Genomic DNA, 57,671 nt, shown 5'->3' with positions numbered 1-57,671 from the left:
CACCATGGTCACCGTGCTGGGCGCACAGAAACTTATCACCACGTACCACGATTTAAACCAACCCCAGACTCCGCTGGAAAGCGTGTTAGTTCCGCTTCCCAGTGATTCTGCCCCGGGCGTGCCTTCGCTTCGCCAAGAGCGAGCGCCCGTTGCAGAAGCGATTGACCGTGCCTCGCGCGCGCTCGACGCTACCCGGGAACATATCCCCTTAAGTGAATTAGCAGCCACCGAGATCGTTGATCTCGACGTGATTACCAGCGCAGAAGCCTCTATGGCGAGTGAAGCTGAGCCACGCGATGCCCAATCTCAGGTAGCGCTGCACGAGGGGGCACTGGATGACGGTGCCCTTCATATGGCCATCGTGTTAGGCACGATTACAAGCGGCATGCTCAATGTCGACAACTCCGTCGAAATCGCTGATGCCACTTCTTACGAGGATTATGGGGTCGAACTCTACGAGGACGATGTCTCGTTCCTGGAACTGGAGCTGGCAGCCGAAGAGCCGTTCGTTCCTGAGTGGGAAACTCATATCGTCGAGCCTGGCGAGACGTTTGCCGTGTTAGCGCAAAACGAGCTGGGCTTGAGGTACAGCGAAGTGCTCGCCCTGCTGGACGACCTACCCGATCCTCGTATGTTGACGCATTGGCGTGCAGGTCACAGCTTCGACTACCAGCTGGACGAAACGGGCCGGTTGTTGGCACTGCGCATGATGAAGAACACGCGCGAAGGCGTTCTACTAGAGCGGGATAGTGACCAATACGCCATTACGGCTATCGAACGTCAGGGTGAGCCCGTACAGCGCCTTTATGCCGGTAGCGTAACGGGCAGCTTTGCTCGCTCAGCCCAAGCCACCGGCTTGAGCAGCAGCTCCGTCACGGAGCTTACGCGCATCTTGCAAAAAAAGCTGGACTTCCGTCGTGACAGCCGCCGGGGGGATCAGTTTCAGGTCTTGGTCGAATCTGACATGATCGATGGCGAGACACTTGATTCGCGTGTACTGGCCGTTAAGTATGACGGCGAACGTATGGACCTGACCGTCGTGCGCAATACCACCGACGATAATTTTTACACGCCCGAAGGCAGCAGCCTCGATCCAGCCTTTGCGCGTCATCCTTTCGAAGGTAATTATCGTCTTAGCTCCAATTTCAACCCACGCCGCCTACACCCGGTCACCGGTCGAGTGAGCCCGCACAACGGCACCGACTTTGCGATGCCCATTGGCACCCCTATCACCGCGCCTGCGAATGGTCGCGTCGAGCGTGTCGGCAACCACCATGCTGCCGGTCGTTACATCGTCGTGCGCCATGACAACGGCTACCGCACCCGCTATTTGCATTTGTCGCAACCATTGGTCAGCCAGGGCGAGCGCGTCACGATGGGCGATCGTATTGCGCTGTCCGGTAATACCGGCCGCAGCACAGGCCCCCACCTGCATTATGAAGTCATCGTCAATAACACGCCGGTGAACGCGATGACGGTCGAACTGCCCGAGAACACTAGCCTAAGCGGCGACACGCTGATCGCGTTCCAACGCCAAGCCGAGCCGATGTTGGCCGCGCTGGAGAGTGGCGAAACCGGCACCATTAGCGTGGCTAACTACGAGCGCGATAACGACAGCGACGAAAGCCTCCAATAAGTACTCTCCACGGCGATACGAAAAAGCCGCTCCACACGACGTGGGGCGGCTTTTTTGATACTACCCGTAGTGATGAACAGTAGTGATGAATGACGAGCGACTTACACTGCTTTGAGCGCTGCGAGCAGCGCCGCATCGCGGTGATAAATATCCTCTCTAAACACTACATCGCCTTGCCCGTTGGGCCAAGCAGTCAGATAGTGCAGCGCTACCGGAATACGGTTAGGCAAGTTCACGTTTTGATCGCTGCGGCCATTCGCGATCAGCGTATTGAGTTGATAACGGCTGCCGCTGTCATGCAGTAGGAGCTGGGCAAATTCCGTTACCCCCTCAACCCGCACACAGCCAGAGCTCAGCGCCCTGTGCTCACGCTGAAAGAGCCCTCTTGCCGGGGTATCGTGCAAGTAAATCATGTCGTTATTGGGAAAACGCACCACGACACGTCCCAGAGGATTGCTGCTCCCTGCCACTTGGCGAAGCATCACGCCTCCAGGACGCTGCCAATCGATCGTGCTCGCATCCAGCGTTTCTCCAGATAGGCTCACTACCTGAATGTTCTGCCGCGCCAGATACTGCTCGTCCTGGCGGATCCGTGGTAGCACATCTTCACGCATAATCGTAGGCGGAATCGTCCAGCTCGGATTAACCGTTAAATGGCTGATGGAGGAGTGAATAATCGGCGTTTCACGGCTGGGCGAGCCCACCACCACTCGGGTATCCCAATGCTGGCCATTGGGGCGCGTATAATGCAAGCGATAGCCTGCAATATCGACCCATACGTTGGGCGCCCGCTCCAGCGAAGGGCGAATCCAGCGGGCGCGCTCCAGGTTGATGCGCAATTGGTTCACTCGTGCGGAGACGGGCATGTTCAGTGCCAGTCGTGTGCGCTCTCCCACTACGCCATCTTCTTGCAACTGGTGGCGTCGCTGAAAACGCATGACCGCTTGCGCTAACTCTCGGTCGAAGCTGCGAGGGTCAGCTCCTGACGCCTGCACGTCGACCATGGGGTAAGCGCTACTATCTGCTGCCAGCAGGTGGGGCTCGCCCCAGAGTGTCAGGCGCTGGCGTAGCGTTTGAACGTCGTCACCAATATCGCCGGGACGCAGCGACTCCTCACGCCCCGGCAAGTAAGGCACGCTGCCCTGCTCTGCCAAACGGCGGTAATGCGTCAACGCTTCGCGCAGCTGAGCATACTCAGGAGATGCGGGGCGAGCGAAAGCCAGCGCCTGATGCACATCACCCTCTTCAACCGCCTGCACTACCCGAGGAAGTGCATAACTCCGCTCAGGGCGTGGTAAGTCCCAGTTGGGCTCGACGTCTTTAGGGTTCACTTTACCTAGCGATAAATGATCCAGTGCTAACAGCAGCGAACGGGTAGCGCGCACATCGAAGCTTGCTTTCGCTTGGGCGTCTAGCTGCTGGCTAAGCTGAAAATCATCCAACAGCGAAGCGGCTTGATAATCACTCGGAGTTAAACCGTCATCCACGAGGCTATTCAATGCGCTGACCAGCGCTTCAACACGGTTGATAGTCTGCCAAGCAGGCTGCCCATCCCTCAGTTGGTAAAACGACTCTACCGGCAGCGTTTCTCCGCTTTGCTGAATGCGCTGTGTCAGCGCTTGCTGTAACGCTTCGCTAGCGGGTTCGCTTGAGGTGGCCATCAGTGGGTAGGTTAGCGTCAGACAGAGCGCGGCCCCTATCGCCCATCGTCTTAGTGGCTGATTGTCGTTCATCGCCCCTCCTTGCGTTACTATGCAGCATTGTGGTGTGGCTTCACTCTTTTTGCTTAACGTCATATCAGCTGTTCCCGTACCGATACGCGTTTTTTATCATAGCCGTTTACGTTTACTCGTGATGACTCTACGTGTGTACCCTTTTTTCGCCACTTTAGTCAGGATTGCACCCATGCTTTTTCGCTCACGCATAACCACTGTACTGTTTTCTTTACCTATCGTGTTACTTTCTTACCCGCTTCAAGCGGCGAGTTTTTTCTCCCAGGTGGCAACAGCACCGCCCGCGGGTGTTTCTCCTCTTCACCACCAGTTACTCCAGTTAGCACCAGGGGCCACGCCCGAGGCACTGCGCCTTGCTGCCCAGGCACTAAGCTGTGCAGACCCATCAGCAGAGCGCCTAGCCGTAATTGATTACTCGCTCCCCTCTTCAGAGCCACGCATGTGGGTATTTGACCTTCACCAGCATACCCTGTTGTTTGAAGAGCTGGTATCACATGGTCAGGGCTCTGGCGATGCGGTGGCTAGTGCTTTCTCGAACACACCTGACAGCCATCAGTCCAGCATTGGCCTGTTCCGCACTATGAATAGTTACTACGGCCGTAATGGCTATTCGCTGCGCCTGGACGGCCTGGAGCCAGAAGTGAACGATCTAGCTTTTGAGCGAGCAATTGTTATTCACGGCGCCGACTATGTTAGCGATGACTTTATTGCGCAAACCGGCCGCCTTGGCCGTAGCCACGGCTGCCCCGCCGTGCGTGAAGACATCACATATCCGCTGATTGATAGTTTGAAAGAGAACCAGTATGTCTTTGCTTACTACCCTGATGAGGAGTGGTTAGCTACTTCTCAGGTGATTAACTGCCCTACCGCACTGTCGTTAGCTCGCCGCTAAAGGGTAGGTAACAATTAAGAAAAGCAGTCGTGAAGCATGAAAATACTCCCTCTTTTTATATGCAAGAGGTTGATTTTGATCGTGAATCGATACTCTTTCCAGGCAGACATAGAAACCCTCTGCAACACTCTGTGACAAAAGATCACACAACGCTCCGCTACTGCAGGTATTGGTCATGTTTGCCTTTATGCACCCCTTTCAAACGATCCGCCGTTTAGAGCATGAAGTTACCGAGCTGCGTACTCAGCTTGCGACTGAAAAAAGTGTTCATGGTTGCCGTGCTATTAGCCTGATGACACCAGTTGAATCGATCAGCATGCTCCAGTCCAAAGGAGCAGATATGCTGACTTCATTAAGCACGGGGGCCGAACACCATGCCGAGCAGTTAGCGAGTGAACGGGCCACTTTGTCAGACTTATTTGCGCGGCTTCATCATGCTGAACAAACGGCTCAGACGATCAAACACCGGTGTCAACGCTTCCAACAGGCAGATGTTCACTATGCAGCCCCGCTCGCTAGCGAACAGGCGCTGCACGAGCTACGCAAAATCGGTGTAGAGCTATCCCGTAACGCCGGGCATACCCGTGCACTTGCCATGACCACGGCGCTAGAGGAGGCTCATATACACCAGGAGCCCTCTGGCTTACCTGCTATCGTCAGCGATATCCAGCACCTTGCCGACCATACGCAGCATCTAGGCCACCAATTGGATCACTGGATTGAGCAGGTTGCCATATTGCTAAAAGAAGATGCTCGCGTGCAGGCCCATCAGCGGGAAACATCTACGGCGCTGGCCAATGCAGCCCAAGCGGCAGAGCAGGTGATAGAGCAACTCATGGGTCAAGCACGTCATATGTATAAAGTGATTCACCACAGCACCACGACGGCCTGTTTGCACGCTGCCAAGCTAGAGCACGCCGTTTGGAAAAATCGGATCTACCACCAGCTACTTTCCGCCTATTTCGAGGACCACATGGTGGATCATCAGCACTGTACGCTAGGCCGCTGGTACTTTACGGGCGAGGGGCGGCGCTACAAACATACCGAGGCGTATCGCTCGCTGGCGGCTCCTCACCGCCGCTTCCATGAAAGCGGCTTGGACGCTTTGCGCTATGCAAGACAAGGGGATCATACGGGTCAACTGGCCTCCCTAGCACTAATGGAGGAAGCAAGCGTAGCACTTGCTAAGCGACTTGATCAGCTTATGGAGCAGGCTGTTTATGAGATACCGATGTCAGCAAGTCATCCTTCACCGCTTGCTGATGCGCCTTAAATTGCTCCCCATATAACACTCCTCCCGTAATGCGTTATTTATGCCATGCTGAGCATGGAACTCATAACGCAGACGGTAAGGATGACGATGGCAGCTGCAAAGAAGCTAGATCTCGCGCTACAAGGCGGTGGAGCCCATGGTGCTTATACCTGGGGAGTTATTGATCGACTTCTGGAAGATGACCGTATTGAGATTGAGGGCATTAGTGGCACCAGCGCAGGCGCTATGAATGGCGTAGTCATGGCAGATGCCCTTACCCGTGGTGGTAAACAGGCCGCCCGGCAATCTCTCAGGGATTTTTGGAAGGCGGTAAGCCGCGCGGGCATGGCAAGTCCTATCCGCCGCTCGCCGATGGATGTACTAACCGGCAATTGGAGTTTGGAGCACTCCCCCGGCTATATCGCCATGGACTTGATGACTCGCCTGGTGTCGCCCTACCAACTCAACCCGCTCAATTTGAATCCATTGCGCGATATTGTGGCGGCCCACATCGACTTTGAGCGGGTACGCCAGTGCGACCAGCTAAAGCTCTTTGTGGCAGCTACTAACGTGCGCACCGGCAAACAGCGTGTGTTTCGTCGAGAAGAGATGAGCGTCGATGCGGTCATGGCATCGGCTTGTCTGCCCTTTATGTTCCAGGCTGTGGAAATCGACGGCGAAGCATATTGGGACGGCGGCTACATGGGCAACCCAGCCCTCTTCCCCTTAATGGAAGAGTGCAGCGCAAGGGATATTCTGTTGGTACAGATCAACCCGATTCGCCGTGATGAACTACCCACCTCCGCTTCGGCCATTATGAACCGCCTTAACGAAATCACCTTTAATGCCGCGCTGATTAAAGAAGTGCGCATGATCGCGCTGTTGAAACGTACCCTTGAAGAGCAGGGTATTGAAAACTGCTACCAGCAGTCGCTTTTTCACCGCATTAGTGGCGATCAGGCACTCGATAGCTTATCGGTTTCAAGCAAACTCAACTCTGAATGGCCATTTTTATGCCACCTGTTTGACCAAGGGAGAGAAGCCGCCGACAACTGGATCACGGCTAACTTTGATGCCATCGGCCAACGCTCAACCCTGGATATTGATGCAGTATATCTGCACGAATAACTCCCTTCAGCCATCCAGCACTGCCCCAACTTGGCGCACTCTGCTCATGAGGAGTGCGCTCACTTGATTAATCTAGTGATTTTATTTCCCTTAGCACTGCTTTGAAAAAACAGTAAGCAACTGATTTAAATATTTAAAAAGACAGATGGCGGAGTATTTGCTTATTGCTATGCAGTAGTAGTAGGCGTGGACCAGGCCCGCAAGGGTACGAGTGCGTCGAACCTGACCTTCAATGGCGAAGGCATGTTCTCGTAACCACGCAACGCCTGATGCGTTGTGTCTCGGCAAACTCGTTCTATGCTCTGTGAGGCCATCCATGGACATTCGCAATAAAGCCAACCGCATTCGACTGTTGAACTTCTCAACACCGCAAATGCGCGCGTTTCACCTCTCCTGGTTCGCATTTCATATCTGCTTTTTCGGCTGGTTCGGCATTGCGCCGCTAATGGCGGTGGTTCGCGAGGATCTATCACTCACCCAAACCCAAATCGGCAATACCATTATTGCCTCGGTGGCGATCACCGTGGTGGTGCGCCTGTTGATTGGCGTGCTGTGTGATCGTATTGGGCCACGTAAAACCTACACAGGCCTACTGATGCTCGGGTCCATTCCGGTTATGGGCATTGGTCTGGCTAACAGTTTTGAAACGTTTTTGCTGGCCCGCCTAGCGATTGGCGCTATCGGCGCTTCGTTTGTGATTACCCAGTACCACACCACCATGATGTTTGCGCCCAATGTGGTTGGCACAGCTAATGCCACGAGCGCAGGTTGGGGCAACCTAGGCGGCGGCACCACACAAATTGTTATGCCGTTGATTTTTGCGGGCATGCTGATGCTAGGCGTTAATGAGGCGCTCGGCTGGCGTCTGGCCATGGTCGTGCCTGGCGTAGTGCTATTTTTTACCGGTATCGCTTACTGGCTGTTCACTCAAGATGCCCCAGATGGCAACTTCAGCGAGCTGCGCGCCCGCGGTGAGCTACCTCCAGCCACCGGAGAGCATGGCGCAGCCCAGAGCTTTTTAGCGGCGGCAAAGGATATCCGCGTTTGGGCGCTGTTTGTAGTGTACGGGCTCTGTTTTGGGGTCGAGCTGACCATCAACAATATCGCGGCAATCTACTTCTTCGATAAATTCGATCTTACCCTGGCAACCGCCGGCTTAATCGCAGGCCTGTTCGGCTTAATGAACATTTTTGCTCGTACCCTTGGCGGCGTTTTTTCCGACCTATTCGCTAAACAGGGTGGGCTAAAAGGACGCGTCCGCTGGCTCTTTATCGCACTAGTATGCGAAGGAATCGCTCTCGTCGCCTTCTCGCAAATGCATGTACTCAGCTTGGCGATTGGCATCATGCTGGTATTTAGCCTGTTCGTGCAGATGGCGGAAGGCGCCACCTTTGGTGTGGTGCCCTTTATCAATAAAAAAGCCTTAGGCGCAGTGGCCGGTATTGTCGGTGCAGGCGGTAACGTGGGCGCTGTATCGGCAGCGTTTCTATTCCGTAGCGAAAGCCTCAGCTACCAGCAAGGCCTCTTTTACCTCGGCTTAACCGTATTGGTACTTGCCTCCTGCGTACTGGTCGTTCGCTTTAGTGATGCCACCGAAGCAGAAGAAGCCAGCGCCTATCGTGATGCGGTAGGCAAAGACACAGGGGCAGGCGCGCTGTCACTGCGTTAATATTAATTAACACCGCCCCTGCATGCGCATCGCTGTGGGGGCTTTTTACCTTTAGGCGGCGAGTAATAAGGAAATCAACATGTCTTCTGCCCAACAGCTACTCTTAACCGCCCTGCGCTGCGACATTGATAACCTTAACCACCTAGCAACCACAGCAGATATCGTCAGCGATGTCAGCCAGTTTATTCATGTGCTTCAACGCGAGCGAGGAGCCTCGACGATTTACTTAGCCTCAAAAGGCAAGCGTTTTAAAACTCGACGAGCCACTTACCTGCAGCATAGTCAAGCGGCGGAAGCCTCGATGCGTCAGCGTCTCGAAGCGCTTAGCCAGGAGTCACGGCCACAGGCGACAGCGCGCTTATTACGCCGCATTGCTGCCGTCTGGCTGTCACTGGATGAACTAGATGTATTACGGCATGCAATTGAGACCTTCAACATATCGCCAGATGCAGCAACTCAAGCGTTTAACCATCTCATTAGCAATCTCTTAGCGATTGTTTTTGAAGCGGCCGACACAGCGGTCGACCCAGACATTACCCGTGCCCTGGTCGCTATTTTTCATCTTATGCAGGGTAAAGAGCTGGCGGGGCAAGAGCGCGCCTGCGGCGCCTTTGGTTTTACTCTCGGTCATTTCGACAATGCCCACCGTACGCTGCTGAACCAGTTGGTTGACGCCCAACAGCGCTGCTTTGACACCTTTGTAGAATTTGCCACCCCAGAGGCTCTGGGGACTTGGCAACAATCCCTCTCTCCTAGAACACTGGCGGACATTTGTCAGTTGCGAGATATTGCTTGCCAGCGCTCTCACCACCAAACGGCATCAGGCAATACATTAGGTGAAACCTGGTACGAGCTCACCACCCTGCGTATTGATACGATTAAAACGGTTGAAGACACCCTGAATACCCAATTAACGGCCCTTTGCCATCATAAAATTGTCCAGGCTCAAACAGAGCTAGAGCAGACGAAGGCGAAGCCTGACAGACCGCTGCCTGCGCCCTGTGAACAGTTACTAGCCCTTCACTCTACTCAGCCGCTTGGAGACCTAACCGCCAACGCCCTCAACTCTCCGCTTAGCCGCTCACTACTGGAGCTCACTCATGCTCAATCCAGCCGCTTACAGGGGCTAAGCGACGAGCTGGAGAATACCCGCAAGGCTCTCCGTGAACGCAAGCTAATCGAGCGGGCAAAAGGATTAATCATGGCGCACCAGTCCATGAGTGAAGAGGAGGCCTACCGCTTTCTGCGAAAAACCTCAATGGACCAAAGCAAAAGCATGGCGGATATGGCACAGTCGATTCTTGACCTCTCTGCCATGCTGCAACGTAAAGAGTAAAAACAGCAGCGCTGAGCCCGATTTGCAACCTGATTAGGTTTTAGCCATGCTGAAAGCTCACCCAGTTTAATGAGCAAGGAGAGCAAGCGATGCATGACCGCGTACTGTTAATTACCGGCGCTTCCAGCGGCATTGGTGCGGCCACCGCTCGTGCAGCGGCTCGTGAAGGCTACCAGTTGGTACTTGCCGCTCGTTCAGCCGATAAGCTGACATCGCTTGCTCAAGAGCTTGGTCCAGAGAACGTACTCACCTGCGAAGTTGATGTCACCGACTTAAGCCAGCAGCAAGCTATGGTGGAACAGGCGATTGAAACCTTTGGCCACATTGATGCAGTATTCGCCAATGCAGGTCGCGGTGGCTCACCGGGTGGGTTTAGCAGCGCCGATCATGTTGCTTGGCGGGAGATGATTCTCACCAATATCTACGGCGTTGGCCTTACGCTGCAAGCCTGCTTGCCAGAGCTAAAACGCCGCCAGGGTCATATTCTTTTAACCGGCTCTGCCGCAGGCCGCACCACCATCCCAGGTTCCATGTATAGCGCCACAAAGTGGGCAGTAACGGGTATTGGTTATAATCTGCGCGAGGAGTTACGCGGCACCGGCATGCGGGTGACGCTGATTGAGCCCGGCATGGTCGATACTCCCTTCTTTGATGAACCACCCGAGTACGCGCTAGCAGACCGCGATATCGCCAATGCGGTGATCTATGCTCTGTCGCAACCACCCCATGTTGACGTTAATGAAATCCTAGTGCGACCCACACCGCCCCGAGAGTAACTCTGCTCGCTTGACGCCTTGTTTTTGCTCGTTGCTGCCCGCATAAACATAGCATTATGAAGCGTGCTAACAACTTGGCCCGCCGACCATGCATGTTTATTAGGTGACTTATGAGCCAACTTGCCTCAACCGTACTCTCTGTTCTTGACCTAGCGCCCATCCGCCAAGGCGGCAGCGCTGCTGAAACGTTTCGTGATAGCGTCTCTTTAGCCCAACACACAGAGTCTTTGGGCTACCAGCGCTACTGGTTAGCCGAACACCACAACATTGCTGGCATTGCCAGTGCGGCCACCGCCGTACTGATTGGCCATGTGGCGGGGCAAACATCTACTATTCGCGTGGGTAGCGGGGGTATTATGCTGCCTAACCACCCACCGTTAGTGATTGCCGAGCAGTTTGGCACGCTGGAAACCCTCTACCCAGGGCGAATTGACCTTGGCCTGGGCCGCGCACCTGGCTCAGATGGTGCCACCATGCGGGCTATGCGCCGCCACGCCCATGCAGGAGTTGATGATTTTCCAGAGCGACTTGAAGAGCTGCGCCGTTATTTAGACGATGCGGACCCTCGCCAAACCGTTAAAGCCGTTCCAGGCCAAGGCACCCATGTCCCCATCTGGCTACTGGGCTCCAGCGGTTACAGCGCACAGCTCGCGGCAAAGCTCGGCCTACCCTTCGCCTTTGCTGCGCAGTTTGCGCCGGGCTATCTCTTTGAAGCACTGCGCCTATACCGGGATAATTTCCGGCCATCTGAGCATTTAGAGGCACCTTATGCGATGGTGGGCCTGCCTGTCATGGCGGCGGAAAGCGACGAGATGGCGCACTACTTGGCCACCACCGCTCAGCAAAAATTCTTAAACTTGATTCGTGGTAAACCGACCCAGTCACTGCCCCCCGTCGATACGTTAGACTGGTCCCCCATGGAGCGCGCTCAAGTAGAGCAGTTTTTGGGGGCGGCTATTATTGGCGGCCCGGAAACAGTAAAAGCGCAATTAGAAGAGTTTCAAGCACGTACCGGCGCTAACGAACTTATGATTAATAGCGACTTTTATAGCCACGCTGATCGGCTGCGTAGCTATGAGATTGTTGCCCAAGCCGCACGTTAAGCCGCTCTACTCACCCTTTCGCAACGAGAAAAGCACCTGCCGCTACCATCAGCGAGCCTGCGGTACGGTTGGTGCCTTTCTGAGCGCGCGCCGATTGAAAAAAGCGCCGCGCAGAGGAAGCAAACGATGCTACCAGCATTAAGCCCATCATCAACCCAACCAGCGTTAAGCCCACCACCAGAAACATATCGCTCCGGTTTAGCACGGTGAGATCGATAGATCACATCGCTCACCGTCATACCCAGCGCCAGCGGGATACACGGACGCGTACCTGCCGACATCCCCTTAGCTAGTAACGCAAAAATTCCTGGGCCAGGCGTCACGGCAAACACAAAGATAGCTAAAAAGTAGGTCAGTGCGCTCTCTATGGTCATTGCCAAGCCCTCTCGTTGTAATTTATGGCCCACTCGGTGGGGAACGATGCAACTGCGCTGAGCCGCATCAGAATATGCTAACGTAGCTTATGCCTTAATGAACGAGAAAAGACTCATGCAAACCCTTCAATTTTCACCAATGACTGCGGATGAGTTCGCCCTATTTTGGCCCACGTTCCAGGCCATTGTAGCTGCCGAAGAAACCTACGCGATAGATCCTAACATCACTTATGACGACGCTTTTTCACTGTGGTGCAAAACACCACTGCTCAGTATTGCAGTGAAAGACGAACAGGGGCAGCTGCTAGGTAGTTACTACTTAAAAGCGAATGCCGCTGGCCCTGGTAGCCACGTGTGTAACTGCGGCTATATGGTAACGCCGCACGCGCGAGGTAAAGGGGTTGCGCGAGCCATGTGCGAACACTCACAGCAAGCTGCGCGCCAACATGGTTTTATAGCCATGCAGTTCAACGCCGTAGTGGCCAGCAACCAAGTCGCCGTGGCCTTATGGCAACGTCTGGGGTTTAGCATTGTTGGCACGGTGCCCAACGCTTATTGCCACTCATCGCTTGGTTATGTGGATACTTACGTTATGCATAAGTCGTTATAAGGCTATTAAGAGGGTTTTCTTCTTACTGCCAGCAGGTTGCTAGTCTGCTGGTCTTCCAACACTGCATTAAAAATGGTCTGCAAACATAAAAATTAATTTAGGCACCCTATGCAAATTAAGGCAGGTTGTAGCATCGCTGCAGCTGCGCCTCAGCGGTTTTGCTGCCTAACGCTGTTAAGTAAGCGATATTTCGTTCAGGGATAGCGGCCGTGTCGCCGTAAAAGGCGATGGCCTTCTCAACGCTGGCTTCGCGCAGCAAATGCACCATGGCATAGGGCGAGCGGTTTGAGTAATTCGCTGCGTCGTCTGGCTCTGCATCGGCAAAACAGTAATCAGGGTGAAACGTCGCTAGCTGGTAAATACCTTCGTAGCCCAACTCAACGAGCAGCTGCTCGGCAAGCTCTACATAATCCAAGTAGTGGTCGAAGCTTTTAAAAAGTGTCGGAAACACCAGCAGGGTAGTTTCTGCTTCAGGGTGCTCGTTGAGCCACTCCATCTCCTCCACTAGCTCCTCAAGGGCCACATCCACTTTTTTCGAGCGCACGACTTCAACACGAATCGTATTGCTATCCAGCTCACGTTTAGCAAAGGGGCAAATGTTGTGTCCAACAATAAAATGGCTCACCCATGCCAGCGTTTGGTCCACTACCTGCTGATCTGCTGCTTGCGTCATACCCGTTCCACCTGCACCTTATGGATCTTTAAAAGGCGTGGCATCGCCACGTATTGGACGCCAGTGTACAGATAAGCCCTCGCAAATACGCTAGGCATGCTGTTGATAACGCGCCAAGGCAACCTCATAAGATTTGTGAATATGGTCGTCCATTAGTGCTCTTGCGGCTGTCGCGTCGCGCTGAAGCGCTAGTTCCACCAGCTCATGGTGTTGTTCATCCAGTTCCTGTCGGATTGTCGGCATTTTCGGCCCTAAACGACGGTAGCGGTCGAACTGGTCGTGCAATTGTTCAATAAAGCGCAACAGCCATACTGAACCACAGGGTGCCACCAGGGTACGGTGAAACTGCGTATGCAGGCGTTCCCACTCTTCGCCTTTATCTAGTGTAATGTCTGCACGCTTTAGGCGATGTGCCGCCGCCAAAAGGTCTGCTTCCCATACCGCATCGCCATGAGCAATAGCTCGCTCCAGCGCCATACCTTCAAGCTCGGTGCGCAGTCGCGCAATATCGTCTAATTCTTCACGTGAGAGCTTAGGCACTCTGAACCCACGCTGATTCTCTTGGATCAGCAGGCCGTAAGCCGCCAGTTTATTAAGCGCTTCACGCAGCGGACTCAACCCTACCTGGTACTGCTCCTTGAGCGTATTAATGGCGAGTTTCTCACCCGCTTTAAAGCGCCCCCCCACCAAATCGCGGCGCAATACATCATAGATAGAGCGAGATGCTTTCGTAGAGGAAAGCTGAATTGGCTTGTTCATACCGGAGTCCTTTTGCGTACTTTCGCAAGGCATCAGTTGACGGAGATTCCATGACTAGGTGTTGACGCCTCTTGTCTGGCTCACCTATATTCTATTTTAGACAGAATAATCGATTTTTTAACCTACAAACGATAAATAGGCAATCTCGATGCTTTTTACTGTGATGCTACCGCTGCGGGCAATGAGCGTATGAAGCAAACAGCACTTTTTTGGGCGTTTTTCCGCGTCGGCATTTTCGGCTTTGGCGGCGGCCCTGCCATGATACCGCTGGTCCGCGCGGAGGTCGTGACACGCCACCAGTGGCTAACGGATGAAGAGTTTGCCGACGTGCTCGCCATCGGCAATACCCTACCCGGCCCCATCGCCACCAAAATGCCCGGCTATATTGGCTACCGGGTAGCGGGCATCAGCGGCTGCGCGGCGGCCGTCATTGCCGTTATCCTGCCGATGATTGTGGCCATGATTGTGATGTTAGGCATTTTTAGCCGCTACCGCGACGTTGGCTGGATTCGCGGTATGGGACAAGCGGTCATTCCGGTAGTCATGGTCATGATGGCTCAGCTCACCTGGGACTTCTTCGATAAATCCAAAGCCGCCCTTGGCTGGCTAATCAGCATCGCTATGGCGGTCATCGCAGGCGCGGTGATTTATTGGCTAGGCGTACATCCCGGCTGGGTGATTGGGGCTATTCTGCTGGCGGCCCTCCTACGTCCATCCCGTAAAAAACGCGCGGAGGGTGCCGCATGATTTATTGGGATCTCTTTTTAGCGTTTTTTATTCCTAACATTATTGGTTATGGCGGTGGCCCCGCCATTATTCCGCTCATTGAAGCAGAAGTAGTGGGTCGCTATGGCTGGATGACGTCACAGGGCTTTGCTGAAACGCTGGCGCTCGGCAATGCGCTCCCCAGCCCGATTGCCACCAAAATGGCGGGCTATGTTGGCTATGAAGTTGCCGGTATTGGCGGGGCATTTGTGGCTGTTGCCGCGACGGTCATTCCCTCACTCCTGCTGATGCTTGGCGCTTTGGGGCTTTTATATCGCCACCGCGACTCCCCGCGCGTTAAACGCATGAGCCAATGGGTACGACCAGTGATTGCCATGATGATGGCATGGCTTACCCTCAGTTTTTTCACAGAAAGTATGGCGGCAAGCGGCCTCCTCCACACGCTGATTATCGGTATCGTGGCCACGATTGCGCTTGTGCGCTTTAACACCCATCCCGCCTTTGTTGTTATCGGCGCCTTGGTTTATGGAGGGCTCTTCATTTCTTAATAAGGATAAAAATACTGGCTAAAGTGGGTGAGTTGTTAAGCCGCGCTCACTTATTGGAGCTGGTGTGGGGGGGGGGATCAAAGGCGATGTGTCGACGCGTACGGATACTCAGTCAGCCGTTTGCGACGCAAGTTAGAGCTGGACGGTCGGCACGTGCTGCGCCTACGCAGCGTGTACCAATCAGGCTACCGTATGGAAGTGTGCAGTATCTCTACTGTGGAGCAAGCGGCCAATTGACATAAAAAAGCCGACCCGGTGGCCGGCCAAGCTGATGAGAGTCTGCAGACTGGCAAATTGCCTGCAGCGATGCCTGGGGAAGGCATCGCCAAAACGCTGGTTCAAGCGGCTTGGCGATGCCCTCTTTGAGCATGACGCCCTTTACGAGAGTAGCTGCCCTTCCCTTTCTTCGGCGTTTGCTGCTGCATTTTGAACATAGGGGTACGTAACTGCGCTTTGAGCGCGTTTTCGCCAACCTTGTGCTTTTTCATAGAATACTCCTGGTTTATTAAGAGACGCTTAACCGGGCAGTGGAAGCCTCCGCTCCTATGAACATTCGCGTCGCCATCGGTTCCTGCCAGCACGGTAGTTTTCAATAAGCCCCATGAGATACCGAATGGCCGACCGTACTGCTGCTGGCCAACATCGCACCTAGAGACATCGTCATGCACTCCTGACTCTCCTCTCCACCGCCTCGTTTGATAGCGTGTTAACGAATATAGGGAGAGCCTTTGAAGACTTCAACCCCAGCGTTTAAAACGCTTAGTAAAAGAACACGACTCGGCTATCAATGCTGCTGCCAGCACTGCGTTTGAGAGAGTCGAGCGGCGGGGCTGTGGGCCACCATGCTCACCACACTCCCCACCATAATGAGGCAGGGCGATGGCAGCGGCTGAGCGGCAAGGCGTTCGGGCATATCGGCTAGCGTGCCCACCAGGGACTGCTGCTCGGGCTGGCTGGCGTTGGCCACCAGCATGATAGGCCACGTATCGGGCAGGCCCGCTTGGCGCAGGCCATGGCAAATGGCGGCCACTTTGGAGAGCCCCATGTAGAACACCAGGGTCTCGTCTTGACGCGCCAGCGATGCCCAGTCCGGCATACCGCCTTCCCGGCATAGCTGAGCCGTAATAAAACGCACCTGCTGGGCGTGGCCGCGATCAGTAAGCGGAATTCCCATCCCCGCCGCTGCGGCGGAGGCGGCGGTAATACCCGGCACAATCTCTGCGGGCAGCTCGGCCTCTGCCAGAGCCGCTAACTCTTCGCCCATGCGCCCAAACACGCCAGGGTCGCCGCCCTTCAAGCGCACTACCGATTTGCCTGACTGGGCCAGGGAGACGATCAGCGCACCAATTTCTGCCTGAGGCATGCTGTGGTGGCCGCTGGCTTTGCCGACATAGTAGCGCTCGGCACCCGGAGGAATGAGCCCTAACACCTCGTCCCCGACAAGGCGGTCATACACTACTGCGTCTGCCTGCATTAGCAACCGCGCGGCTTTTAACGTCAGCAGCTCGACATCGCCGCTGCCTGCGCCGACTAAATAGACGGTTCCCGGCTGGCACTCACCGCTTAACGGCAGGTGTAAACGAGCGGCGGTGTCGCGACTAAAAGGCGCCCACGCCCGCTGACCCAAGCGCCACAGCGCGTCAGGCCACTTCTGTGTTAGCTGTTTGCTTAGCGCGCGCATGGGGCCGCTCCTCTTCAAGTATCGCTTTTAGTTCGGGTAGGCAGCTGCCGCACTGGGTGCCGCAGGCCAGTCGTGCGCCTAACGCTTCAACGCTGGTATCGCCCGCATGAATCGCTTTCACAATGCTGGCTTGGCCAACCTGGTGGCAGCTGCACACCACCGGGCCGGTATCGACAGCACCATCATCGCACCCGGCCAGCAGGCGTCTACGGTGCTGTGTCTCCAGGGTAGCGTCATTGAAGCGCGCTTCAAGCCAGGCAACCCCGGGCAGCTCGTCGGGTGGCCCCACCATCAACCACCAGCGCAGCCGCCCGTTCACTACTCCTGCTGCGCGCAGCCTACCCGTTGCCGGGTCGTCACACCACAAAGAGACAGGCATGCCGCACCACGCTTCCACCTGCACCAGCCAATCCTTAACTGGCTGGCTATCCGCTAGCTGCCAACGGGTGCAGCTTGCCATCGGAATGCGCGCCCAGTAGTCGCTGCGACACCAGGGCGATGGTTGCGTACCCAACTCGTTGGCTAGCAGCAGCGTCGCCTGCCAAGCAATGGAGAGTTTACTCACCGCCACCGTCCCCTGCTTGGCTTCCGGCTGCCCGGAGAGCGGGTCAGTATAGCCTTTAATCAGTGCACCGCTGCGACCCTGCTTGGTAAAGCAGTCGGTCCAGTGCATCGGCACGAAGACTTCGCCTCGGCGCTGGGCGTTGGAAACCCGCACCCGCCCACGGTACTCCCCGGCGGCAGCGGTCAATGTCGCCAAGCTTTGATCTGTTAAGCCTGCCTGAGCAGCATCGTCTGGGTGCAGCTCGATGAACGGTTCGGCGCGGTGGTTCATCAAACGCGGCGAACGGGCGGTACGCGTCATGGTGTGCCACTGATCCCGCACGCGACCGGTATTCAAGCGCAGCGGGTAGTCGTCGCTCAGCGGCTGCGCCGGTGGTCGCGGCGTAATCGGCAGCAGTTTGGCTCGGCCATTCGCCGTAGCAAACCGGCCATCTTCAAACAGCCTTGCCGTGCCGCGAGGAGCCTGCTGAGTCACGGGCCACTGGATCGGTGCGAGCGCATCATAAGCCGCTTGGCCCAGGCCTACCAGCCCTGAGATATCGAACAGCCGCTGGGTCTCGCCGCTATTCTCATAGCTAGAGAGGCGTGCGTGCTCATCGAAAATCTCCCACGGGTGGGTATAGCTGAACGCCTCACTAAAACCTAACCGCTTAGCCACTTCGCAGAGTATCCACCAGTCGTGCTTCGCTTCGCCAGGAGGAGGCAGCATCCCCCGCTGGCGGGAAATTCGCCGCTCTGAGTTGGTCACCGTGCCATCCTTCTCCGACCAGCCCGACGCGGGCAGCACGATATCCGCAAAGGGCAGCAGGTCAGTATTGGCGACACACTCCGAGACAATTACCAGCGGGCATTTTGCCAGCGCGCGGCGCACCTTCTCGCCATCTGGCATGCTCACGGCTGGGTTGGTCGCCATCACCCACAGGGCGGTAATCTCACCACGCTCGATGGCATCAAAGAGCTCTACCGCTTTGTAACCCGGGGCGTCAGGCAGTGCCGGGGCTAAATGCTCAGTAGCCCAAAAGCGGCTGACTAACTCGCGAGCGCCAGGCGTGTGGTAATCCATATGCGCCGCTAGCTGATTGGCCAGCCCGCCCACTTCTCGACCGCCCATGGCGTTGGGCTGGCCGGTAATCGAAAACGGCCCTGCCCCTGGCAGGCCAATTTTCCCGCCGGCCAAGTGGCAGTTGATAATCGCGTTGCACTTATCGGTTCCGCTAGAGGATTGGTTCACCCCCTGGGAGTAGAGCGTGACCACGTGTAGCTGGCTGGCAAACCAGTAGTAGAAGGTTTCCAAACGTTCGGGGTCTACATCACACTCGCGGGCGACGGCTTCTACGCTGCCTGAATTCTGCTGAGCGGCATTCAGCGCATCTTCCAGCCCTTCGGTGTGGCGTTCTAGGTACACGCTATCCAAACGATTGTGGGCGTCCATCCACGCCAACAGCCCGTTAAACAGGTAAGCATCGCTGCCTGGACGAATGCCTAGGTAGAGATCAGCGATCTCACAGGTGTCAGTCACTCGGGGGTCAATCACCACGACCCGCATCAGCGGGTTGCGCTCTTTGGCCACCTTCAAGCGCTGATAGAGCACCGGGTGATTCCAGGCAAGGTTAGACCCTACCAGCACCACCAGCTCTGCCTCTTCTAGGTCTTCATAGCTACAGGGCACCGCATCGGCACCAAAGGCGCGCTTGTAGCCCGCCACGGCAGACGCCATGCAGAGTCGCGAGTTGGTATCCAGGTGCGGAGTGCCCAAGAAACCTTTGAACAGCTTGTTGGCGACGTAATAATCTTCGGTCAGCAGCTGGCCGGATAAGTACGCTGCCACCGTCTGCGGGCCATGGGCAGTGCGCTGGGCCTGCAAGCGTTCGGCGGTGGTGGTGAGCGCCTGCTCCCAAGAGACCTCCTGGCCGTCCACGCGCGGCTTCAGCAAGCGCCCCTGCTCTCCCAGCGTTTCGTGCAGCGCGGTGCCTTTCACGCACAGACGGCCATAGTTGGCTGGGTGCTCGCGGTCTCCTTTGACGGCGATGAGCTGGCCGCTTTTAAGCGTTGCAGTCACGCCGCAGCCGACGCCGCAGTAGGGGCAGGTGGTTCGGGCGAGCCGATTGGCCTGTGGCATGGCAGTTTCCTCCGGCGTTAAAAAGCAAAAAACGCCCAAGCCAGCCTCGAAAGAAGCCTGCCTGGACGCCGTTGTCTCAGGGGCACCGCTTACCGGGTGCCGTACTCATCAGTGATTTGCTGCAGTTGGTATTATTCGACGCAATTAGTCGTTGTGATCGTTATAGGCAAAGACCCTGCACTGAGCCGTTGTTACTTGTTACTAGAATAACTGCAAACCCTGCGCCCACGCTGCGCTAAAACCATTAAAGCATTTAATAAACAATCACTTAAAAACACACTCTGCATTTCTACTACTCGCCAAAGGAATGCTCTTTGTCGAATAAGCGGTTGAAGAGAGTGCATTAACCGCCGTTTAAGCACCAAAGTGGGGCAAGCCTAGCTAACCATGAGCGGCCTGCCGCCTCCTCAAAAACGCTTAACACCCTGATTAGGCTGAATTAAATCCACCGACGGCAAAAGCTGGCGGGCTTTTTGCTCACCATAAGATAAGACAGTTCGGCAGCCAACGGCGGTTGCTGCGCGTTATCAACGACGCCAACGGGCAACGACGCCCCTGATACTCCCTTCTTGAAAGGGCTGTGTCAGGGGCGTTTTTTGATTCAACCACAGGAGCTACCTATGGAAACCGCTTCCCGGTGCTCACAGAACGAACACCTCGTCATTATCGGTAACGGCATGGCTTGCCACCGACTACTTGAAGCGCTGGTTAACCATCCGCAGCGCCCCCGCCGTATCACAGTGGTGGGTGAGGAGTCGGTACCTGCCTATAACCGCATTTTGCTCTCTCCTTTACTGGCGGGCGAACTGGCGCCTGAGGCGCTCACTCTGCAAGACGCCTCCTGGTACGCCGATAACAACATCACACTGACGCTTGGCGACCGCGTGACCTCCATCGACCGCGAACGCCGCCTGCTCCTCACGCATCGCGGCGACATCTTAAGCTATGACCGATTAGTGATGGCCACTGGCTCGCGCCCCACGCTGCCAGCGGTGCCTGGCATCACGCTTGACGGTGTTCATACGTTTCGTGACCTACGCGATGCCGACGCCTTAGAAGCTATTGCTCAGCAAGGCGGCAACGCCGTGGTGATTGGCGGCGGCTTACTTGGATTGGAAGCTGCTGAAGGGCTGCGCAAACGGGGCGGTAGCGCGCTCACCGTCAGCGTTTTACAGCGCAGCGAGCGGTTGATGAACCGCCAGCTAGACACCACCGCCGCCCAATTGCTGGAAGCCACGCTGCGCGAGCGTGGCATCATCATTGAAACCGGCGCATCGCTTGCTGCCTTGGAGGGTAACGGCCACGGGCAGGTGCAGTCGGTCACACTAAGCGATGGCCGGAAGCTAGCTGCCGACAGCGTGATTGTCGCGGCGGGTATTACCCCCAATGCGGAGCTAGGCCAGCAAAGCGGACTTATGTTCGACCGCGCCATTGTGGTGGATGGGCACCTCACCACCTCAGACGACCACATTTATGCGCTGGGCGAATGCTGCCAGTTCGAGCAGCACACTTACGGGCTAGTGGAACCCATTTGGCGGCAGGTGGAGGTGCTTGCTGCCGTGCTGTGTGGTGAAACGCCAGCGGCGTATCAAGAAGCCCCCACGGCCACCAAACTCAAGGTCAGCGGTGTCAGCCTGTTTGCCTTTGGCCCCACCGAGGCCGCCGCTAAGCACGAAGAGCTTCGTTACCAAGACCCGGAAACCGGCGACTACTGCCGCCTGCTGCTCCATCAAGGCCGCCTTATCGGCGCGGTGCTGTATGGCGATACCCGCCACGGCCCCTGGTATTTCGAGCAGGCGCTGGCCGCGACCGACCTAACCGCGTGCCGCCACCTGTTGCTGTTTGGCGCAACCGATGCCCAAACAGCGCTCGATAACCATTTCGATAACCCTCTCGACACCCTGTCATCCCCTTTATCTCTCACCCGTGAGGCGGCTTAGCTATGGTGAATCACACAATGTCTACTCCAACCACGTCTTCCAACAAGCAAAAGCTGATCATTGTAGGTAACGGCATGGTCGGCCACCATTTTGCCGAGCAGCTCGTGGAAAGCGGCGCGCTGGCGGGGTTTGAGGTGACGATATTTGGCGAAGAGCGCCACCGCGCCTACGACCGTGTGCACTTATCCGAGTACTTTAGCGGCCGCGATGCGGAGTCGCTTGCGCTGTGCGACGCCGATTACTACCACACCCACGGCATTCAATTACGCAGCGGCGAAGCGGTCACCGCGATTGACCGCGAACAGCAGCTGGTGGTGACCGAACAGGGCCACTACGCGTATGACCAGCTCGTGCTGGCCACCGGCTCCTTTCCCTTTGTGCCGCCCATTCCCGGCAACGACAGCGAAGGCTGCTTGGTTTACCGCACCCTGGATGACTTGGATGCCATTCAGGCAGCGGCCAAAAACGCCACCAACGGCGTGGTCGTGGGTGGCGGCTTGCTCGGTTTGGAAGCCGCCAACGCGCTGCGCGGGCTGAACCTGGACACCGCCGTGGTGGAGTTCGCCCCACGACTGATGCCCATGCAGGTGGATAGCGAAGGCGGCGAGCTGCTGAAAGAGAAAATCGAGGCCCTGGGGGTTCAGGTACTCACCGAACGGGCCACCCAGCGTATCGAACCCGGCGACACCAGCCGCCTGCGGATGGTCTTCCAAGACGACAAAGTGCTGGAAACCGACCTGATCGTCTTTTCCGCCGGTATTCGCCCGCAAGACACCCTCGCCCGAGAGTGCGGCTTGAGCATCGGCGAGCGCGGCGGCGTGGTGATCGACGACCAGTGTCGCACCAGCGACCCGAACATCCTCGCCATCGGCGAGGTAGCGCTGTGGAACCAGAGCATCTTCGGCCTCGTGGCGCCTGGCTACCAAATGGCCAAAACGGCCGTCGCCACGCTGACGGGGGGCGATATTTGTTTTAGCGGCGCCGATATGAGCACCAAACTAAAACTGCTGGGTGTGGATGTCGGCTCCATTGGCGATGCCCACGGCAACCAGAACCCTGGCGCCCGCATGTTCCGCTACCTCGACCCGCTCACTCAGGTCTACCGCAAACTGGTCGTCACCAGCGACGGTAAGAAGCTGCTGGGGGCCATGCTGGTGGGCGATAACAGCGTGTATGACACGCTGTTGCAGTACTACGCCAACGGCATCGAGCTGCCTAAGGAACCCGCATCGCTCATTCTGCCGCAACAAAGCGGTGCTGCCCCGGCGCTGGGGCCGGATGCCTTGCCGGAAACGGCGATGATCTGCTCCTGCCACAATGTGACCAAAGGCAGCATCTGCAGCGCCATCGACGCGGGCGCAGCGGACCTTGGCAGCGTTAAAGGTGCCACCAAAGCCAGCACCGGCTGCGGCGGCTGCGCGGCGCTGCTCAAAAGCGTGGTGGATCACGAATTGGAGGCCCGCGGCGTCGAAGTGGATAAATCGATCTGCGAGCACTTCGCCCATACCCGCCAAGGGCTTTACGACATCGTACGTGTCGAAGGCATCAAGACATTCAGCGAGCTAATGGAGAAGCACGGCAATGCCGAGACGCATCGCCTCGGCTGTGATATCTGCAAACCAGCGGTGGCCTCGATTCTCGCCTCCTGCTTCAACGAACCGATTACCGATGCCGCCCACGTGCCGCTGCAGGATACCAACGACACCTTCATGGCCAATATGCAGAAAAACGGCACCTACTCGGTGGTGCCGCGCATCGCCGGCGGTGAAATTACCCCTGACAAGCTGGTGGTGCTGGGGCAAGTGGCCCAGAAATACCAGCTCTACACCAAGATTACCGGCGGCCAGCGCATCGACCTGTTCGGCGCACGGCTGGAAGACCTGCCGGCCATTTGGGGCGAACTGATTGAAGCAGGCTTTGAGACCGGCCACGCCTACGGCAAGTCGCTGCGCACCGTGAAATCTTGCGTCGGCAGTACCTGGTGCCGCTACGGCGTACAGGACAGCGTGGGCATGGCGATTCAGTTAGAGAACCGTTACAAGGGCCTGCGCGCACCGCACAAGATCAAGTTCGGAGTTTCCGGCTGTACCCGGGAGTGCGCCGAAGCGCAGAGCAAAGACATTGGCATTATCGCCACCGAAAACGGCTGGAACCTCTACGTGTGCGGCAACGGCGGCATGCGCCCCCGCCATGCGGAACTCTTCGCCACCGATTTAGATGACGAGCAACTCTACCGCACCATCGACCGCTTTTTGATGTTCTACGTACGCACCGCCGACCGCTTGCAGCGCACCTCGGTATGGCGGGAAAACCTGGAAGGCGGCCTGGACTACCTGAAGGAGGTGATTCTGGAAGACAGCCTGGGTATCAACGATGAGCTGGAGCGCCAAATGCAGCATGTGGTGGATAGCTACCAGTGCGAGTGGGCCAACGCCATCAGCGACCCCGAAAAGCTCAAGCGTTTTAGAAGTTTCGTGAACGATGCGCGACCCGACCCTTCCATCATCATGACTTCCGAGCGCGGCCAGCTACGCCCTGCTTAACCCAGTGACCACCGAATCGAGGACGACCATGACCGCCACCGCACTCAAACTATCGAACCACAACGACACTTGGCAGCCGCTCTGCACCAGAGCAGACCTCGTGGCCTTTTCCGGCGTTGCCGCATGGCTGAGCACACCGGAAGGCCCCGCCCAAGTGGCGCTGTTCTATTTGCCCGGCCACGCGCAAGAACTCTATGCCCTGGACCACTTCGATCCTTTCTCGAAGGCCTATGTGATTGCCCGCGGTATCGTCGGCGATATCAAGGGCAGCCCCGTCGTGGCCTCTCCGATCTACAAACAGCACTTCCGCTTGGAAGATGGGCAGTGCCTGGAGGACGACAGCCAACAGCTACGCGTCTGGCGCGTGGGTTTTAAGGGCGATGAAGTATGGATTGAGGGCTAATAGACTCACCAGTAAATAGCGCCGCCGCCAAGCGGCGTTATTTTACTGTGGTATAAACCACTGACATTTCCCACCTTGATGTTGCTATGCTTCCCAGCCTCTTGATTCGCTAGGCATGGGAGCCATACGTTCGTGAAGACAGAATCCAGTACGTTAGCCTTTTCCGCCTTCATGGCGCTGCTCATTGGCTGTGCCGGTATCGTGGCCACCTTGGCCTCGAACTCCCAGGCCATCCTATTGGATGGCTTGTTCAATCTTATTTACTTTAGCGTAGCGCTGGTGACCATCAAGGTCAGCAAGCTTGCCAGCCGCCCGGATAGCGAGTCGTACCCTTTTGGCTACAGCTACTTCGAGTCGCTGGTTAATTTATGCAAAGGTTTGCTGATTTTGGGGGTATCGATCTTCGCGCTGGTGGATGCCGTGGCGGCACTGCTTACCGGTGGGCGAGAAATTTCAGCGGGGCTTGCGGTGATTTATGCGCTGTTTGCGACCGCCGCCTGTTCGCTGACCGCTTGGGTTATGCACCGCAGTCAGCGCCATGTCAGTAGCCCCTTGGTGGCCGCCGACAAACTCAACTGGCTGGTCAATAGTGTGATTTCAGGAGCCGTACTGGCGGCTTTTTGCCTAGTGATGCTGTTTGAGCATCTCGGCTGGCGAGCGGTGTTGCCCTATGTGGATTCCGTATTGGTGATTGCAGTGGTGGTGCTCTGCCTGGGAGTGCCCGTGCGCATGGCATCGCAAGCGCTAAGAGAGCTGCTCAACAAAACTCCGGAAGAAGCCGTCGCCGAACCGGTGCGCCAAGCCGTTGCCCGTGGCCTTGCCAATATCGACACCCTGGAAGTGCGCGTGCGTATGGTGCGCCCCGGCCGCCTGCTTTACGTCATCGTCCACGTGGTACTCCCCAAAGACCTCCCAGAGGCGACACTGGCAAACCAAGACGCGCTGCGTCAGCGCATCGATGAAGAAGTACGCCGCTACTACTCGCCAGTGGTGTGCGACGTGGTGTTCACCGCTGACAACCGCTGGGCAGCGCCCTCTTGTGGGCTGTTAGTGAAAAAGTACTCTAACTAAAAACTCCATCGCCTATCACTCCCTGTAGTTGTATGAGCAACTGTTATCGTCACAGGTAAGAGTGTAGCTAGGTTATAGAGCAGCGCGTCATTTCAGCCCTTATTCGCCTACCGTGACCACCCAATCAGGCTGAAACAGCGGCGGCGAAAACTCCTCTGGATAACCGCCCGGGTTGGCGATAATGCGGGTGCCGCTGTGTCGTGTATCCACCGGTTCGTGAACGTGGCCGTGAATCCACAAGTCCATCTTGCCCATCAGTTGCGGGAGGTGGGAGGCAAAGGCGGGCGAGAGCGCGTCGCCTATATACTGTTCGGGAATGCAACCGTGCAGTGGGGCATGATGGCTCACCACGACGCGGGGGCCATCGAAAGGTTGTTGAAGCTCGCGACTCAACCACTCCAGCGCCTCACGGTGCATCTCTTGGCTGGCTTGGGGAGTGAACACTTGGCCGGGAGCCGTGGTAATGATGCGAAAATCAGGCATGTAGCGCAGTGCTTTCGCTTCGGTGTCTAATGGATTGCGGGTGGGGTCGTCGGCATAGAGCGCAAAATCTGTCCAGAGCGTCGTGCCGTAAAAGCGTACTCCGCCAATGGTCACGCTGCGATTATCCAGCAGCTCAATATCATACCGAGCGGCTTCTAGCGCTAACTCTTGGCGCAGCAGCGGCATGCTGGTGCCGTAGAACTCATGGTTGCCCGGCACGTAGAGAATCGGCAGGTCGGGAAACTGCTGCCGTGCCCATGCCAACCCTTCTGCTCTGCGATGAATATCCCCTGCCAACACCACCACATCCGCCTCGGCAGGCGGCAGTTCGCGGTGTCCGTCAAAATGTTCTAAATGAAGATCGGATAAAACTCTTAAGCGCATAGAACGTCTCTCATTATGCTTACATGGGCCTGAGATTAAGCCGTTAATAGGCAAGGCGAGCGATAAATTGGCGGGCAAACTCGACCACCACGGCTTCGGCTTCCCGATGAGGAATATGACCGATGCCGGGTAGCATTTCGCAGTGAGCGGGACCTTGGGTATAGCGGGCAATACGCTCAGGCTGACGATGAGACCCGTACTCGTCTTTTTCGCCATGCAGCACGAGTGTCGGGCACTGTACTTGTTCAAGCGCTGGGATGAGTGACCACTCTGCAAACGCGGGGCTTAGCCATGTGTCCACCCAGGCGTTGAGTACCCAGCGGGCTTTGTCGCCGTGGTACCTGGCCAGCTTGGCGAACTGTTCCGGCGCTTGAAAAGCCGCTTGTGCCTCTTCGATACCGCGCCTTGTGCGCGTTTCGTTAAATGCTTGGGCGGCGATGGTGATAAGCCCCTGACACTGAGTTGCATAACGCCCAGCGCAATGTACGGCCATACAGCCACCCACGCTGTGCCCGAGGGCAATAAAGCGCGTGATCTGATAAGCCTGGCAAAGCGCTGCAAAGCTACCGGTAGGTTCATCGTCAACAAAGCTCAGTGGTAGCGGTGTTGCGCTGGCATTTGATTGGCCAAATCCTAGCCGGTCATAGGCAATCACCGGCTGGCGCGTGGCGGTACATAGCGCCGCGGGAAAACTGCGCCAGAGTTCTACACAGCCCAGTGAATCATGAAACAGCACAATCGGGACATCCGAGCGTGGATTATTTGGCTGCCACCTACGAGTATAAAGGCAACCGCCGGGAGCGCTTACCCAGCGGTCTTGATGGTGAATAGCGGGCATTGATGTCATCTTAATGTTGTTAGTGTGTAATGAGCTCACAGCCAACATAGCATGTAGTACGCCGCTAACGTTTTAAGAAGTTGCTTTTAAGCGGCAGCCCCACCCAGCTAGCCAAGGTGAACGCTTTTTCACTAAGCATCGCCATGCTGTGTATCTCTTGAGCACGTCGTCCTCAACGAAATGCTGCACCGCAACAAAAAGAGACTATACTGGTAAGGTTGTCCCACAGGAGGACCATGTAATGACAATCATAAAGGCAATCCCAGCACGTAATGATGAAGTGCTCGCGTTTTGGCAATGTCAGGCGCAGTGGCAGCGCGCCGCCAATGATGCACTCGCCAACTTTTACTGCTAACGAGCGTTTTGCTCGACTGTTATATCCCCTATAGACGAAAAGATAACACCCCAAGCCGACACCCTCTGTCGGCTTTTTTGTATTATGAAAATCTTTTCCATTCAACAGGCTAGGAAGAAGCAGCGCTTCTTTGTCCCCTTTTGTAAGCTATTTCTTACATGCCATGGCATATCACTTACATCTTTTTGACTAGCCACGCCTTGCAAAAGCGCCTAATATTCACATCACAGCTATCTTGCTGCATTGCACAAAGCAAACTGCGTATAACAAAAATGATTCTTCAACCTCTGCACCAGGAGTGTTCGCCATGCAAAATGCCTCTAATCAACACCCGGCAATGGAAGTCGATGTCATGGAAGTGTGGGCAAAACGCGCGCAGCAGCAACGCGCCGCGTTCGACGCCCTAGCTGCCTATATGCGTCAGCAGTAAGGCGCTGACTACGTCTTGGTCAGCGCCTTTGGCAAACGACCAAGACGTGGGGTGTCATGACTCCCACCCCCCCTCTTCAACGGGCTGCTGATCCAACTGCGCCAGATACGTCTCCTGCAGGATATACATACGTTTGACGTCACGGTATTGACCGTTGATGAAGAATTCCTGTACCAAGTGGCCCTCTTCGATGAACCCGCTCTCCTCGTAGAGATGGATCGCTTTGACGTTCTGTACCGCTACGATCAAGTAGACCTTGTGCAGATTCAAAATCGTGAAGGAGTAGTGCAGCGCTTGGCGAATCAGTGAGCGTGCGAACCCTTTGCCCTGATGCTCTGGGGTAATGATAATTTGAAACTCGGCGCTGCGGTGGATGTAGTCAATCTCAATGAGCTCCACCAAGCCAATGGCTCGGCCCGTGCTGTCTTCGGCAACAAAGCGCCGTTCCGCATTGTCGTGAATATGCTTGTTATACAGCTCCTCAAGCTCATCAAACGACTCGTAAGGCTCTTCAAACCAGTACGACATAATGCTCTGATTATTGTTGAGCTCATGCACAAAGCGCAGATCGTTACGCTCTAGGGCACGTAAAAACAGGGTGGGGCTCATGGAAGACACTCACTTATCAATTACATAATGCTCACCAGCAGGCAAGACGCACCTGCTGACAAAGCACACATTCATCCATATTCGTAGTGTAGCGGTTTACTTACCGTTAGGTGATTGGCCAGACACTACCGCTGAAATGAGAATAGCGCGCTTAACGGGTGCTGACGGCCTTCAATGAGCGCGCGCAGCAGTTGTGCGCCTATCATGCTGTAGGTAATGCCGTTGCCACCATAGGCCATGGCAAAATGTACCCGTGGCCCTAGCGCCTCATGAGGCCCGAAATAGGGTAAACCATCGTCCGTTTCCGCAAAGGTGCCGCCCCAACAAAACGTCGGGTTGATCTTTAAACCCGGCCAGAGCGCTTCTACCTTTGCGGCCAGCGTCTGGGCTTTTTCCATCACACGCGCATCCCGGCACTCCGGAATATCTTCCTCATCATCTTCACCGCCGATGAGCAGCCGCCCATCCTGGGTAGAGCGTAGGTAGAGATATGGCCGCGCCGACTCCCACACCAGGGTATGGCTTAGCTTGCCCAGCACCTCAAGAGGCAACGGGTCAGTGACAAACGCGTAGCTGCTGCGATTTTCGGCTACCGGTTCAGGCAACCACGACTGGCTCTCGTAACCCGCTGCGATAATCACCTGTTGGCAGCGCAGCGTCGCTCCGTTGCGCAAGATCACCTCGACACCCTCGGCGTTCGGCTCAAGCCGCTCGACCTGTGTGCGATCAAACACACCTCCGCCACGCCGCACCACATTTTCCAGCAGATGATACGCCATACGGTAAGGGTCGATGCTGGCGGCCAACGAGGAAAGAATCGCCCCTGGGGCTGAAAAACCGTAGTCGGATTCAAGCGCACGCTGGTCAAGCCAGGCAACGTCAAAGCCAAAGCGCTTGCGCATCGCAAGCTCCGCTTTCAGGGCCGCCACATCTCCGTCATGACTGGCAAAGTAGAGGCTCTGCTGACGGCTAAACGCCACATTGCCAAGTTCCGCCGCGAGTCGCTCCAGCGAATGAATCGCTTCGGCACAGCTACGATAAGCCATCACCGCATTAGCTTCTCCGTACTGCTCGGCCAAATGGACCATGTGGGTATCAATTTCGTACTGCAGCAGCGCCGTACTGGCAGCAGAGCTGCCCCACCCTACGTCCCTGCGTTCAAGAACCACCACTTGATGACCGTGGCGACTTAGCTCGTCGGCAATTAACGCCCCTGTAATACCGCCACCGATAATCACCGTTTCCGTTTGGTGATCGTGGGTAAGCTGCGGGAAAGCCGTTAACAGACCATTTTTCACCGTCCAAAACGGGTAACCACTTTTAAGATCCATCTAATTGCCTATGCTAGGTTGCCATGCGGTAGGAGTTGGTTATACAAACGATGACCCATGTTTGCGATAACCATAGCTGTTTATATCCATAGTGCCCTGTTCGGGAGGGCCGCCGGGAGAGAATCATATGATCGACTTACGTAGCGATACGGTGACACGCCCTACCGCCGCCATGCGAGACGCCATGATGTCAGCACCGCTGGGCGATGATGTGTGGGGCAACGACCCGACGGTGAATGCCTTTCAAGCCACGCTGGCCGAGCGAGCGGGTAAGGAAGCCGCGCTGCTATAAGAGCACGGCGTACTGATAGAGCTGCTCTACGCCACACAGATGGTGGTGCATCGTGATATCAGCGACAGCGATATTGAGCAGGTATTAGATATCATCAAGCGCTACTTCGTTCAGGCTTAACCGAGCGATTCGTCCCTTACAACAGCGCTGAGCCGAGTGCGAGGTGCACCGCGATGGCAGCCATCATCAGGCCAATCAGCCCATCGATGGTGCGCCATGCCGCAGGGCGGGAGAGCCAGGGCGACAGCGCCGCGCCGCCCCAGGCCAGCAAGCTAAACCAAAGAATCGACGCCGTTGACGCCCCGGCGACGAACACACCGGCGCTCTCCTGCTGAGCGCCAATGGCGGGAATTAACAGCAGCGTATCGAGATAGACTTGCGGGTTAAGCACCGTGACCGCCAGAGTTGCCAGTAACACGCCGCGCAAGCTGCGCGCTTTGGCGCTGTTGGCCTTTAAGCCTTCACGGCCACTGGCAGCTCGCCATAACGCTTGTGCCGCTAGCCAGGCCAAGAACAGCACGCCCACCCAGCGCATGGCTTCCATGGCGTTAGGCATGGTGAGCAAAAACGCACTGGCACCAAACATACCCGCCGTAAGCAGAATGATGTCCGCGCTCATACACAGCCCCGCCGACCACCAGTGATACTCACGACGAATGGCCAGCCCCAGCACATAGGCGTTCTGCGCCCCAATCGCCATGATAATGCCGCCGCACACCACTAAACCCGTTAGGTAGCTTTCCCACATCGCCGCTCGCCTTATGCTTGAGTTAAGAAAGCGCTAGGGTAAGGGTAAGTTGACATAACAAAAAATCATCTTGCTAATAGTTCATTAGCGCAGCTTATACACGCTCAGGTTAAGCGCTTATAAGCGCCGCAGCCCCCACATAAAGTAGGCGCCGCCGATCAGCGAAGCCACTAAGCCTGCCGGAATCTCATAAGGGAACATGATTTGACGGCCTACCCAGTCGGCCAGCACCATCAACAGCATACCGATCAAGGCAGCGCCTACTAAGTGCTGGCGGGCGCGGGCGAAGCCCATTAGCCGAGCCATATGCGGGGCCAACAAGCCAATGAAGGAGAGCGGTCCCACCACTAGCGTGGCGCAGGCGGTAAGCAAGGCGACCAGCAGTAACAGCGCTAGGCGCGCACGGTTCAGACCTATGCCCAGAGAACGCGCTGTGGCGGTACCCAGCGGCATAATATCTAGCCAGCGGGTGAACGGCAGCGATACCAACGCAAGCCCCGCCGCCATACTGCCTACGAGCAGCGCGCTGCCTACATCCACGTAATAAGTAGAGCCTGCCAGCCATGCAATAACCTGCTGGCCGCGCGGGTCACCGCCCGCCAGCAGCACGCTGCGCACCGCATCGAACAGCGCGCTAATCGCTACGCCGCTGAGCAGTAAACGCTCAGGCACAAAGCCACTCTTACGGTTGAGCGCTACCAGCACAAGCAGCGTCGCCAACGCCCCTAGCGTTCCTATCGCCACCAGCAGGGCATTGCTGGGGGCGGGGAGCAGGTAAATACCTAAAATCAGTGCAATGGCACAGCCACCGCTGATACCCAGCACTTCGGGGCTCGCCATAGGGTTAGCCGAAAGGCGCTGCAGAATAGTACCCGCTATTGCCAGCATCAAACCGCTGGCCGCTGCCGCCATCACGCGCGGAAAGCGCCACTCAATCACACCCCAATTCGTCGGGGCGATGATGCTCCAGCCGTTTGCCCCTTGCCCCACCAAATGGCCCACCACCATAGCTGCCACCAGCGCCAGCAGTAGCCCAGTGGCTAATCGATGGGGCGCGGCATGGCGCGTGATCACCACGCCGGAGGCCTGGGGAGGACGGTCGCCCTGCAGCTTAAGGCGCGGAATTAACCACATCAGCAGCGGTGCGCCTAAGGCGCCCGTCACGGCCCCGGTGGGAATCAGCGTCGCCACCATGCCGGAAAAGCGCTGCAGTAAGAGGTCCGTGGTGGCCAGCAGCACGGCGCCTAATAATGTCGACCAAAGCAAGCGCGCACGCAGCGTGCGTGCCCCCGCCATACGCACAATATTGGGGGCCGCTAAACCAATGAAGCCGATAATACCCACCACGCTCACCACGCTACCGGTAATAAACACCGCCAGCCCTAACCCGGCAAAGCGCAAATGCTTCAGCGAAATCCCCAGGCTTTTGGCGCTGGCGTCATCTAACTCTAAAACCGCCAAAGGACGCAGCAACAGCCATGCCGCCAAGCCGCAAATGGCAAGCCTAGGAGCCAGCGACGCCACGCCATCCCAACCATTTTGAGCCAGCGATCCCGCGCCCCAAATCAGCAGCCCGGAAAGCACCTCGTGGTTAAACAGCAACAGCGCGGTGGAGAGTGCGCCCAGGTATAAATTAACGACCAGGCCCGCCAACACCACCACAACAGGGGCCAAACCGCGCCGCCAGGAGAGCAGGAACACCAGCCCCACCGCCAGTGCGCCACCCGACAAGGCGACCCACTCACGCCCCACCACCAACAACCCTGGCGCCAGCAAGGTAGCGGTCATCAGCGCCAGATTAGCGCCCGATGCCACCCCCAACGTGGTGGGTGACGCCAACGGGTTGCGCAGCACCTGCTGCATGAGCACGCCCGCTAGCCCCAAACCGCCACCGGCCAACAGCGCGATCGAGAGGCGCGGCCACCAGGCGTAATAGAGCAGAAGCTCGTCGACATTCTCGAAAGAAGGGGTCACTAATGCCTCTAGGCCCAGCGCAAAACCGCCTTGGCTCTCTAGACCGACCCAAAACAGCACGACCATCGGCAGGCTCAGCAACAGACAAGCTTTCGCGGGGGTCATTCCTCCCATTCGTTGAGCAGCGCCTAGCATGATGCCCCTCCGTTGGTGGTGGCGGGACGATTCACCAAAAGAGCGAGGGCAGGCGGCTGCGTCATGGGAGTGACCTTGGATATAAGCAAACGAGTGCATGGAAATGAGCGCGTGAATGACTGTCGAAGATTCTAAATGATAATAATTAGCACTACAATTGACCCCTTGATTTATGTCTCCGCATGAGGAACCCCATCATGGCAGCCAAACCGAGCTATCGGCTTTTCGATATCACCCTTGCCAGACGCACCCAAGTCAGCGCCTCATTAGTCAGGTTTACTTTCACTGGCCCGGAAGTCAGCCATATGGCGACCTACGCACCGGATCAGCGTGTCAAGCTGTTCTTCCCCGAAGGCGGTGGTAGTCTCGATCCGCTGTTTGAGATTGCCAAGCTGGAAGAGCATGACTGGTACGGCGCTTACCGCGCACTACCGGATGCACAGCGCCCCTCTGCGCGCACCTACACCATTCGCGCTCTGCGGCCGGAGAAGGCAGAGGTGGACGTAGAATTTGTACTCCATGGCGACAATGGCCCCGCATCGCGCTGGGCTATGCACGCCCGCCCAGGTGACCGCCTTGCCATGACAGCCCCCGACGCTAACTCGGAAGGCCCAAAGCTGGGCTACGAGTGGAAGCCGCCCCAAGGTGTACGCCGTATTCTGATCATCGCCGATGAAACCGCCCTCCCCGCCGCCGCAGGCATTCTTGAAACTCTTGATGACCTGCCGCTCAAACCCAGGGTCGAAGCGCTGTTCGAAGTGCCTCGCAGTGACGACGTTCAGCCGCTGCCCCAAGCCGCTAAGCTGCACTGGCTGGCCCGCGATGCTGAACCCGGCTGCCAACACGGTGAGCTGCTGATGAGAGCAGTGCGCGATATTGATTTGCATAAGGAAATTCAAGCGCTAGGCGGCGTGCCTACGGCAGCCACTAGCAACGACGAAAGCGACGATGAGGACGGCCCACTCTGGGAACCCGCCACCCTGGATGACAGAGCTCCCTTCTACGCTTGGATAGCTGCTGAAACCAAGGTCGCTATGAAGCTGCGTCGCTACTTAGTCAACGAGTGCGGGCTACCCAAGCAGTACGTTACCAGCATGGGCTACTGGCGCCAGGGCAAGGCCAATGGTTAAAGGAACGGCAAACAACACGGCGTTAAACAGTGATCTCACACGCAAGCCAGCTCAAACGCCTATTGGCTGGCGAGACAGCCCTGACAGCTATGGGCGGGTCAGCCGTGCGCTTCACTGGCTGACCGCCACGCTGGTCACGCTGCAATTTACTGTGTTGCTGGCTTGGCGGGGAATGGGCGGAAACGCTATCACGCTGTTTTTGGCAAGCATTGGGCCTCATGGCTCGTTAGGGTTTCTGATTCTGATCGTGACGCTGGCTCGCCTTGGCTGGGCATGGGTCAACCGCAAGCAGCGTCCTCCGCAGCCGCTCGGATGGGATGGCCGCATAGCACGCCTTGTACATATCACTTTTTATGCGCTCCTGCTGTTGCTGCCTGCTTTCGCCATTTTGCGCCAGTACGGCCGCGGCGGGGCACTACGCTTTTATGGCATGGAGCTGCTGCCCGAAGCGGAACGCGACATCACCTGGATGATCGCCCCAGCCAAGCTCCTTCACGGCCCGCTCTCGTGGCTGTTATGTGGATTAGTCATCGGCCACATCACGATGGCGCTGATTCACCGCTTCTGGCTCAAAGACCGGGTACTGGCACGTATGGTGGGGGCAAGGGGGCGGTGAAGCATTGAGCAAAGCCACCGCACAGCTTTCGAGTAGTGCACAGCGCAACACTGCCGCCTACTCATCCCCTCGCCAACGGCTGCGTGGTTGGCTGGGGTAGCAAACGCGGCCTAAGGTGAGGCATAATCGAACGAATCTCAATCCAACTGTTCAAGGCTACCTAGTTCCCCCTGTGCGGCCTGGACATGGGTGGCTATTCATAGAGCATAATCCAGCCGCATGGACTACGACTACCTCAACAGTCTACGTAAATACCATCCCGCTTGGCGGCTGCTGCTGGCCGACCACGCACCGCTGATCATTGCCTTCGTGCATCGCAGTTTTATCGAGCCCAATGTGCGCAGCCTGCCGGAGCAGGAGCTGGCGGCAAGGCTGGAAGACTATCTGTTCCACCTTCGCCAGGGGCTGGGCGAAGGGCACTTCCCAAAGCCCGCGCGGGAGTATCTGAATGACTGGGCCAGCGATGAACGCGGCTGGCTGCGGCGCTATTTTCCCGCCGACTCGGACGAACCGCATTACGACCTGATACCTGCCGTCGAGCAAGCCATTCAGTGGCTGGCCGGGCTCGAGCAGCGCACCTTCGTGGGGGCGGAGTCGCGATTGAAGTTGGTCTTCGACCTGCTACGTGACATCTCCCAGAACAGCGAAACGGATCCCGAGACGCGCATCGCGGAGCTGAGTCGCCGCCGCGCCGCCATTGACGCAGAGATCGAGGAGATTCGTGCCGGCCATATGGCGTTCATGGATCCCACGCGACTACGCGAGCGCTTTCTTCAGGCCACCGACACGGCTCGGGCGTTACTGGCCGACTTCCGCCAGGTGGAGCAGAATTTTCGTGACCTGGATCGCCAGGTACGCGAACGAATCGCCACCTGGGAGGGCGGCAAGGCCGCGATACTGGAGGAGGTACTGGGCCAGCGTGATGCCATTACAGACTCCGACCAGGGCCGCAGTTTTCGTGCCTTCTGGGACTTCCTGATGTCCGCCGACCGCCAGCAGGAGCTCACCGAACTGCTGGAGTCGATCCTGTCGCTGGAGCCGGTCGCTGAGCTGAATCCTGACCCGAGGCTGCGCCGCATCCACTATGACTGGCTAACCGCCGGAGAAGCGACCCAGCGCACCGTGGCCCGGCTCTCCGAACAGCTGCGACGCTATCTGGACGATCAAGCCTGGCTGGAGAATCGGCGTATCATGGATCTGCTGCGCGGTCTGGAACAGCACGCCCTGGCGGTGCGCGAGAACCTGCCAACCACCCCTTTCATGACCGTAGAGGCTCCCGCCCCCGACGTCCAGTTGGCCATGGATCGGCCGCTGTTCAGCCCTCCCATCAAGCCACGTATCGAGCAGGCGCCGCTCGAGGAGGGAACCGCGGACATCGCTGCCGACCCACTGTTCGAACAGGTCTACGTGGACAAGGAGCGGCTGCGGGCCCGGCTACGCCAGGCGCTGCAGACCCAGCGCCAGATCAGCCTGGAGGCGCTGCTGCAGCGGCATCCACTGGAACAGGGACTGGCGGAGCTGGTGACTTGGCTGAGCCTGGCCACCGGGGAGGGGCTGGGCCTCGTCGATGAAACGCAGGAGCAGGTCGTGTATTGGACCGATGACCAGGGCCAGCAGCGCCGCGCCGCCCTGCCTGCGGTGATCTTCGTTAGTGGCCACCAGGGAGCCCACCCATGAACGAGACCGGCACCCCACCCAACGAGCGCGAACCGGCGCTCTCTCCGGTGTTGATCCAACTGTTCAAAGGCGTCCTCTACCGCGATGACCAGTCTGGAGCGTGGCAGGATCTGTTGCGACTCCAGGCGCAAGTACGCGACCATGCCGGTGTATTCGGGCTGGAGCTGATCCTGGACGAAGCCGAGGGCTACGCCTATTTGCGCCAGCGCCCGACCGAGGAGGGCGAGGAGGAGCTGCCGCGTCTGGTACCACGCCGCCAGCTCAGCTACCCGGTCAGCCTGCTGCTGGCACTGCTGCGCAAGAAGCTGGCAGAGCATGACGCCACCGGCTGCGATCCGCGGCTGATTCTCTCTCGCGAGCAGATCGCCGACATGCTGCGCCTGTTCCTGCCTGAAACAGGGGATGAAGTGCGCCTGATGAGCCGCATGGACAGCCATATCAAGCGGGTAGTGGAACTGGGCTTCCTGCGCCGGCTGCGCGGCCAGGAGGAGCGCTTCGAGGTGCGCCGCATTCTCGCCGCCTTCGTCGACGCCCAATGGCTCGCCGAGTTCGACCAACACCTAGCAGACTACCGCCAGCACCTGGATAACGACGATGACGGATAATCCGCAGAACGCGCTGTTCGACTTCGCCAGCGACGACTCTCACACCGGGTTTCGGCTCCAGCGCCTGGAGGTCTACAACTGGGGCACCTTTCATCAGCGAGTCTGGCACCTGGCACCGAATGGCGAAACCAGCCTGCTCACCGGCGACATCGGCTCCGGCAAGTCGACGCTGGTGGACGCCATCACCACCCTGCTGGTACCGGCCCAGCGCATCACCTACAACAAGGCCGCCGGCGCCGAACAGCGCGAGCGTAGCCTGCGCTCCTACGTGCTTGGCTACTATAAGACCGAGCGCAGCGACGGCGCCCTGGCCGCCAAGCCCGTTGCCCTGCGTGACTTCAATAGCTACTCGGTGATTCTCGCGCAGTTCTACCATGCCGGCTACGACCAGCACGTCACCCTGGCCCAGCTGTTCTGGCTGCGCGACAGCCAAGGGCAACCCGCTCGCAGCTATGTGGTCGCCGACCGGCCGCTGACCATCACCGAGGACTTCGCCAACTTCGGCAGCGACCTCAATGCCCTGCGCAAGCGCCTGCGCCAGCTGCCCCAGGTGGAGCTCTTCGACCACTTCCCGCCCTATGGGGCGGCGTTCCGCCGGCGCTTTGGTCTCGACAGCGAGCAGGCCCTGGAGCTGTTCAACCAGACGGTCTCGATGAAATCGGTCGGCAATCTCACCGAGTTCGTGCGCGGGCATATGCTGGAAGCCTTCGCGGTGGAGGAGCGCATCGACGCGCTGATCCGTCACTTCGAGGACCTTGACCGCGCCCACCAGGCGGTGCTCAAGGCGAAAGCGCAGATCGACGCCCTGCAGCCGATGGTCGACAACCTGGACCGCTACGCCGAGGCCAGCGACCAGGCCCGGGAGCTCACCGCCTGCCGCGAGGCACTACAACCCTGGTTCGCCGGAATCAAGGCACAGTTACTTGAGCAGCGGCGGGAGAAGCTGGAGCGGGAGCTGGAACGGCTGGCCTCGCGTATTGAGGCGCTGACCAGCGAGCAACAGCACAACCAGGCCAAGCGCGACGAGCTGAAGCAGGCCATTGCCGACAACGGCGGCGACCGCCTGGAGCAACTCAAGCGACAGATCAAGGATCAGGGCGAGCGGGCCGATGAGCGCCGTCGGCGGGCCGAGGAGTACCAAACGCTTACCCAGCGCCTGGCGCTGGACCCACTGGGCGACGAGGCGGTGTTTGTGGAGAACCGCCAGCGGGTGGAACACGCCCTCGAGACCCTGGAGGACCGCAAGGCCGAGACCCAGAACGCGGTAACCGAGGCGGCGGTCGCCTTCCGCGATGGCCGCGAGGGTGTCGAGGAGGTCGAGCGCGAGCTGAACTCCCTACGCCAGCGTCGCTCCAACATCCCTGCCGCCATGCTGGCATTGCGTGAGCGGCTGTGCGAGAGCACCGGGCTGCCAGTGGAGTCGCTGCCCTTTGCCGGTGAGTTGATCCAGGTGCGTGATGAAGAGCGCGACTGGGAGGGCGCCATCGAGCGCGTGCTGCACAATTTCGGTCTGTCGCTGCTGGTGCCGGATGCACACTATCAGGAGGTCGCCGAGTGGGTGGACCGCACCCACCTGCGTGGACGCCTGGTCTACTACCGGGTGCGCGAGCCGAAAGGCGCCAGCCTGCCGCAGCTGCACCCGGACTCCCTGGTGCGCAAGCTCGCCGTACGGCCAGACTCCGACTTCTACGCCTGGCTGGAACAGGAGCTCGCCCGCCGCTTCGACTACGCCTGCTGCCGCGACCTGGCGCAGTTGCGCCGCGAGCAACGCGCCATCACCCGTAGCGGCCAGATCAAGGCCAAAGGCGAGCGCCACGAGAAGGACGACCGCCACGCCATCAATGACCGTGCCCGCTATGTGCTGGGCTGGAGCAACGAGGCCAAGATCGCCGCCCTGGAGCAGCAGCAGTATCAGCTGCAGCAGCGGCTACAGCAGCTGGCCGACACCCTGAGCCAGGCCCAGGAGACCCAGAAGCAACTGGAAACCCGCGGCACCCTGCTCCACCGGATCGATGTCTACCGCCACTTTCAGGAGCTTGACTGGCACACCCCGACGCTGCTCATCCAGCGACTCGAGGAGGAGCGCCAGTCGCTCGAGTCAACCTCGGATACGTTGCGCCTGCTCCAGCAGCAGCTCGGCGACTTGGAAGCAGAGCTCAAGGAGCAGGATGCGCGCCTGACCGGGCTGCGCGACGAACGCGCCACTGCACGGCTCAAGTACGATCAGGCCGGTGAGACCCAGGCCGAGGCCGAAGCCCTGGTGGAGCGTACCGCTGCCACGGTGCGCGAAAGCGACTTTCCCCGCCTCGACGCGCTACGCCCCGAGGCCCTGCCCGAGCGGCGCCTGACCGTGGAGTCCTGCGACAATGCCGAGCGGGAGATGCGCACTTGGCTTCAGGGGCGCATCGACGCCGAGGAGAAACGCCTCAAGCGCCTCGGCGAACGCATCATCGACGCCATGCGTAGCTACCAGACCGAGTGGCCACTGGAGACCCGCGAGGTGGACGTCAGCATCGCCGCCGGCGACGAGTACCGCGGCATGCTCGAGCAGCTGGTCGGTGACGACCTGCCGCGCTTCGAAGCCGACTTCCGCAAGCTGCTCAAGGAGAACACCATCCGCGAGGTGGCCGGCTTCCAGGCCAAGCTCAACCAGGAGCGCGAGCTGATCCGCGAACGCATCGATACCATCAACCGCTCGCTGCACGCCATCGACTACAACCCCAACCGCTATATCCGCCTGCAGGCCGAACCGACCCCGGATCCCGAGGTACGCGAGTTCCGCGAGTCGCTGCGCGCCTGCACCGAAGGGGCGCTGACCGGTTCGGAAACCGAGGAGTACTCCGAAGCCAAATTCCTGCAGGTCAAAGCCATCATCGAGCGCCTGCGCGGGCGGGAGGGCCAGACCGAACCCGACAAGCGCTGGACACGCAAGGTCACCGATGTGCGCAACTGGTTCGTCTTCTCCGCCTCGGAACGCTGGCGAGAGGACGACGCCGAGCACGAGCACTACACCGATGCTGGCGGCAAATCCGGTGGTCAGAAGGAAAAGCTCGCCTACACGGTGCTGGCCGCCAGCCTGGCCTACCAGTTCGGCCTCGAAACGGGCGGGCAAAGTTCACGTTCATTCCGCTTCGTGGTCATCGATGAAGCCTTCGGCCGCGGCTCCGACGAATCCGCCCGCTACGGTCTGGAGCTGTTCCAGCGGCTCAATCTGCAACTGCTGATCATCACCCCGCTGCAGAAAATCCACATCATTGAGCCCTTTGTGGCCAACGTCGGCTATGTGCACAACGACGGCGGTCAGCACTCGATGGTGCGCAACCTCAGCATCGAGGAGTATCGCGCCGAGCGCGCCGCCCGCAGCATGATAAGCGCGTCATGAGCTGGAGTACCCCTGCATCCATCCGCGCGCAGGTGGAAAAGGCCTGGGACAGCGGCCGCCTTCTCGCCGCCCGGGTGTCCGGCGAATCGCCGTTCCCCCTGGAGATCCGCCTGCGCCGCCCCAGCGCCCGGGACATCACCGAGCGCTTCGGCGCGGTGATGGACTGGGTGAACGCACTGCGGGAGCAGAGCCGGGAGAGACGCGGCTACGGCTACGAACTGCGCTGGCAGCAGGTCAACAACCGGGTTCACGGCAGCAACGCCATTCCGGTGGCAGCGATCATCGCCGATGAAACCCAGGCCCTGCAGCTGATCCGTCGCCAGCAGGATGCCCAGCGCTTCCAGGCCCTGGTCGACACCCTGCTTCACCACCACCTCGAACTGCAGGATTGGATAGCGCGCCACCCCCTCGCCGTGCTCCGCCATGCCCACGACTGGCCCCGCCTGCTGGCCGTACTGGCGTGGTTCCTGGCCCACCCGCGGCCAGGGCTCTACCTGCGCCAACTGGACATTCCCGGCGTCGACACCAAGTTCATCGAAACCCGCCGGGGCCTGCTCGCCGAGCTGCTGGATGTGGTGCTACCGGCGACCGCCATCCACCGCGATGCCAGCGGCGTTAAGGGCTTCGCGCGCCGCTATGGCCTGCGCACGGAAGCGCCGCAGATCCGCTTCCGTCTGCTCGACCCGGCGCTGTCCATTCAGGGCCTGCGCGATATCGCGGTTCCGCCGGAGGAGTTCTCCGGGCTGAGCCTGCCGGTGCAGCGTGTGTTTATCACCGAGAACCGCACCAACGGCCTGGCCTTCCCCGAGACATCCGCCAGCCTGGTGATCTTCGGCTTGGGCTATGGCCTGGAGAGGCTGAGAGAGATCCCCTGGCTGCACGATAGCGCGCTCTGGTACTGGGGCGACATCGACACCCACGGCTTCGGCATCCTCAACCGCCTGCGCGCCAGCTTGCCCCATGCCCGCTCCCTATTGATGGACCGTCCCACTCTGATGGGCCACCACCCCCTGTGGGGCCAGGAACCCGAGGAGAAGCGCTACACCGGCCACCCCACCCGGCTCACCGCCGACGAGCAGGCACTGTTCGAGGAACTGCGCGCAGACCGTTTGGGCGCGAGGGTGCGACTGGAGCAGGAGCGCATCTCCTTCAGCGCCGTCGAGCGTGCGGTGGCGGCGACCGAGGTCATTACACAAGGGCGTTAATGCGCACCGCTATCGCGATGCTACGCATGACCTAACGCTGCATCGACTATCGGTAACAAGCTAGCAGGGTGCGGGTAATTGAATCAGCCCAGAGTTGAGAAATGCAAGGAGGTCAAGCACGAGAGATAGAAGCAACGATTCTCGTTTACTCTATGGAGATCGACTCCCTGTAAGATAAACTCCTTGCACAAGGAAACCAGCATGTTCGAGGTCAAGGGTGCCACTTTCGTTTCGAGATCAACGGCAAATGCCTGCTGCATTCTGTGGCGCACCGTTTCAAAGAGGGCAAGATCTACGGGTTGATCGGCCATAACTCTACTCGTCGATTTGATCAATGATCTACACCCAGACTTACCGAATATTGCCTCGGTAGACATACTCAACCCGACGAGGCTGCTCCGCGATATAGTACGCGTTATGCCAAGCCGCTGGGCATGCTAAACTGCTATTTGTATCGCTGTTTTTTGCTCTGGAGGCCGCCGTGACGAATTCCCACCGCCGTAAGTTACCCATCGGGATTCAGACGTTCTCGGATATCCGCGAGGGCAACTATTACTACGTCGATAAAACCCCGCATATCGAGCGTTTGGTTAATCAGAACAAATACTATTTCCTATCGCGGCCGCGCCGCTTCGGCAAAAGCCTGTTGCTGGATACCCTGCGCTGCCTGTTTGAAGGCCGCCAAGCGCTATTTGAAGGGCTCTATATTCATGATAGGTGGGACTGGCAGCAGCGCTACCCGGTGATTCGTATTAGCTTTGCCGATGGAGTGATGCAGAGCCGTGAAGGGCTGGACGAGCGTATTCGTGAGCAGTTAAGGGTTCAACGCGAGCAGTTCGGCATTACTCAGCATCATAAAACCGATATACCGGGTGAATTTTCTGCCCTAATCCGCGCCGCCCACCAGCAGAGCGGCCAGCGGGTGGTTGTGCTGATCGATGAGTACGACAAACCGATTCTGGATAATATCCTGGTGTCGGAGCGCGCCCGAGAACTACGCGAGGGCCTGAAAAACCTTTACAGCGTTATCAAAGACGCCGACCCGCACTTGCACTTTGTGCTGCTTACCGGTGTTTCCAAGTTCAGCAAGGTCAGTCTGTTTTCGGGCTTGAACAATCTGCGCGATATTACCCTGTCGCCCGACTATGCGACCCTTTGTGGCTATACCGATGACGACATTGATACAGTATTTGAACCCGAACTGTCTGGGTTAGACCGTCAGGAAATCAAACAGTGGTATAACGGCTATCGTTGGGGTGGCCGAGAGGTTACGTCTGTCTACAATCCCTTCGATGTACTGTTGCTGTTCCAAGAACAAGAGTTCGGCCCGTACTGGTTTGAGTCTGCGACGCCGACGTTTTTGGTCGATATCCTCAAGCAGCGGGGAGTGTTTACCCCTCGATTGGAGACCTTACAGGCAAAAGCGCAGTTGCTAGGGCGCTTTGATGTGGATGACATCACCACCGAAGGGCTACTTTTTCAAACGGGTTATATCACCATTAAGGACGTGCAGGAGCCCATACTGGGCTATCGCCTCTATACGCTAGGCTTTCCGAATCGAGAGGTGGAAAGCAGTCTCAACGATTTATTGCTACCGGTACTGGGTATCAACGCAAGCGAGGCACAAACCCATCAACTGGCGTTATTCGATATTTTTCAGCGCCATGATCTGGCTGCTTTGGAAGCTCATCTCAAAGCCCTTTATGCAGGACTCCCCCACGACTGGTACCGCAACAATCCCATTGCCCAATATGAAGGCCACTATGCCAGTGTCTTCTATAGCCACTTTGCCGCTCTGGGGCTGGATGTGACGGTGGAAGATGCCAGCCACCACGGCAAGGTGGATATGAGTGTGGACGTTGGTGGGCATATTTACCTGTTTGAGTTTAAGGTGGTCGAACAACTGCCAGAAGGTAAAGCGCTGACGCAAATCAAATACAAGGGCTATGCCGATAAGCACCGCGCCTCCGGCAAACCCATACACCTGATCGGCGTGGAGTTTTCCAGCACCCAGCGCCAGATTGTAGCGTTTGAGGTGGAGACCTTGGTTAAAAGCTCTTGAACCATCCCTGGCTCAACAACCCTACGGCGGTTCGATTGCCTCCATTTCCACACTAGTCGGCTGCTCACCATCTAGCTGCTCTGTCGCCAACAGCTTGCCACTCTCCAGCCGCACCAACCTATCCGCGAGGTGGAAATAGCGGTCATCGTGGGTGATCACCAGCACCGCTTTGCCCATGCGTTTTAGCTCGAGCAACACCTCGCAGTAAAACACCTCTTTGAATAACGGATCCTGATCCGCCGCCGAGGAATACCGTCACGTAACGCTGGCCGCGCCGAGAGGCGGTTTCGTCGACGCCGACGGTGGCCACGTTGCTCAAATCCAGCTCCCCCAGCATGCATGCGGCCGACGTAGTGGTGCACGATGCGCCACAGCCGCTTGTCGGAGATCTCCAGCTGCCGGGAGACGGCCAGTACCGGCATCTCCTTGACCAGCGACATGGCGGCTTGCTCGAACAGCAGGGTGAAGTCGCTGCCTGGCCGCGCCCAAGGCACCTCAATGCGCTTGACGCCATGTACGGGGCACTTAGTGCGAGGCACGCGGGCATGCAGGTAGCAGTGGTGCTGGAAGAAATTGAGGTGCCGCCAGGTCTTGTCGGCGAAGTCGTGAGCCGGGCAGGCCTTGCCGCACTCAGGACAGGGGTAGAGGCTGCCTCGCTCGGCCTCGACGTAGAGGTCCAGGCGATGGGGTGACACGGAGGTATCCAGGTGCTGGTCCTTGAGGATCCAGGGCGCTTCCAGGCCCAGGCCGAGGGTCAGAATCTGGGTGCCGTCCATGCCATGCCTCCTGTCGTCGTGGAGGTCATATCCTGGCCCAGCTCAGGGGGCGAATTCCACACCCAACGACGAAGAGCCCACTTTTGTGGCGGTTGACCGTCAGCCGGAGTGAGTTCTCGAGAAAATCACTCAGGCTGGCCATGACGCGCTCGCCCGCTCGCCGACTCCTGACATACACCTGCAGGTCGTCGGCGTAGCGGCAGAAGCGGTGGCCGCGACGCTCCAGCTCCTTGTCCACGTCATCCAGCAGAATATTCGCCAGCAGCGGACTCAGCGGTCCGCCCTGGGGTGTTCCCTGCTGGCGTGGCGCAGCCAGACCGTCCTGGAACATCCCGGCTTCCAGGTAGCGGCGGATCAGGCGCCGTACCCGCTTGTCGCGGATACGGCGCGCGACCCGCGCCATCAGCAGGTCGTGGTTCACCCGGTCAAAGAAGGCTTTCAGGTCAAGATCGACCACCCAACGGTGGCCGGCCGCCACATAGGCCTTCATCGCCGAGACGGCCTGCTGGGCACTGCGCCCTGGCCTGTATCCGTAGCTCGATGCCGAGAATGTCGGATCGAAGATCGGCGTCAGTACCTGAAGCAGCGCCTGCTGGATCAGCCGGTCGGTCACCGTGGGGATGCCGAGCTGCCGCGTCCCGCCCTTGGGCTTGGGAATCTCGACGGCCCGGATCGGGCTGGGATGATACTCACCGGCCAGCAGCCGCTCACGCAGCGTCGGCCAGTACTGTTTCAGGTGATCGGCCAGCTGGTCCACCGTCATGCCATCGGCACCCGGTGCGCCTTGGTTGGCAACCACCTTCCGGTAAGCCCGCGCCATGTTGGCCTTCGCTACCACGGCCTCCATGAGCGGGGCGGGCTCCGCTTTCGTCCACGATGACGACGCCGGGACCGTCTCGACGCCCACCGGCCGGGACTCAGGGTTCCGCCCCTGCCCCTCTGGGTGGGTGACGGTATCAGCGTCAGTGTCTGTCTTCATGATCGATCCTCGAGACGTCATCGCCTACTCGCGGTTCTTCATGTTCGGCCCTTGGTGCCGGGGTGAATCGGCACTTACTATGGCCTCTGCTGACGTCTGGTGATCCATCCCGTCGCCTCTCGACGCCGGTAGCACCGTGGCAGACCACCAGACCTCCCAGGGTAAGACGCGCGACCTTCCCGCTTATGCCTGTCGGATTTACGTCATGGCGTTCCGTGCAAGTATCGGGCTTTGGTGATGCGTGCCACCTCACCCCGCCATGACGCCTCGTATCCGCTTCCTGTTCGTCAGGCCAGCGTTTTGCCTCGGGCTGCCTTCAGATTCTCCCTCGCGGGAGACACCCTTGCCGTCGGCTAGCACTTCCCCTTGCCGGGCGTGCAGGGGACTTTCACCTCCAAGTCATTCCAAGGCACCACCCTTGGAAACAGCGCCAGTCAGGCGCTGCGCGCCATGCCTGGCGCACACACATCATCAAGGACGTCGACCTCAAGGTCGGCGACGGCGAGTTCGTGGTCTTCGTCGGCCCCTCGGGCTGCGGCAAGTCGACCCTGCTGCGCCTGATCGCCGGGCTCGAGTCGATCAGCGACGGCGAGCTCAGGATCGCCGACGACGTGGTCAACGACCTGCCGCCCCGCGAGCGCGGCGTGGGCATGGTCTTCCAGTCCTACGCCCTCTACCCGCACATGACGGTCTACGAGAACATGGCCTTCGGCCTCAAGCTGACCAAGATGGCCAACGAGACCGTCGATGAGCGCGTGATGGCCACGGCCCGCATCCTGCAGCTCGAGGAGCTGCTGCACCGCAAGCCCAAGGAGCTCTCCGGCGGCCAGCGCCAGCGCGTGGCCATGGGGCGCGCCATGGCCCGGGAGCCGCGCATCCTGCTGTTCGACGAGCCGCTCTCCAACCTGGACGCCTCGCTGCGCGTGCAGATGCGCAACGAGATCGCCCGCCTGCACCACCGCCTGGGCTCCACCATGATCTACGTCACCCACGACCAGGTGGAGGCGATGACCCTGGCGGACAAGATCGTGGTACTGCGCGACGGTCGCATCGAGCAGGTCGGCAGCCCCCAGACGCTCTACCAGCAGCCGGCCACCAGGTTCGTCGCCGGCTTCATCGGCTCGCCCACCATGAACTTCATGCCGGCCGAACTGCTCGGCGGGAACGAGGAGGGCTGTCGGGTCCAGGCCCCGGGGCTCGGCGAGCTGTCGCTGCCCCAGGACGCCAGCGGCCAAGGGCCCGGCGCCGAGCTGTCGCTGGGCGTGCGCCCCGAGCACCTGCGGCTGGCCGAGGCCGAGGGCGACAACCGCTTCGAGATCGTCAACGTCGAGTACCTGGGCAACGAGGTCTATGTCTATCTCGAGCCACGGGAAGGCGACACCCTGCTGATCCACCGCAGCGAAGCGCCCAGCGACTGGCAGGTCGGCCAGGACGTCGCTCTGCGCGTCGATGTCGAGCATACTCACCTGTTCGACGCCTCCGACCGGACACTGGCCATCGCCACGCAGCGCCACGCTGCCTGACAGGGAGACATCACCAATGGGACACCTGACACTCACCGGCATCGGCAAGGACTACGACGGCGTCGAAGTCTCGCGAGACATCGACCTGAGCATCGAGGATGGCGAATTCGTGGTCTTCGTCGGCCCCTCCGGCTGCGGCAAGTCGACGCTGCTGCGCATGATCGCCGGCCTGGAAGAGATCAGCCGGGGCGAGATGTGCCTGGACGGCGAGCGTCTCAACGAGACGCCGCCCCAGGAGCGCGATATCGGCATGGTCTTCCAGTCCTACGCGCTCTATCCCCACATGACGGTGGCGGAAAACATGGCCTTCGGGCTGAAGCTCGCCCACGCCGACAAGGCCGAGATCAAGCAACGGGTCGAGGCCGCCGCCCACCCCCTGCAGCTATCGCCACTGCTGGATCGCCGCCCCAAGGCACTGTCCGGCGGCCAGCGCCAGCGGGTGGCCATCGGCCGCACCCTGGTCAAGCAGCCCCGGGTATTCCTGTTCGACGAGCCGCTGTCCAACCTCGACGCCTCGCTGCGCGTCGAGATGCGCGTACAGCTCGCCGAACTGCATCGCCGACTCGGCGCCACCATGGTCTACGTCACCCACGACCAGGTCGAGGCCATGACCCTGGCGGACCGGATCGTCCTGCTCAGCAGCGGTCGCATCGCCCAGGTCGGCGCGCCGCTGACGCTCTACCACTTCCCCGAGAGCCTGGAAGTCGCCGCCTTCATCGGCTCTCCCCGCATCAACACCCTACCGGTCACGGTCATCGATCCCGGCAAGCGGCGCACCGGCGTGCGACTGCCCAACGGCGAGACACTGCCCGTGGCGGTGGATGGTTCGCGCCTGACGGAGGGCGACACGGCCACCCTGGGCATTCGTGCCGAGGATTTCGTCACGCCGGATACGGCCGATGCCCTGCTGCAAGGTCGCCTGGGCGTCGCAGAACGGCTCGGCTACGAGACCCTCGCCCACATCGACGTGGACGGTGTCGAAGGCACCGTGACCCAACGTCTCGACCGTCTGGCGTGCCTCGAGCCCCGACAAGCCCTGACACTGGGCCTGTCCGGCGAGCAGTGCCATCTGTTCGATGCCGAGGGTCAAGCCTGTCCCCGCCAGGTGGAGATCCCCGGCATCGCCCGATGACGCGGGCGGCTCGCGTCCGCCCCGGTGCGCCGCACCGGGGCCTCCCGGGTGCCTGGCGGGCCTGACACCGAGCGACTGCTGATCCGGCTTCTCGTCACGATCGGCCAGGCCCGTCAGGCTACTGGAGAAAGGAGAAGCCGGGCGGATACCGGTGATAGCCATCGAAATCCTCCTTGCCCAGCGGCACGCCCTCCGCCCTGGCGATGGCATAGACCATCGACAAGTGGAAGAAGAAGTTCGGCAGGGCGAAGGCCTGGACGTATTCGTCCATGGGCAGGGAGATGACCGCGTGTCCCGCCGTGTCCTCGCCCAGCGGCGAGTCCCCGGGATCCCGGGGAATGGAAAGCGCCAGGATGAACTCACGGCTGCGATCGAGCTGCTCCCGGACGCTGGCGTAGCGATTGACCTCGCCATCGTCTCGGTCGTCGCCGGCGTCGAAACAGACCTCCGGGACCCTGGCCAGCCGGCAGCAGGCGCGGAGCGCGAAGTTTGCCGCGATCCTGGCCTGGGTGTGCAAGGGGACATATCCGGCGCCAGGCTGGCCTGCAGAATGCCGTGTCGCGCCGTATCGTGTCGTTCGATCTTCTCCATGAGCGCTGTCAGGCGCTCCAGATAGTGAACCAGGGTGTCCTGAACCGTCACGGTTATCCCTCCTCTCCCTCGTCGCGTCTCTTCCCGCCAGCGCCGGCGATGGTCGTCAGCGCCGCTCCAGGCGTTCCGCCAGCCAACGCCGGGTGCCCGATTCTCCTTCACGTTCGGCATGCTCGGCCAGTGTCATCGCCAGCTCCAGGTCACCGCTATCCAGGGCGGCCCGGATCATGCGTCGCCAGTCGAGGGGCGCCGAATCGACCGGCTCGTGCTCAGGAGGTGGCTCGGCCTGTGTCGGGCTCGTCGGCACCGTCTCGGCGCCACCGCTGCCCAGCAGTGGCGCCAGCAGACCATCACTCTCGCCCAGCGGCCTCACCCGCAGCGATACCTCGCCACTGGCCAGGTGCGGCGCCACCGGATCGACCACCGCCGGCTCGGCGAGATGACGCGCCCGTGCCTGGGCTCGCGCCGGGTGCAGCAGTTCGCTTTCCGCGGCCCGAGCGGCATCGGACGTCAGGACCACCAGCCGGTCGGCCCGGGCCGAGGGCGTGATACCGAAGCTCAGGTAGAGGCGGTCGTCGTTCAGGCCCCGTGTCGGCTGGTAGGTGAACTCCCGCCAGTCGAAGCGGCGCTGTATCGCGCCCGTCTCGTCGAGGATCAACACCAGGGGGGCGAACAGTGACAGATGCCCCTGGTCGTCGCGCCACACACGGCTGATCAGCTCCAGGCGCAGCGGCCCCATGCCGCGCGGCAGCTCCATGGCGTGAAAGGGGCTGGGACCAGTATCGAAGCGGTGAATCGGCGTCTCGGGGCCGAAGCACAAGGTTCGCTCGTCATGGCCGGCCAGCGGCGATAACGGCAGGGAATCGAGCCCTCGACAGCAATCGCTGGCGCGCTCGAGCCAGGCCTCGTCGGGCCGGTGTTCGGTGGCCGAAGGCGTCGTCGTGGCGCAGCCGCCGAGCAGCAGCGCTCCCAGGGCGCCTGCCAGGGCGAGACGGCGTTTGGCCGCCCTGCGGGAAACTTCGATGGACATATCATGACCTCGTGGGGTGGCAGGAAAGCGGTGACAAGGAAAAATGCCGGTGCCCCAGGGCACCGGCCAACGATCAGCAAACTGTCATCTCACGCCATGCGTGAGGCTTACCACCAGGCCTCGGCCTGTAGCCCCACGGTCACGCCGTCGTACTCGCCCATGTCGATGGACTCGCTGGCAGCGTTGTAGACATCACCATCCCAGTTGGCATAAGTCACGAAAGCGCGCAGCACCGGACGCGCGAAGGCCCCGCGTCCCGCCGACCACTGCTGGGCCAGGGTCAGTTTGGTCAGGTCGGCGGTTTCCATGCCGTCATCCTGAGGGTCGACACGGTCATAGCCGAGTTCCAGCGCCGTGCTCTGGGTGTCGGTCCAGTAATAGGTCGGTCGAACGCCGGCCGACAGCCAGGTCTGCCCCTGGCCGTTGTCCAGGTCACGGTCCTCGTAGATGGCGGCGTAGAGCATGTCGATATCCGGTGTCAGGTTGACCTGACCGTGATTGAGCACGCGAATCATGTCGCCTTCCGGCGTGGTCGACGCCGTGTTGGCACGACCGGAACCGCCGATGATGCCGTCGGTGGCATACTGCACCGCGAACTTGTTGTAACCACCGAACCAATCGCCCTGGGTGTGCTGCAGGGTCACCATGTACCCCTTCTTGGGATCGATGCCGGCGCGGTCCTGGGCATCGGTGAGCGTTGCCGCGCCATAGTCGTAGCCGATCTCGAGGCTACCGCCCGGATTGGTCGCGATGTCCGCCAGGCGAATGTCGAGGGTGTTGTTGGCGAGGTTCTGGCGCCCATCGGGGAACTCGGTGTCCTCGCTGGTGTTGCGCAACCAGGCCAGGCTCAACTTGCCGAAGCCCAGGTCGATGTTCTCGATACCGCCACCGGGCCCCGAGAGGTCCCAGTAGTAGTAGTCGTTCAAGTGGATGTCATGGCGCTGGTAGTAGCGCTTGCCGGCCCAGAGGGTCGCGTTGGGCAGTGCCTCGATCACCCCGGTCGCCTGGACGTTGAGCTGGCGCAGCGCCATGGTGTTGCCATCGTCGCTTTCGCTGTCCAGGGCCTCGAAGTCGTTGGCCTGCTCGTTGACGTAGGCCACCAGGCTGTCGAAATAGAAGGTCTTGCCGTCCTTCTCGTAGAGCGTCGAGCCCAGGCCCAGCTCGGCGTAGGTCTCGCACTCGTTGCCGAGGCGGTACTTGGCCGGCGCGCCGGCTGCCTGGAAGCACGCCTGGTCGCCACCGCCGGTGGTCGAGCCGATTCCCGAGCGACCATAGCCGTGGAAGTCGACGTCGGCGGCCTGTGCAGCCCCGGTCGCTCCCAGGGCGATGGCGGCGGTCAGGGTGGAGAGCGTAAAGCGTCGTGTCCTGAGTGAGGTCATGATGATCCCTTTCTTGTTGTGTATGGCAAAGCCGGGCTTGAAACCCATGCGCTCTTGAAGCCCGGTCGGGCGTTAGCGGCGACGGCTCCCTGACGGGATGCCGCCGTACTGTGTCGGAAAGGAGGCGCCCTGTTATCCTCCCCGCCCCATGGATGAGGGGCGGGGGAACGGGGCGTAGGCGATAGTGAGCGGAGGCGAGGATGAACACCACCATCAAAATCGGCACCGACAGCGGCAGCAGGATGTGCCGGAACGCCTGCCAGGTGCTCGCTCCATCGATCATGGCGGCCTCCTCCAGGGAGCCGTCGATGGATTCGAAGTAGCCCTTGATGGTCCAGATATGCAGGGCCACAGCGCCGAGCGAAGCGAGAATCAGCGAGCCATGGGAGTTGATGCCGAGCCAGGGCACCAGTTGGCCGAGCCGGTCGAACAGCGCATAAAGCGCCACCAGCGACAGCACTGGCGGGAACATCTGGAAAATCAGCATCCCCTTGAGCAGCCCCGCCTTGCCGCGAAAGCGCATACGGGCGAAGGCATAGGCACTGGTAGTGGCGAGCAACAGGATCAGCACCGAGGACACCGCCGCCACCTTGACCGAATTCCAGAGCCACAAGAGCACCGGAAACGGTGGCTGTACGACGCTGCCATCGGCGCGCTCCCAGGGAATCCCCAGCGCCAGAGACCAGTGCTCCAGGGAGAAGCGTTCGGGAATCAGGTTGCCGGTGGCAAAATTGCCCTCGCGAAAGGAGATCGAGATCACCAGCAGCAAGGGAAATGCCACCAGGGCGACAACACCCAGCAGGGCGAGATGCGCGGCCAGCTTGCGCGCACGGATGGAACGCGGTTGAACCATGGCCATGGAAGAATCCTCCTGGAATCCGGACCTACACCTCGACCCGGGAGAGCCGCAGGTTGAGCAACGACAATCCCATCACCAGCAGGAAGATCAGGGTGGCGATGGCCGCTGCCAGCCCGAAGTCCTGCCCGGCATCCTGGAAGGCGATGCGATAGGTGTAGCTGACCAGCAGGTCGGTGGTGCCTGCCGGCGTACTCGCCCCGAGAATGTCCGGGCTGCCGCCGGTGAGCAGGGTGATCAGCACGAAATTGTTGAAGTTGAAGGCGAAGGCAGCGATCAGCAGCGGTGTCAGCGGCTTGATGATCAGCGGCAGGGTGATCCGGAACATGTTGGTCAGGGGCCCCCCGCCATCCACCGCCGAGGCTTCATACAGATCACGCGGCACCGACTGCAAGAGCCCCATGCACAACAGCAGCATGTAGGGATACCCCAGCCAGGTATTGACGATCAGCAGCATGGTCCTGGCCATGGCCGGATCGGTGAACCAGTTAGGACGGATGCCGAACAACCCTTCGAGGATCAGGTTTATCTCACCGTAGGACTGGTTGAACATGCCCTTGAAGATCAGGATCGAGATGAAGGCCGGCACGGCATAGGGCAGGATCAGCAGCGTGCGATACACGGCCTTGCCCCGCAGTTGCTCCCACTGCAGCAACGAGGCCAGCACGAAGCCCACCGCCAGGGTGAAGAGCACCGTGAGACCGGCGAAGACGAAGGTCCAGACGAAGATGGCCAGGAAGGGGCCCCGCACGTCGGGATCCAGCAGCACGCGTGCGTAATTGTCCAGCCCCACCGCCACCGGCCAGCCCGGTGTCAGGCGTTCGCCCTCGCCGTCGACGAAGAAACCATGCTCGCGATCCGGCGTCAGTCGAGTCCCGTCACGTAGATCGGTGAGGCTGCCATCGGGGTTTTCCGTGTAGCGCGGCAGAATCGGCGCGAAGTGCCGCAAGCCGGCCATGCGCAGCTCGACGCCCTCGGGAGTGGTCAGTACCAGTCGCTGGAGGCGCTCGCGCTCGGCGATCACCTCGCGCATGCCCAGGACCTCTCCAGCCGGTGGCGACTGGGCGGGATGCACCGCCAGGGAGCCTCCCGACTCGCTGTCGACCAGGGGCTCGGATATCAGGCGCGACGCCCCGATACTCGTCTCTTCCCCCTGGGCCTCGAGATAGAGCCGGACACGCTCGCCTTCGCGGTAAAGCCGGAAATCGAAGGCGCTGCCCTCGGCCTGATAGGTACGCTCGAGAAACTGGGCACGCACCCGCTCCTCACTGAGCAGGTTGCTCGAACTGTAGTTGCTGAAGCTGATGCCGACGGTATACAGCAGTGGAAAGATCACGAAGACGCCCATGCCGGCCAGTGCCGGGAAGACGTAGCGATGACTCATCAGCTCGCGCTTGCCGAACACTACCGCCAGGGAAGCCCCCAGCACCAGGAACAGCAACGCGAACATCCACTGCCCCCGCAGGTGGAACGCCACCACCAGCCACAGCAAGGATACCACCAGCGCCGCCACCAGGGCGCGGGAAATCCAACGGCGATAGCGCTCGGCAAGGGAGCGGGAACGATGGCGCGGCAGGCCGCGTGAAGCATTGGTCGTGAACATGGCCGGTCACCTGCCGCCCGCGACCGGACCGGAGCCAGGACGCGGACGAATGTTGGGAAGGATCACTGAATCGAGGTACGCATGCGCTCGGCGGCAGCATCGAGTGCGGCCTGTGGCGCCTGGCGGCCACTGCCGATGTTCTGCAGCGCCGGCTCCATGGCCGACCAGAAGGCCCCCATCTCGGGAATGTTGGGCATGGGGTCGCCGATCTCGGCGTTGGCCAGGGTGGCCGCGATATTGGGGTTCTCGCCCAGTTCCGCCTGATAGGCCCGATGCGCCACCGCGCCCAGCGAACCGTCACTGTTGAAGGTCCGCAGCCCTTCTTCATCGAGCAGGTAGCCCTCGAGGAATTCGGTGGCCAGGAAATCGTTGGGCGAAGCGGCATTGATCATGGCCGCGGTCACCCCGAACAGCGGCTTCGCCCTTTTCTCCCCTACCTTGGGCAGCGGCGCCACGCCGAAGTCGATGCCGCTCTTTTCCAGGTTGCTCCAGGCCCAGGGGCCGCTGATCATGGTCGCCACCTCGCCACGATTGAAGCGCGAGGCCATGACGTTGTAGTCGGTTCCCTCGGGCAGCACGCCGGAGTCGATCAGCTCGCGCAGGCGTTGCGCGCCCTCCACGGCCCCGGCATTGTTGACGCCGATGTCGCCGACGTCATATCCCTCGGCGGTCCGCTTGTAGGGATAACCACCATTGGCGGCCAGCAGGGGCCAGCCGTAATAGGGTTCGCCGTAGTCGAACAGGATCGCCTTCTTGCCCTCCTCGCTCAGTTCGGCGTCGAGCTCGGCCAGGGCCTCGAAACTTTCCGGCGCTGTCTGGACGATATCCTTGTTGTAGATCAGGCCCAGCGACTCCACTGAAATGGGATAACCGTAGGTTTCGCCATTCCAGACCATCGCGTCCCAGGTGAAATCGAAATAGCGCTCGCGATACTCCGTCGACGGCGACATCCGCCCTTCTTCACCTCGCCGATGAAGGACTTCGGCTACGACATCAGCGACTATCGGGACGTCGACCCGCTGTTCGGCACTCTCGAGGACTTCGACCGCCTGGTGGAGGCCGCCCATGCCAGGGGGCTCAAGGTCATCATCGACCAGGTGCTGTCGCACACTTCCGACCAGCATCCCTGGTTCGTCGAGAGCCGTCAGAATCACGACAATCCACGCGCCGACTGGTATGTCTGGGCCGACCCGCGCCCCGATGGCACGCCGCCCACCAACTGGCAATCGATCTTCGGCGGTGCGGCCTGGCAATGGGATACCCGGCGCCGCCAGTACTACCTGCACAATTTCCTGGCCGAGCAGCCCGATCTCAACTTTCGCCATCCCGAGGTCGTCGAGGCCGTCCTCGGCGAAGTGCGTTTCTGGCTGGATCGAGGCGTGGACGGCTTCCGTCTCGACGCCATCAATTTCTGCACCCACGGGGAGCTGCGCGACAACCCGCCACGGGAGGCGCTCGAGGAAGGCTTCATGGGTGTCCGCCCGGACAATCCCTATGCCTTCCAGCACCATCTGCACGACAAGACCCAGCCCGAGAACCTGGCCTTTCTCGAGCGCCTGCGCGCCCTGCTGGACGAATACCCCGGCACCACTTCGGTGGGCGAGGTCGGCGACGACGATTCGCTGACGGTGATGGCCGACTACACCCGGGGCGGCAAGCGGCTGCACATGTGCTATTCCTTCGACCTGCTGGGCGAACGGCAACCATGACGTGACACGGCTGGCCACGCGCTGGAATGCCGAGCAAGACGCGGCGGCCCTGCGCCTCTACATGGCCTTCCTTCTCACCCAGCGCGGCAGTATCTGCCTGTATCAGGGCGAGGAGTTGGGATTGGGCGAAGTGACGTTGGACTTCGACTCCCTGGTCGACCCCGCCGGCATCGCCTTCTGGCCCGCCTACAAGGGACGCGACGGCTGCCGCACCCCGCATCCCTGGCGACACGACGCCGCTCATGGCGGCTTCTCGACGACCGCCCCCTGGCTGCCGATCGCCACCGAGCACCTGGCCCTGGCCGTGGACCGCCAGGAAGACGATCCGGCTTCACTGCTCAACGCCTATCGCGCCTTCCTCGCCTTCCGCCGTCACCATCCCGCCCTGGTCGAGGGCGAGGTCGTTCATCACCCGGTACGCGACGGCGTCATGCGCCTGGAGCGTCGGCACGACGACGAACGCCTCCTGGTGGCCCTCAACTTCACCGACGAGCCCCGCACCCTGCCCGCCCCGACGACCATCACGCCGCTGGACGACGCGCCGTCATGCGTCAACGGCCGATGGGAAGCGGGCAGCGTGACGCTGCCGGCACGAGGCATCGCCATCACTTCGACCGCCGATGGCTGGCCGGATCGCTGACATCGCTCGCCCCGGGCGCTCGGTACCGAATATGGCCGAGCTCCGAAGGGCGGGTCGGAGGATCCGGCACGGCCGGGACTGGGCCAGTCCCGGCCGTGCCGGTATGCTGGGCACCCAACGCATTCGGCATGGAACTCCGCTGTGACACCTCCCTCTCGGCATATCACACTCAAGGACTTGGCCCGCGAACTCGGCGTCTCGACCGCCAGCGTTTCCAACGCCTTCAACCGACCGGACCAGCTCTCGCCGCGCCTGCGCGAGCGTATCCTCAGCGAGGCCCAGCGCCTGGGCTATCAAGGACCGGATGCCCGCGCCCGCACCCTGCGCACCGGCCGCTCGCGGATCATCGCGGTAGTCCTCGCCGAGACCCTGACCTACAGCCTGAACGACGCGGTATCCAGCGAGCTGCTGACCGGGATCGCCGAAGTGCTCGACGATCATGGCCATACCCTGCTGTTGCTATCGGGTCGGCAACCCGGTTCGCGGCAGACCTCCGGCACGGCCAGCATGGCCGACGGTTTCATCGTCTATGGCCTGATGCCGAGCGCGATGCTGCTCAACGAACTGCCCGCCCAGCGCCCCCTGGTCGCCGTGGATTTCAACATCGACGGCCAGCCGATGGTGCACATCGACAATGAGCCCGCCAGTCACGCTATCGCCTGCTATGCCCTGGCGACACCGCCACGGCGCATCGGCGTGCTCGCCCTGCGACTCACCGAGACACCCTGCAACGGGCGGGTGACCGAGGAACAACCCTGGTTGACCGCCGAACGCACCATTACCCGCGCCCGTCTCGATGGCTTCCATCGCGCCTTCGAGGAACACGGCATCGACCCGGCGGCGGTGCCAGTGTGGAATATCGAGGAGAATACCCATGACATCTGCGCTCCGGTGATCGCCTCCATTCTCGACCTGCCCGACGACGAACGGCCGGATCTGCTGCTGTGCATGTCCGACCGCATTGCCCTCACCGCCCTGACCCTGGCCGAGCAGCGTGGCCTGCGCATCCCCGAGGACCTGCGCCTGACCGGCTTCGACGGCATCGCCGAAGGGCAGTACCGCTCGCCGCGCCTGACCACGGTGCGCCAGGACAGCACCGAGAAGGGGCGCATCACCGCACGCATGATCCTCGGCCTCGTCCCCGCCGAACCCAGCCTGCTGGCCACCGAGCTGATCGTCGGTTTTGATCCGCTCGCGTTCAGTAGTGGTCGTGCCTTCTCGATGTACCGTGTCACGTTCGGCCTGACGAACCCAGCTACGCAGAGTCTCCGGTGTACAGCCAATCTTGGGGGCAATGGCGCCGGTAGACGCCCATTGGGTGGGGTAATCGACCGCGTGATCGAAGACCATGCGGACAACCCGCTTAACCTGGATATTGCATAAGACATGAAAAAGGCGGCTGAAAATCGGTTATAATTCAAGCTCCTACACAAGAACCAACCGCCTCAGCCGCCATGACAAAATGTACCACGCCGTCCGCTTCCTTTCCACGCTGCAAAGGCCGTCAGGTCATCGCCCCGTTGAGTTATGGTGATTTCTGGTGTATGGAAGCAGGCTGAAAGGATGGCGTATCCTGTTGGTTGATCACCACCAAGATCACAACCAACAGAGGATGGATACGCCATGTCCAAGTCTAACCTGCATGCTCTTTCACAACCAGA

General features: G+C 59.6%; 47 protein-coding genes and 6 pseudogenes (1 of these 53 running past the window's edge). 28 read left to right on the top strand and 25 right to left on the bottom strand.

The annotated features are described in order from the left end of the window. A protein-coding gene (locus AC13CN_RS12540) for a peptidoglycan DD-metalloendopeptidase family protein (RefSeq protein WP_054641367.1) crosses the window boundary here: on the top strand, nucleotides 1-1,636 show its 3' portion. 59 nt of this gene lie to the left of the window's left edge; the window shows 1,636 of its 1,695 coding nt (coding positions 60-1,695); its start codon lies off the left edge, out of view; it ends in the stop codon at nucleotides 1,634-1,636. 101 nt (nucleotides 1,637-1,737) lie between these two features. Here the strand turns inward: AC13CN_RS12540 and AC13CN_RS12535 are convergent, their stop codons facing one another. Beyond that, entirely contained in the window at nucleotides 1,738-3,369 is a 1,632-nt protein-coding gene (locus AC13CN_RS12535; RefSeq protein WP_253557133.1) for a L,D-transpeptidase family protein, read from the bottom strand. Nucleotides 3,370-3,541: 172 nt separating this feature from the next. On the opposite strand from AC13CN_RS12535, the gene AC13CN_RS12530 reads away from it, so the two are divergent. From AC13CN_RS12530 to AC13CN_RS12500, 7 genes are all read left to right on the top strand, one after another. Further along, complete coding sequence (locus tag AC13CN_RS12530) at nucleotides 3,542-4,261, top strand: murein L,D-transpeptidase catalytic domain family protein (protein ID WP_044628986.1); 720 nt, start codon at nucleotides 3,542-3,544, stop codon at nucleotides 4,259-4,261. A gap of 340 nt (nucleotides 4,262-4,601) precedes the next feature. Continuing rightward, nucleotides 4,602-5,534, top strand: a complete 933-nt coding sequence (locus tag AC13CN_RS12525; RefSeq protein ID WP_253557134.1) for a CZB domain-containing protein — start codon at nucleotides 4,602-4,604, stop codon at nucleotides 5,532-5,534. A gap of 87 nt (nucleotides 5,535-5,621) precedes the next feature. Next, nucleotides 5,622-6,641 carry a patatin-like phospholipase family protein gene (locus AC13CN_RS12520; protein WP_044628984.1) on the top strand — a complete coding sequence of 340 codons (1,020 nt, stop codon included), beginning with the start codon at nucleotides 5,622-5,624 and terminating at the stop codon, nucleotides 6,639-6,641. 316 nt (nucleotides 6,642-6,957) lie between these two features. Further along, nucleotides 6,958-8,310 carry a NarK family nitrate/nitrite MFS transporter gene (locus AC13CN_RS12515; RefSeq protein WP_058575935.1) on the top strand — a complete coding sequence of 451 codons (1,353 nt, stop codon included), beginning with the start codon at nucleotides 6,958-6,960 and terminating at the stop codon, nucleotides 8,308-8,310. A 79-nt stretch (nucleotides 8,311-8,389) separates the two neighbouring features. Beyond that, on the top strand, nucleotides 8,390-9,646 hold the full coding sequence (locus AC13CN_RS12510; protein ID WP_044628982.1) for a nitrate regulatory protein: 1,257 nt from the start codon (nucleotides 8,390-8,392) through the stop codon (nucleotides 9,644-9,646). Nucleotides 9,647-9,735: 89 nt separating this feature from the next. Continuing rightward, nucleotides 9,736-10,422 (top strand): SDR family oxidoreductase, encoded by a 687-nt coding sequence (locus AC13CN_RS12505; protein WP_044628981.1) that lies wholly within the window; start codon nucleotides 9,736-9,738, stop codon nucleotides 10,420-10,422. Nucleotides 10,423-10,532: 110 nt separating this feature from the next. Further along, nucleotides 10,533-11,525 carry an MsnO8 family LLM class oxidoreductase gene (locus tag AC13CN_RS12500; protein ID WP_474354915.1) on the top strand — a complete coding sequence of 331 codons (993 nt, stop codon included), beginning with the start codon at nucleotides 10,533-10,535 and terminating at the stop codon, nucleotides 11,523-11,525. 10 nt (nucleotides 11,526-11,535) lie between these two features. Here AC13CN_RS12500 and AC13CN_RS12495 read toward each other — a convergent pair whose 3' ends face one another. Next, entirely contained in the window at nucleotides 11,536-11,712 is a 177-nt protein-coding gene (locus tag AC13CN_RS12495; protein ID WP_233420299.1) for a hypothetical protein, read from the bottom strand. 302 nt (nucleotides 11,713-12,014) lie between these two features. Here AC13CN_RS12495 and AC13CN_RS12490 point away from each other — a divergent pair, with 302 nt between their 5' ends. Continuing rightward, nucleotides 12,015-12,509, top strand: a complete 495-nt coding sequence (locus AC13CN_RS12490; RefSeq protein ID WP_054641363.1) for a GNAT family N-acetyltransferase — start codon at nucleotides 12,015-12,017, stop codon at nucleotides 12,507-12,509. A 115-nt stretch (nucleotides 12,510-12,624) separates the two neighbouring features. Here the strand turns inward: AC13CN_RS12490 and AC13CN_RS12485 are convergent, their stop codons facing one another. Both AC13CN_RS12485 and AC13CN_RS12480 read right to left on the bottom strand, forming a co-directional pair. Further along, the gene (locus tag AC13CN_RS12485; protein WP_054645293.1) at nucleotides 12,625-13,182 is read right to left on the bottom strand and encodes a DUF1415 domain-containing protein; all 558 of its coding nucleotides are present in this window, start codon (nucleotides 13,180-13,182) and stop codon (nucleotides 12,625-12,627) included. A 90-nt stretch (nucleotides 13,183-13,272) separates the two neighbouring features. Then, nucleotides 13,273-13,941 (bottom strand): GntR family transcriptional regulator, encoded by a 669-nt coding sequence (locus AC13CN_RS12480; protein WP_044628977.1) that lies wholly within the window; start codon nucleotides 13,939-13,941, stop codon nucleotides 13,273-13,275. Between the two features lie 189 nt (nucleotides 13,942-14,130). Between AC13CN_RS12480 and AC13CN_RS12475 the strand changes: the two genes are divergently transcribed. Beyond that, nucleotides 14,131-14,688, top strand: coding sequence for a chromate transporter (locus AC13CN_RS12475; protein WP_044628976.1), 558 nt, complete (start codon nucleotides 14,131-14,133; stop codon nucleotides 14,686-14,688). Continuing rightward, entirely contained in the window at nucleotides 14,685-15,215 is a 531-nt protein-coding gene (locus AC13CN_RS12470; protein WP_044628975.1) for a chromate transporter, read from the top strand. Before AC13CN_RS12475 ends, AC13CN_RS12470 begins: the two co-directional genes overlap by 4 nt. A gap of 338 nt (nucleotides 15,216-15,553) precedes the next feature. On the opposite strand, the gene arfA is transcribed toward AC13CN_RS12470, so the two are convergent. From arfA to AC13CN_RS12455, 3 genes are all read right to left on the bottom strand, one after another. Next, the gene (arfA, locus tag AC13CN_RS12465; RefSeq protein WP_074210948.1) at nucleotides 15,554-15,703 is read right to left on the bottom strand and encodes an alternative ribosome rescue factor ArfA; all 150 of its coding nucleotides are present in this window, start codon (nucleotides 15,701-15,703) and stop codon (nucleotides 15,554-15,556) included. A 296-nt stretch (nucleotides 15,704-15,999) separates the two neighbouring features. After that, nucleotides 16,000-16,896 (bottom strand): uroporphyrinogen-III C-methyltransferase, encoded by an 897-nt coding sequence (cobA, locus tag AC13CN_RS12460; RefSeq protein WP_253027434.1) that lies wholly within the window; start codon nucleotides 16,894-16,896, stop codon nucleotides 16,000-16,002. Continuing rightward, a complete protein-coding gene (locus tag AC13CN_RS12455; protein ID WP_483053187.1) occupies nucleotides 16,856-19,579 on the bottom strand; it encodes a nitrate reductase in 2,724 nt (907 codons plus the stop codon). Before AC13CN_RS12455 ends, cobA begins: the two co-directional genes overlap by 41 nt. Nucleotides 19,580-20,199: 620 nt before the next feature. Here AC13CN_RS12455 and AC13CN_RS12450 point away from each other — a divergent pair. From AC13CN_RS12450 to AC13CN_RS12435, 4 genes are all read left to right on the top strand, one after another. Continuing rightward, entirely contained in the window at nucleotides 20,200-21,519 is a 1,320-nt protein-coding gene (locus tag AC13CN_RS12450; RefSeq protein WP_483053186.1) for an NAD(P)/FAD-dependent oxidoreductase, read from the top strand. A gap of 17 nt (nucleotides 21,520-21,536) precedes the next feature. Beyond that, the gene (gene nirB, locus AC13CN_RS12445; RefSeq protein ID WP_483053185.1) at nucleotides 21,537-24,062 is read left to right on the top strand and encodes a nitrite reductase large subunit NirB; all 2,526 of its coding nucleotides are present in this window, start codon (nucleotides 21,537-21,539) and stop codon (nucleotides 24,060-24,062) included. A 28-nt stretch (nucleotides 24,063-24,090) separates the two neighbouring features. After that, nucleotides 24,091-24,465: a nitrite reductase small subunit NirD gene (nirD, locus tag AC13CN_RS12440; protein ID WP_483053184.1), complete on the top strand. Its 375-nt coding sequence runs from the start codon at nucleotides 24,091-24,093 to the stop codon at nucleotides 24,463-24,465. A gap of 132 nt (nucleotides 24,466-24,597) precedes the next feature. After that, the gene (locus AC13CN_RS12435) at nucleotides 24,598-25,536 is read left to right on the top strand and encodes a cation diffusion facilitator family transporter (protein ID WP_483053183.1); all 939 of its coding nucleotides are present in this window, start codon (nucleotides 24,598-24,600) and stop codon (nucleotides 25,534-25,536) included. Nucleotides 25,537-25,635: 99 nt separating this feature from the next. Here the strand turns inward: AC13CN_RS12435 and AC13CN_RS12430 are convergent, their stop codons facing one another. Next, on the bottom strand, nucleotides 25,636-26,403 hold the full coding sequence (locus tag AC13CN_RS12430) for a metallophosphoesterase (RefSeq protein WP_483053182.1): 768 nt from the start codon (nucleotides 26,401-26,403) through the stop codon (nucleotides 25,636-25,638). Nucleotides 26,404-26,446: 43 nt separating this feature from the next. After that, nucleotides 26,447-27,241: an alpha/beta fold hydrolase gene (locus tag AC13CN_RS12425; protein ID WP_335589366.1), complete on the bottom strand. Its 795-nt coding sequence runs from the start codon at nucleotides 27,239-27,241 to the stop codon at nucleotides 26,447-26,449. 662 nt (nucleotides 27,242-27,903) lie between these two features. Here AC13CN_RS12425 and AC13CN_RS12420 point away from each other — a divergent pair. Beyond that, nucleotides 27,904-28,026 carry a hypothetical protein gene (locus AC13CN_RS12420; RefSeq protein ID WP_255319117.1) on the top strand — a complete coding sequence of 41 codons (123 nt, stop codon included), beginning with the start codon at nucleotides 27,904-27,906 and terminating at the stop codon, nucleotides 28,024-28,026. 54 nt (nucleotides 28,027-28,080) lie between these two features. Here the strand turns inward: AC13CN_RS12420 and speG are convergent, their stop codons facing one another. Together speG and AC13CN_RS12410 are read right to left on the bottom strand one after the other, a co-directional pair. Next, on the bottom strand, nucleotides 28,081-28,635 hold the full coding sequence (gene speG, locus AC13CN_RS12415) for a spermidine N1-acetyltransferase (protein WP_044628965.1): 555 nt from the start codon (nucleotides 28,633-28,635) through the stop codon (nucleotides 28,081-28,083). Nucleotides 28,636-28,760: 125 nt separating this feature from the next. After that, the gene (locus tag AC13CN_RS12410) at nucleotides 28,761-29,966 is read right to left on the bottom strand and encodes an NAD(P)/FAD-dependent oxidoreductase (RefSeq protein ID WP_074210952.1); all 1,206 of its coding nucleotides are present in this window, start codon (nucleotides 29,964-29,966) and stop codon (nucleotides 28,761-28,763) included. Nucleotides 29,967-30,093: 127 nt separating this feature from the next. On the opposite strand from AC13CN_RS12410, the pseudogene AC13CN_RS12405 reads away from it, so the two are divergent. Then, a pseudogene (locus AC13CN_RS12405) lies at nucleotides 30,094-30,255 on the top strand (beta-eliminating lyase-related protein); the annotation flags it as partial. Nucleotides 30,256-30,394: 139 nt separating this feature from the next. On the opposite strand, the gene AC13CN_RS12400 reads toward AC13CN_RS12405, so the two are convergent. After that, the gene (locus AC13CN_RS12400) at nucleotides 30,395-31,006 is read right to left on the bottom strand and encodes a LysE/ArgO family amino acid transporter (RefSeq protein ID WP_074210953.1); all 612 of its coding nucleotides are present in this window, start codon (nucleotides 31,004-31,006) and stop codon (nucleotides 30,395-30,397) included. A gap of 117 nt (nucleotides 31,007-31,123) precedes the next feature. Next, nucleotides 31,124-33,115, bottom strand: coding sequence for a Fe(3+)-hydroxamate ABC transporter permease FhuB (fhuB, locus tag AC13CN_RS12395; protein ID WP_074210954.1), 1,992 nt, complete (start codon nucleotides 33,113-33,115; stop codon nucleotides 31,124-31,126). A gap of 197 nt (nucleotides 33,116-33,312) precedes the next feature. Between fhuB and AC13CN_RS12390 the strand changes: the two genes are divergently transcribed. The 6 genes from AC13CN_RS12390 (at nucleotide 33,313) to AC13CN_RS12365 (ending at nucleotide 41,730) form a co-directional block, all read left to right on the top strand. Beyond that, a complete protein-coding gene (locus tag AC13CN_RS12390) occupies nucleotides 33,313-34,245 on the top strand; it encodes a siderophore-interacting protein (RefSeq protein WP_062361326.1) in 933 nt (310 codons plus the stop codon). Continuing rightward, a complete protein-coding gene (locus tag AC13CN_RS12385; protein WP_289109048.1) occupies nucleotides 34,238-34,861 on the top strand; it encodes a cytochrome b in 624 nt (207 codons plus the stop codon). Before AC13CN_RS12390 ends, AC13CN_RS12385 begins: the two co-directional genes overlap by 8 nt. A gap of 219 nt (nucleotides 34,862-35,080) precedes the next feature. Beyond that, nucleotides 35,081-36,538, top strand: coding sequence for a DUF3375 domain-containing protein (locus tag AC13CN_RS12380; RefSeq protein WP_062361332.1), 1,458 nt, complete (start codon nucleotides 35,081-35,083; stop codon nucleotides 36,536-36,538). Nucleotides 36,539-36,585: 47 nt separating this feature from the next. After that, the gene (locus AC13CN_RS12375; protein ID WP_232068221.1) at nucleotides 36,586-37,143 is read left to right on the top strand and encodes a DUF4194 domain-containing protein; all 558 of its coding nucleotides are present in this window, start codon (nucleotides 36,586-36,588) and stop codon (nucleotides 37,141-37,143) included. Next, on the top strand, nucleotides 37,133-40,525 hold the full coding sequence (locus AC13CN_RS12370; RefSeq protein WP_074210956.1) for an ATP-binding protein: 3,393 nt from the start codon (nucleotides 37,133-37,135) through the stop codon (nucleotides 40,523-40,525). Before AC13CN_RS12375 ends, AC13CN_RS12370 begins: the two co-directional genes overlap by 11 nt. Continuing rightward, nucleotides 40,522-41,730 carry a DUF3322 domain-containing protein gene (locus AC13CN_RS12365; RefSeq protein WP_062361338.1) on the top strand — a complete coding sequence of 403 codons (1,209 nt, stop codon included), beginning with the start codon at nucleotides 40,522-40,524 and terminating at the stop codon, nucleotides 41,728-41,730. The genes AC13CN_RS12370 and AC13CN_RS12365 overlap by 4 nt, the downstream gene beginning before the upstream one ends. 83 nt (nucleotides 41,731-41,813) lie before the next feature. On the opposite strand, the gene AC13CN_RS12360 is transcribed toward AC13CN_RS12365, so the two are convergent. Continuing rightward, nucleotides 41,814-42,041: a hypothetical protein gene (locus AC13CN_RS12360; protein WP_062374717.1), complete on the bottom strand. Its 228-nt coding sequence runs from the start codon at nucleotides 42,039-42,041 to the stop codon at nucleotides 41,814-41,816. Nucleotides 42,042-42,211: 170 nt separating this feature from the next. On the opposite strand from AC13CN_RS12360, the gene AC13CN_RS12355 reads away from it, so the two are divergent. Then, nucleotides 42,212-43,792: an ATP-binding protein gene (locus tag AC13CN_RS12355; protein ID WP_172515518.1), complete on the top strand. Its 1,581-nt coding sequence runs from the start codon at nucleotides 42,212-42,214 to the stop codon at nucleotides 43,790-43,792. A 21-nt stretch (nucleotides 43,793-43,813) separates the two neighbouring features. On the opposite strand, the gene AC13CN_RS12350 is transcribed toward AC13CN_RS12355, so the two are convergent. The 3 genes and pseudogenes from AC13CN_RS12350 to ltrA form a co-directional block, all read right to left on the bottom strand. Continuing rightward, nucleotides 43,814-43,990: a hypothetical protein gene (locus AC13CN_RS12350; RefSeq protein WP_289099616.1), complete on the bottom strand. Its 177-nt coding sequence runs from the start codon at nucleotides 43,988-43,990 to the stop codon at nucleotides 43,814-43,816. 46 nt (nucleotides 43,991-44,036) lie between these two features. Further along, nucleotides 44,037-44,568 (bottom strand): annotated as a pseudogene (locus AC13CN_RS12345) (helix-turn-helix domain-containing protein); the annotation flags it as partial. 25 nt (nucleotides 44,569-44,593) lie between these two features. Next, nucleotides 44,594-45,547: a group II intron reverse transcriptase/maturase gene (gene ltrA, locus AC13CN_RS12340; RefSeq protein ID WP_483053181.1), complete on the bottom strand. Its 954-nt coding sequence runs from the start codon at nucleotides 45,545-45,547 to the stop codon at nucleotides 44,594-44,596. 509 nt (nucleotides 45,548-46,056) lie between these two features. Here ltrA and AC13CN_RS12335 point away from each other — a divergent pair. Both AC13CN_RS12335 and ugpC read left to right on the top strand, forming a co-directional pair. After that, nucleotides 46,057-47,070, top strand: coding sequence for an ABC transporter ATP-binding protein (locus tag AC13CN_RS12335; protein ID WP_483053180.1), 1,014 nt, complete (start codon nucleotides 46,057-46,059; stop codon nucleotides 47,068-47,070). A gap of 16 nt (nucleotides 47,071-47,086) precedes the next feature. Next, a complete protein-coding gene (gene ugpC, locus AC13CN_RS12330) occupies nucleotides 47,087-48,202 on the top strand; it encodes a sn-glycerol-3-phosphate ABC transporter ATP-binding protein UgpC (protein WP_483053179.1) in 1,116 nt (371 codons plus the stop codon). Nucleotides 48,203-48,320: 118 nt separating this feature from the next. On the opposite strand, the gene AC13CN_RS12325 is transcribed toward ugpC, so the two are convergent. The 6 genes and pseudogenes from AC13CN_RS12325 to malE all read right to left on the bottom strand — a co-directional run bounded on the left by AC13CN_RS12325 (nucleotide 48,321) and on the right by malE (nucleotide 54,611). Then, the gene (locus tag AC13CN_RS12325; RefSeq protein WP_228219778.1) at nucleotides 48,321-48,719 is read right to left on the bottom strand and encodes a DUF1993 family protein; all 399 of its coding nucleotides are present in this window, start codon (nucleotides 48,717-48,719) and stop codon (nucleotides 48,321-48,323) included. A gap of 180 nt (nucleotides 48,720-48,899) precedes the next feature. Beyond that, the gene (locus AC13CN_RS12320; RefSeq protein WP_483053178.1) at nucleotides 48,900-49,823 is read right to left on the bottom strand and encodes a MalM family protein; all 924 of its coding nucleotides are present in this window, start codon (nucleotides 49,821-49,823) and stop codon (nucleotides 48,900-48,902) included. A 107-nt stretch (nucleotides 49,824-49,930) separates the two neighbouring features. Then, a complete protein-coding gene (locus AC13CN_RS12315; RefSeq protein WP_483053177.1) occupies nucleotides 49,931-51,250 on the bottom strand; it encodes a maltoporin in 1,320 nt (439 codons plus the stop codon). A gap of 145 nt (nucleotides 51,251-51,395) precedes the next feature. Then, nucleotides 51,396-52,061 (bottom strand): annotated as a pseudogene (gene malG / locus AC13CN_RS12310) (maltose ABC transporter permease MalG); the annotation flags it as partial. A 25-nt stretch (nucleotides 52,062-52,086) separates the two neighbouring features. After that, complete coding sequence (gene malF / locus AC13CN_RS12305; RefSeq protein WP_298250431.1) at nucleotides 52,087-53,661, bottom strand: maltose ABC transporter permease MalF; 1,575 nt, start codon at nucleotides 53,659-53,661, stop codon at nucleotides 52,087-52,089. A gap of 62 nt (nucleotides 53,662-53,723) precedes the next feature. Then, entirely contained in the window at nucleotides 53,724-54,611 is an 888-nt protein-coding gene (malE, locus tag AC13CN_RS12300; protein ID WP_244154936.1) for a maltose/maltodextrin ABC transporter substrate-binding protein MalE, read from the bottom strand. Between the two features lie 3 nt (nucleotides 54,612-54,614). Between malE and AC13CN_RS12295 the strand changes: the two are divergent. Both AC13CN_RS12295 and AC13CN_RS12290 read left to right on the top strand, forming a co-directional pair. Beyond that, nucleotides 54,615-56,010, top strand: a pseudogene (locus AC13CN_RS12295) (alpha-amylase family glycosyl hydrolase); the annotation flags it as partial. A 141-nt stretch (nucleotides 56,011-56,151) separates the two neighbouring features. Continuing rightward, nucleotides 56,152-57,174: pseudogene (locus tag AC13CN_RS12290) on the top strand (LacI family DNA-binding transcriptional regulator); the annotation flags it as partial. Nucleotides 57,175-57,192: 18 nt separating this feature from the next. On the opposite strand, the pseudogene AC13CN_RS12285 reads toward AC13CN_RS12290, so the two are convergent. Both AC13CN_RS12285 and AC13CN_RS12280 read right to left on the bottom strand, forming a co-directional pair. Then, nucleotides 57,193-57,360: pseudogene (locus tag AC13CN_RS12285) on the bottom strand (IS3 family transposase); the annotation flags it as partial. Nucleotides 57,361-57,455: 95 nt separating this feature from the next. Continuing rightward, nucleotides 57,456-57,671 (bottom strand): hypothetical protein (locus tag AC13CN_RS12280; RefSeq protein ID WP_483053176.1); only part of this gene is annotated, 216 nt, incomplete at its 5' end.

Source organism: Vreelandella sp. L-25, from assembly GCF_056857535.1.
This window is presented reverse-complemented; position numbering and strand designations above follow the sequence as displayed.

Excerpts from the sequence above, each read along its gene's own strand:
- AC13CN_RS12485 (WP_054645293.1), bottom strand. The coding sequence starts at position 13,182 with ATGACGCAAGCAGCAGATCAGCAGGTAGTGGACCAAACGCTGGCATGG.
- AC13CN_RS12470 (WP_044628975.1), top strand. The coding sequence starts at position 14,685 with ATGATTTATTGGGATCTCTTTTTAGCGTTTTTTATTCCTAACATTATT.
- AC13CN_RS12450 (WP_483053186.1), top strand. The coding sequence starts at position 20,200 with ATGGAAACCGCTTCCCGGTGCTCACAGAACGAACACCTCGTCATTATC.
- AC13CN_RS12455 (WP_483053187.1), bottom strand. The coding sequence starts at position 19,579 with ATGCCACAGGCCAATCGGCTCGCCCGAACCACCTGCCCCTACTGCGGC.
- AC13CN_RS12385 (WP_289109048.1), top strand. The coding sequence starts at position 34,238 with ATGGTTAAAGGAACGGCAAACAACACGGCGTTAAACAGTGATCTCACA.
- ugpC (WP_483053179.1), top strand. The coding sequence starts at position 47,087 with ATGGGACACCTGACACTCACCGGCATCGGCAAGGACTACGACGGCGTC.
- arfA (WP_074210948.1), bottom strand. The coding sequence starts at position 15,703 with ATGAAAAAGCACAAGGTTGGCGAAAACGCGCTCAAAGCGCAGTTACGT.
- AC13CN_RS12360 (WP_062374717.1), bottom strand. The coding sequence starts at position 42,041 with ATGGCCGATCAACCCGTAGATCTTGCCCTCTTTGAAACGGTGCGCCAC.
- nirB (WP_483053185.1), top strand. The coding sequence starts at position 21,537 with ATGTCTACTCCAACCACGTCTTCCAACAAGCAAAAGCTGATCATTGTA.
- AC13CN_RS12495 (WP_233420299.1), bottom strand. The coding sequence starts at position 11,712 with ATGTTTCTGGTGGTGGGCTTAACGCTGGTTGGGTTGATGATGGGCTTA.
- AC13CN_RS12520 (WP_044628984.1), top strand. The coding sequence starts at position 5,622 with ATGGCAGCTGCAAAGAAGCTAGATCTCGCGCTACAAGGCGGTGGAGCC.
- AC13CN_RS12490 (WP_054641363.1), top strand. The coding sequence starts at position 12,015 with ATGCAAACCCTTCAATTTTCACCAATGACTGCGGATGAGTTCGCCCTA.
- cobA (WP_253027434.1), bottom strand. The coding sequence starts at position 16,896 with ATGCGCGCGCTAAGCAAACAGCTAACACAGAAGTGGCCTGACGCGCTG.
- nirD (WP_483053184.1), top strand. The coding sequence starts at position 24,091 with ATGACCGCCACCGCACTCAAACTATCGAACCACAACGACACTTGGCAG.
- AC13CN_RS12390 (WP_062361326.1), top strand. The coding sequence starts at position 33,313 with ATGGCAGCCAAACCGAGCTATCGGCTTTTCGATATCACCCTTGCCAGA.
- AC13CN_RS12420 (WP_255319117.1), top strand. The coding sequence starts at position 27,904 with ATGCAAAATGCCTCTAATCAACACCCGGCAATGGAAGTCGATGTCATG.
- AC13CN_RS12425 (WP_335589366.1), bottom strand. The coding sequence starts at position 27,241 with ATGCCCGCTATTCACCATCAAGACCGCTGGGTAAGCGCTCCCGGCGGT.
- AC13CN_RS12430 (WP_483053182.1), bottom strand. The coding sequence starts at position 26,403 with ATGCGCTTAAGAGTTTTATCCGATCTTCATTTAGAACATTTTGACGGA.
- AC13CN_RS12510 (WP_044628982.1), top strand. The coding sequence starts at position 8,390 with ATGTCTTCTGCCCAACAGCTACTCTTAACCGCCCTGCGCTGCGACATT.
- AC13CN_RS12370 (WP_074210956.1), top strand. The coding sequence starts at position 37,133 with ATGACGGATAATCCGCAGAACGCGCTGTTCGACTTCGCCAGCGACGAC.
- AC13CN_RS12530 (WP_044628986.1), top strand. The coding sequence starts at position 3,542 with ATGCTTTTTCGCTCACGCATAACCACTGTACTGTTTTCTTTACCTATC.
- AC13CN_RS12410 (WP_074210952.1), bottom strand. The coding sequence starts at position 29,966 with ATGGATCTTAAAAGTGGTTACCCGTTTTGGACGGTGAAAAATGGTCTG.
- AC13CN_RS12535 (WP_253557133.1), bottom strand. The coding sequence starts at position 3,369 with ATGAACGACAATCAGCCACTAAGACGATGGGCGATAGGGGCCGCGCTC.
- malE (WP_244154936.1), bottom strand. The coding sequence starts at position 54,611 with ATGTCGCCGTCGACGGAGTATCGCGAGCGCTATTTCGATTTCACCTGG.
- AC13CN_RS12480 (WP_044628977.1), bottom strand. The coding sequence starts at position 13,941 with ATGAACAAGCCAATTCAGCTTTCCTCTACGAAAGCATCTCGCTCTATC.
- AC13CN_RS12400 (WP_074210953.1), bottom strand. The coding sequence starts at position 31,006 with ATGTGGGAAAGCTACCTAACGGGTTTAGTGGTGTGCGGCGGCATTATC.
- AC13CN_RS12515 (WP_058575935.1), top strand. The coding sequence starts at position 6,958 with ATGGACATTCGCAATAAAGCCAACCGCATTCGACTGTTGAACTTCTCA.
- AC13CN_RS12505 (WP_044628981.1), top strand. The coding sequence starts at position 9,736 with ATGCATGACCGCGTACTGTTAATTACCGGCGCTTCCAGCGGCATTGGT.
- AC13CN_RS12525 (WP_253557134.1), top strand. The coding sequence starts at position 4,602 with ATGCTGACTTCATTAAGCACGGGGGCCGAACACCATGCCGAGCAGTTA.
- AC13CN_RS12365 (WP_062361338.1), top strand. The coding sequence starts at position 40,522 with ATGAGCTGGAGTACCCCTGCATCCATCCGCGCGCAGGTGGAAAAGGCC.
- speG (WP_044628965.1), bottom strand. The coding sequence starts at position 28,635 with ATGAGCCCCACCCTGTTTTTACGTGCCCTAGAGCGTAACGATCTGCGC.
- AC13CN_RS12315 (WP_483053177.1), bottom strand. The coding sequence starts at position 51,250 with ATGGGTTTCAAGCCCGGCTTTGCCATACACAACAAGAAAGGGATCATC.
- AC13CN_RS12380 (WP_062361332.1), top strand. The coding sequence starts at position 35,081 with ATGGACTACGACTACCTCAACAGTCTACGTAAATACCATCCCGCTTGG.
- AC13CN_RS12475 (WP_044628976.1), top strand. The coding sequence starts at position 14,131 with ATGAAGCAAACAGCACTTTTTTGGGCGTTTTTCCGCGTCGGCATTTTC.
- malF (WP_298250431.1), bottom strand. The coding sequence starts at position 53,661 with ATGTTCACGACCAATGCTTCACGCGGCCTGCCGCGCCATCGTTCCCGC.
- fhuB (WP_074210954.1), bottom strand. The coding sequence starts at position 33,115 with ATGCTAGGCGCTGCTCAACGAATGGGAGGAATGACCCCCGCGAAAGCT.
- AC13CN_RS12320 (WP_483053178.1), bottom strand. The coding sequence starts at position 49,823 with ATGTCCATCGAAGTTTCCCGCAGGGCGGCCAAACGCCGTCTCGCCCTG.
- ltrA (WP_483053181.1), bottom strand. The coding sequence starts at position 45,547 with ATGAAGACAGACACTGACGCTGATACCGTCACCCACCCAGAGGGGCAG.
- AC13CN_RS12500 (WP_474354915.1), top strand. The coding sequence starts at position 10,533 with ATGAGCCAACTTGCCTCAACCGTACTCTCTGTTCTTGACCTAGCGCCC.